A 56448-nucleotide genomic window follows, 5' to 3' on the forward strand; every position below is an offset into this window, starting at 1 on the left:
TTGAGTCCCCTGAAGGGCCGTCGAAGACTACGACGTTGATAGGTTGGGTGTGTAAGCGCTGTGAGGCGTTGAGCTAACCAATACTAATTGCCCGTGAGGCTTGACCATATAACACCCAAGCAATTTGAGTCGAAAGGCCAGATTGCGGTGTGTGAAGACGAGATGAACCGAAAGTTCGACGCTCACAAAACACCGAAAGCTGTCACATACCCAATTTGCTGAAGCGAAGCCATCTGGCTACGACTCAGTACCCGAATTTCTTGACGACCATAGAGCATTGGAACCACCTGATCCCATCCCGAACTCAGTAGTGAAACGATGCATCGCCGATGGTAGTGTGGGGTTTCCCCATGTGAGAGTAGGTCATCGTCAAGATTAAATTCCGAAACCCCTGATTGCTAACGCAATCAGGGGTTTTGTTTTGGGCGCTCGAAAAACCAAACGAGCCCAAACCAGCCGACAAATTTGCACAGTTATTTCTGAACCAGACCATTAGAATAGGCACCTAACCTTTTTTAGAGCTCGAGCCCTATCTATGCCCGATCCGGTTGATACCGTCGAGGTGTCGCAGTTACCACTGGAGGATCTGGTGGCATGCCATGAGTGCGACTTGCTGATGCGCAAACCCGTACTCGCCCTCGGTGAAAAAGCCCAATGCCCACGTTGCGGTTACGAGCTCTACGCTCATCGTCACAACGTGGTTGAGCGAAGCCTCGCCTTGGTGCTGGCGGCATTGTTGCTGTACGTCCCTGCGAACTTTTTACCCATCATGCAGCTCAATCTTCTCGGGCAGTCCTCGGAGGACACCGTTTGGAGCGGCGTGGTGGGTCTGTTCGACACCGGCATGCAAGGTGTAGCGGCTGTGGTGTTCCTGTGCAGCATGGGCATTCCCCTGCTCAAGCTGCTCTGCCAATTGGCTGTGCTGCTGAGTATCCGTTGGAATATCGGTCGCAATTATGGGCTGTTGCTCTACCGCATTTACCATCACCTGAAGGACTGGGGGATGTTGGAGGTGTACCTGATGGGTGTGCTGGTCGCCATCGTCAAGCTCGCGGACATGGCCTCCATCACCATTGGCCTGGGGCTTGTCTGCTTCGTCAGTTTATTAGTGGTCCAAGTACTGCTGGAGGTGGTGATGTCGCCCCACCAGATCTGGCAAGCGCTTTCAGGAGAGGATGATCATGCGGGCGATTGATGCAGGCATTCTGATTTGTACCGAATGCCACGAGCTGAACAAGCAAGAGGCGGATACCGATGAACAACTGTGCACCCGCTGCGGTGCGCTGATCCATGCGCGTCGCCCCAACAGCCTCGTGCGTACCTGGGCGTTGCTGATCACGGCAGCTATCCTGTACATCCCGGCCAATCTGTTGCCAATCATGACCATCAACTCCCTCGGCCAGGGTGATCCCAGTACTATCATGGCGGGCGTGATTCAGCTGGTGCAGCACGGAATGTTTCCCATCGCGGCGGTGGTATTTATCGCCAGTATTCTGGTGCCGACGTTCAAACTGGTGGGCATTGGCTTGTTGCTGTTTTCGGTGCAACGTCACCAACCGCTGTCCGCACAACAGCGCATTATCATGTACCGCTTTATCGAATTCATTGGCCGCTGGTCCATGCTGGATATCTTCGTGATCGCCATCCTGGTGGCGGTTGTTAACTTTGGGCGACTTGCCAGTGTCGAGGCCAATCTCGGTGCGGCAGCGTTCGCCAGTGTGGTGATCTTGACGATGCTTGCCGCAGTAACTTTTGATCCCCGACTGATTTGGGATAACACGGAGTCGGACGACGACCATGAGTGATTTGCCTAAAGCTAAAACCCGCCCGGCCTCCAATTGGTCGGCCATTTGGGTGCTTCCCCTGATTGCGCTGATCATCGGCGGCTGGCTGGGATGGCGTGCCTATTCCCAACAGGGCATCGAGATCCAGGTGCGCTTTGAAAGTGGCGAGGGCATCCAGGTCAACAAAACCGAAGTGGTCTACAAAGGCATGACGGTGGGCAAGGTCAAAGCCTTGGCCCTGGATGACGAAGGCAGCAATCGCGGGGTAATCGCCACCATCGAGATGAACAAGGACGTCGAGCAATACCTCAAGACCAACACACGCTTCTGGCTGGTAAAACCCAGCGTCAGCCTCGCCGGTATCACCGGCCTGGAAACCCTGGTCTCGGGTAACTACATTGCCGCCAGCCCTGGCGATGGCGAGCCCACGCGCAAATTCAAGGCGCTCTCCGAAGAGCCGCCGTTATCTGACGCCAAGCCTGGCCTGCACCTGACCCTTAAAGCCGATCGCCTCGGCTCACTGAATCGCGGCAGCCCGGTGTTCTATAAGCAGATCCAGGTTGGCCAGGTCAAAAGCTACCTGCTGTCCGAGGACCAGAGCACCGTCGAGATCAAGGTCTACATCGAGCCGACCTACGCCAGCCTGGTGCGCAAACACACGCGTTTCTGGAACGCAAGCGGCATCAGCATCGACGCCAATCTATCCGGTGTAAAAGTGCGCAGCGAATCGCTGTCCAGCATCGTCGCTGGCGGTATCGCGTTCGCCACCCCAGAAAATCGCAAGGACAGCCCGCCGACCGATCCGAGCCTGCCTTTCCGTCTTTATGAGGATTTCGACGCCGCCGCCGCCGGCATCAAGGTCAAGGTCAAGCTCACCGACTTCGAAGGCCTGCAGGCCGGGCGCACTCCGGTCATGTACAAGGGCATTCAGGTCGGCAGCCTGAAAACTCTGAAGATTGACCCGGACCTGTCCAGCGCCCATGCCGAGCTGACCCTCGACCCGCTCGCCGAAGACTACCTGGTGCAAGACACCCAGTTCTGGGTGGTCAAGCCGTCCATCTCCCTGGCCGGCATCACCGGTCTGGAGGCGTTGGTAAAAGGTAACTATATCGCCATCCGCCCCGGCGACAAAGGCAGCGCACCGCAACGTGAGTACGTCGCCCGCGCCAAAGCGCCGCCACTGGATTTGCGCTCCCCGGGTCTGCACATGGTGCTGTTCACCGATAACTTAGGCTCCCTGGATGTGGGCAGCCCGATCCTCTACAAGCAGGTCAAGGTCGGTTCGGTGCAGAGCTACCAGTTCTCGCGCAAGAACAAGCAACTGGTGATCGGTGTTCACATCGAGAAGGAATACGAAAACCTCGTTAACGGTTCGACGCGTTTCTGGAATGCCAGCGGCGTCACCTTGACTGGCGGCCTCACCGGCGGCATCCAGGTGAAGAGTGAATCCCTGGCCAGCCTGATGGCCGGCGGTATCGCCTTCGAAACCCCGGAACCGAATGTACCGCTTAAAAAGCGCATCCCGCGTTTCCGCCTGTTTGCCGATCGCGAAGCGGCCAACCAGCACGGCACCCTGGTGACCATCAAGGTTGATCGCGCCGACGGCCTGCGCCCTGGCACACCAATACGCTTCAAAGGCCTCGACGTGGGCAAAATCGAGAACGTCGACCTCAGCGCCGACATGCAGTCGGTATTGCTCAGCGCCCGGATCACCCAAGTGGCTGATCGTATTGCGCGCAGTGGCAGCCAGTTCTGGGTGGTCAAGCCTGAGCTGGGCCTGATGAAAACCGCGAACCTGGAGACCCTGGTCACCGGCCAATACATCGAAGTGCAGCCCGCGGTGAAAAACGCCGGGCCGCAAAAGAGCTTCGTCGCGCTGGACAAGCCACCAGAGGCTGTTCACCAGGAAGCAGGCCTGAGCCTGGTCCTCAGCGCCGCACGCCGTGGTTCGCTGAAGGAAGGCGTGCCCGTCACTTACCGTGAAGTCACTGTAGGCAAAGTCACCGGCTACGAATTGGGCCAGACCGCCGACCGGGTGCTGGTGCACATTTTGATCGAACCTAAATACGCACCACTGGTGCGCAGTGGCAGCCGCTTCTGGAATACCAGTGGGTTTGGTTTGGACTTCGGCTTGTTCAAGGGGGCGACGGTGCGCACGGAGTCACTGGAGACGTTGGTGGCCGGTGGTATCGCCTTCGCCACGCCAGATGGCGAGCGGATGGGCAATGCGGCGCGACCGCAGCAGACGTTCCCGTTGTTTGACAAGTTTGAGGATGAGTGGCTGACTTGGGCGCCTAAAATCCCGCTCGGCAAGTAGACCGAGGCGCGGCCTTCGCGAGCAAGCCCGCTCCCACATTCGACCGCATTCCAAAGGTGGAACTCGGTCAAATGTGGGAGCGGGCTTGCTCGCGAAGAGGCCCTGGATAACACCACAAAGGCTCAATAAAAAAGGCCGCGATCCAAACAGATCGCGGCCTTTTACATTTCAGCGCAGTAGCTTAAACCTCATCCAACTCCGGCTCATCCGCCTGCACATTCACCGTCGCCTTCACCACATCATGACGACGGATGTACTTCCAGTCCGCCTCATCGATGTAGATACCATTCGGCCCGCTGCCGCCTTCCAGGTCGATCGCCACCTGGGCGGACACCTGCGGCTTCACACTGGCCAGAATCGGCACAAAGCCCAGCTGCAAACTGGTTTCCAGCAACGCCGCCTGGTTCTTCTCGTCGATGTCCGCTGCCTCATCGAGGTAGTACGGCAAACGCACGCGCCCGGCCTGGTCACGGTCCATCAAGTGCAGCAACAAGTACATGTTGGTCAGCGCCTTGATGGTCATGGTGGTGCCGTTGGACGCCGCGCCGTCGATGTCGGTGTGAATCACCGGCTGGCCATGCACCTTGGTGATTTCGAACGCCAACTCGAACAAGTCCTTGAGGCCCAACTGGTTATGGTTGGCGGCCACAAGACGGGCCAGGTATTCCTTGGCCTCTTCGTTCTTGTTGTCCTGTTCGGCGCTCTGGCTCAGGTCGAACACCGATAGGGTTTCGCCTTCTTCATACTGACCGGCACTGTGGATGATCTGATCGATATGCTTGAGGGCTTCCTTGTTCGGTGCCAGCACGATGCGGAAGCTTTGCAGGTTCGATACCTGACGCTTGTTGATCTCGCGGTTGAACAAGGCCAACTGATGCTCAAGGCTGTCGTAGTCACTGCGAATATTGCGCAAGGTCCGCGCAATATCGGTAACCGCCGCACGGCGCGCCTTGCCCAGGGTCAGGGCTTCATCGGTGCGGTGCGCATACGCGTTGATCAGCAATTGCAGACGACGCTCCACGTCATCCTCGCTGTCGAACTTGGCCACGCCCTTGAGGCGCACCTGTGCATACAGCGCCTCAATCTGGCCATCAGCGCGCAGCAAACCTTGCCAGCTGTCCTGATAGTCATTGAGCAATGGCAACAGGTTGTCCATGGAGTCGTCGACCGGATCCATGAACGGCGTGCCGAACGGCAGGTCGGCCGGCAACAACTGACGACGACGCAAGGCGTCATCCAGCGTGCGTTGCTTGGCTTCCATATCGCCGATCTGACGGCCGACCAGTTGCAGCTTGGCCGACAACTGCTGGACACGCTCGGTGAAGGCATCACTGGAGCGCTTCAACTCGTCTTGCGCGGCTTCCATCTGCGCCAGGTTTTCGAGCTTCTCGCCTTCTTCCGCGCTCAGGGTTTGTGCGCGACGGAAGTCTTCCAGCGCTTTCTGCGCATCCAGCACTTGCTGGTACAGCGCTTCGGTTTGGGTCTTGCTCGCCGCACGGTCAGAGGCTACAGCCTGCTGAGTCTTGAGCTGCTTGAGTTCTTTTTCCAGACGCTCTTTCTGGTCGCGCAACGCCGCGCGATCGGCCAGCGCCTGCAATGCCGGTGGTTCGATATGGGAGATGTCGATCGACAGCCCCGGCACTTCAAATTTTTCACCCTTGAAGCCATCAAGGATCTGCTCCAGGGATTTAACCCACTGGCCATCCTCATCCAGCGTGATGCCATGCTCGCCCAGCGGCAAACTGAACAACGAACTGTTGAACAGGCGCATCAGACGCTCGACATCCTGCTGTGAGAATTCTTCACGCAGTTTGGCGTAACTGTTGTTGTCGGCGTGGTCGAGCTGCTGCTTGACCGACTTCAAGCGTTTTTCCAGGTCGCGCAAACGCTCTTCCAAGTCCTCTGCGCTGAACTGTCGGGATTGCGCCAGGGCGCCCGCCAATTCATCGTGCGCATCCTTGGCCGCCAACAGTTGCTGCTCCAGCACCTTGACGTCATCCACCAGCGCAAAGCGATGCTTGAGCACCGACAGCTCGCCCAGCCAGCGCTGGATGCCACTGATCTCGCGCTCCAGACGCATCAGTTCCTGGGTGCCGCCACGCTGATCGTTTTGCAGCGCGTCCTGCTCGTTACGGTAGTGCTCGGCCTGGATAGTCAGCTCTTCCTTGCGCGCACTGGCGTAGTCCGACCAAGTGCCCAGCAACGAATCCAGCAAGGGCGACAGGCGATGCAATTTGCCGCGCAATACATCGCGCAAACGCACGCCATTGGCGAGAGCCTCAACCAACGGCCCGGCAGCCACCAGCGAGTTGTAGTCCTGCTCCATGCGCCTTACATCACGGAAGGCTTCTTCGCACGCGGCGATGTAGTCCACGCTGCCGGAACGCAGGCTGTGCTCGAACGCATCCAGGAACAATTGCTTGAGCTTGGCCGCGGTGATTTCGCGCATGTGCAGCAGGTTGATAAACAGCGCGCGGAAAGTCTTCAGGCTCTGTTCGCTGGTGGAGCGCAGCGGAATCAGGGTCAGGTCCAGCGGGATTGATGTGTGGCCACCGACCAGCAAGCGCCGCAGTTCATCCGGCTTGAGTTCGTAGGCTTTCAGGCCTTCGCGCTCAAGGTTGGTGAACAGCTCTTTCTGACGCAGGCAGGTGTCGTTCTTCTGGTAGTGGGCCAAATCCAGTTTGCCGGCATAGGCAAAGAACTGGTGGCCGAAACCGCCGCCAGGGCCGCGCCCGACCACGCCGATCACGTGCGGGCCGTGGGGCAGCGAGACTTCCACGAGGATGTAGCTGGTGTCGGTGGCAAAGTAGAAGCGCCGCGATTGTTCCAGGGTGTACTTGCCGAAACTCATGTCCGACATGCGCGCCAGGATCGGGAACTGCAAGGCGTTGATCGACGCAGATTTACCCAGGTTATTCGCGCCGTACACCGACAGCGGTTCTTCCAGCGGGAACAAGCCCAGGCTGTAACCGGCGGTGTTCAATAGGGCGAAGCGGCGGATGCCGTAGCGTTCCTTACTCATGCGTCGGTCTCCTGTTCTTCGGCAATGGCGCGGGCCATCGCGTCTTCTTCGCTTTCTTCTTCGAAGTCGCTGAGGTCCAGCGGGTCATCGGTTTTCAGCAGCTTCTCGTCGCTGTCTTCATCAATGATCACCGGCGCCGGCAATGGCAGCACACTGTGTACGCTGGCGGCCAGGTCACGGTCCTGCTGCACCGACAGGCATACGTCGAGGAAGCGGTGCATCGGCGGCAGGAAGCGATAGATGCCGTTGTCTTCGCTGGCAAAACCCAGTTGGGTCATGCGGCGCATGATTTTTTCTTCGAGTTCTTCCTGGGTCTGCACTTCGGCCTGGATAAACAGGTCGCGGTACTTTTCCAACAACGACGGCAACTCATCGCGGCCCAGGCTGCCGCCATCGAGCACGGCGATCGGGTCGCGGCCTTGATCGGCCAGGTGCTCGACGATGATGAAAGTGAACAGCGCCAAACGTTGCGCGGTCTTGTTGACCTGCGCCGCCGCCACGGCAGTGTCCGGCACAAAGTAATAGAAACCGCGTGTGTCACACACCAGCTCAAAGCCCAAGGCCTTGAACAGCGTGCGGTACTGGTCCTGGAAATTGGACAACTGCGCGTACAGCTCCGGGTCGCGGCGGCTGACGTGGTAACCCTTGAACAGCTCGCGAAAGATCGGTGCCAGCTGGGACAGTTCGGATAGATCAAGATGCATAAGGCGTGCTCGCAGAATTCTCGGTGGCATCGGTGCCAGCCGGGAGCAGGGCGAATGAGCGCAGGCTGACCTGGTGCTCGTGTGTGTGGTAGTCGCGGCGTTCCAGGCGTTCGCGCTTGAAGCGTTTTTCACGCGAGAGCCGTGAGAACCAGTACAGCAATTCGTCGGTGGCGCCGTCCGGTTCCTGCTCCAGCAGCCAGGTCATCAGGTCCGGCATCGGCAGCGCGTCTTCGCAGCGCTCGAGCATTTCCTTGACCGTGCGCGGCGCACGTTGGGCTTCGCCCTTGTGGGTTTTGTGCGCCTTGGGGAAACGCGCCGGTTTCGGCTCGAAGTTGGCCAGGGCATACACGTAGGCTTCGACCTGGCTGGCACTGCCGAGGAAGGTGCTTTGCGGGCGGGTAAACATCGGCATTGCGGCCTGCGGCACCGCATCCAGGCCTTTACGGCGAATGGCCGACAAGGCCAGCGCCGCGCCACGGGTCACGGCGTTGTGGCGGCGCGCTTCTTCACGCAGCGGCAGCAGCAGTTCGCGGGCATGGCGCAAGGTCAGCTGGGCGCTGGTTTGCATTTCGAGGATGCGCGCGTGGGTGCGCAGCAGCATGTCGTCGTCCACCAAGTGGCCGAGGCGCTGCTGCTCGGTGAGCATGCGCAGCAGCACATTCTCGACCTTGCGCACGCCTTGCTCGAAGGCGCCGTCGGCGTTCACCAGTTGGATCATCGGTTCGACGTATTCGTCCCAGGTCGCCAGTACCTCGGCGTAACGCTGGCGCAACGGAATCTGCCGGTCGCTGGTCTTGGCGCGGTCGGCCACGGCAGCCAGGGCCTGTTCGTCGTTGGCGAGCTTTTTCAGCACATCCCGCACGCGCATATCCAGCAGGCGCAGTTGGCGGGCCAGGTCGTGGCCATCACGGATGTCGAAGGCGTCCTGGATATAGCCTGCCAGGCGCTCGAGGTGGCGCAGGTAGGCTTCGATTTCCAGGCACAGGCCAAGCCGGTGCTCCTTGCGAAGATAGGCGAGAAAGTCGTGGATCTGTGCGTTGAGCTCGAAACGGTTCGGGCTCTTGGCGACAGGCACCAGGATATCCAGGCGAATCCACACGTCCAACAGGCTGGTGATGTCCTGTGGCGTGCTGTCCAGTTGTTGGGCCGCCAGTTGTGCGCGCAACTCGCCCAGGCTCAAGGTGCCTTGGTCGAAGTGTTCGCACAGTGGCTCAAGCAAGGCCCAGTGTTCGGCGAGGGCGCGCAAGACGCGCTTGGGTTCGATCATCGGAATGGCCGGCTGGTTGGCGAATAAAAGTCGCGATTGTACTGCATCAGGCGCGGGATTTATCCACAGCCGGTCAGTGCGCAGTGGGCGATTGTTACCGAACAGCGGTAGAATCCCCGCTCTTTAGTTATCCACAAGTGGCCGAGCTGTGCTTATCGAGTCCCGACGTCGCGCTTACTTGACCGCCATGCAGGTGGTCAACTGGCTGCCCCGCACCGAACTGCCGTTTGCCGCCCCGTCGCGGCCCGAGCTGCTGCAGGCGCTTGAGCCCTATGAGGCGTTCGAGGTGTCGGGCGAGGAAGCCGCTGCGCCGGTGACGGTGGCCAAGCCTGCGCCCGAAACGCAGCCAACGGTGGAGCGTGCCAAGGTCGAAGTGCCGCGTCCGTCGCCGGTGGCCAAACCTGTGGCGGCCGAAGCGCCAGCGCCGGTGGTCAAGGCCCCGGTGGTGGCGCCGCCACGCTTTGCCCTGCAATTGCTGCGGGCCGGGCGCTGCCTGCTGCTGGTGGAACTGCCTACGGGCGAACGTTTCCAGACTCGCGACCCGGCCTACATGCTGCTAAAAGACATGCTGCGCGCCGCCGGCCTGCCCGACAGCCCGCAAATCGTCGGCGACCCCGTGCGCTGGCCGCTGCTGGTGCGCGGCAACATGGACCAGGGCCCGGAGGCTGCACGGGATTTTGTCCAGGGTTTTGTCTCGGCGCGCCTGGAAGACGAACCCTGCGTGTGCCTGTGGCTGATCGGCCTGCCCGCCGTGCGTTTTGCCGGTGAGGCGAATGCCGAAGCCTGGTACCGCGAGCTGCAGGTCGAAGGCCTGGGCTCGGTATGGGCCTTGCCGGGCCTGGAATTATTAATGGAAGAGCCACAGCGTAAGGCTGATGTCTGGCAAGCCATGCGCCGGCTGATGGCGCGCTGGAAAAGTACCGATGAGTGAAGCTTTATCCTTTCGCCCGATGACCGAGGCGGACCTCGATGCTGTACTTAAGATTGAATACGCGGCGTTCAGCCATCCCTGGACTCGCGGGATTTTTCTCGATGGGCTGGGCAAGTACCAGATCTGGCTGATGTTCGAAGGTGAGCAACAGGTGGGCCACGGTGTGGTGCAGATCATCCTTGATGAAGCGCACTTGCTGAATATCACTGTCAAGCCGGAAAACCAGGGTCGTGGCCTGGGGTTGGCGCTGCTGGAGCACCTGATGTCCCGCGCTTACGCCGCCAGTGCGCGGGAGTGCTTTCTGGAAGTGCGTGACAGCAATACCGGCGCATTCCGGCTGTATGAGCGCTACGGCTTCAACGAAATTGGCCGTCGGCGCGATTACTACCCGGCCGTAGGCGGGCGCGAAGATGCAGTCGTGATGGCTTGTACCTTAGTTGACTGAACGCTGAACCTCTGTGGGAGCGGGCTTGCTCGCGAATGCGGTGTGTCAGTCGATATATCTTTAACTGATCCACCGCATTCGCGAGCAAGCCCGCTCCCACATTTTGAACGGTGCGGTGTCAGCGGTTACCGTCTATCGGGTCAATATCCGCCAATTCGGCCTCATCCAACCCATTCCCGCCGCCAATCTCATCTTCATCCACAATGCTCAAGTCGTAATCCGCCGGGTTATCCTCACCGGCTTCATGGGCATCCCGCGCGCCATCCTCATGGATCAGCGTTTCCGGGCTCATGTCATCATCCGTGGACTCATGATCATCGGTCGAGGCTCCAGTCATGCCAGCTTCGCGCATCCGTTCGTCGGGCATCAGGTGTTCGCGCTCGCGGCGCGGCAGTTCATCGCCGATTTCCGCGGTCGGCTCTTGCTCGTCAAAATCCAGCTCGCGCATCTCACCCATGCGGTCTTCGTTGTCATCAATCGGTTCGGGCTGTGTAGCGCCGTAGGGACGTCGTGATTCAGTCATGGCCAATCCTCATACTGTGGGGCTTATAGTGTGTGGACAGGCACGGCTCGCCAAAGATTCAAGCTAATTTGCGGGCGGCGTGACCCGGACGAGGGGTCGTCAGTCACAAAACTGCGCATCATTCCTGAGGCTTTCCCTGATGAACGAACTACAAGACCTGCTTGATAACAACGAACGCTGGGCGGATGCGATCAAACAGGAAGATCCCGAATTCTTCGCCAAGCTCGCCCGCCAGCAAACCCCGGAATACCTTTGGATCGGCTGCTCCGACGCGCGCGTTCCGGCCAACGAAATCGTCGGCATGCTGCCCGGCGACCTGTTCGTGCACCGCAACGTGGCCAACGTGGTGCTGCACACCGACCTCAATTGCCTGTCGGTGATCCAGTACGCGGTGGACGTGCTCAAGGTCAAACACATCCTCGTCACCGGCCACTATGGCTGCGGTGGCGTGCGTGCGTCGATGCAGGACCGCCAGTTCGGCCTGATCGACGGCTGGCTGCGCACTATTCGCGACCTTTATTACGAAAACCGCGAGGTGCTGGCCCAACTGCGCACCGAAGAGGAGCGGGTGGACCGCATGTGCGAGTTGAACGTGATTCAGCAAGTCGCCAACGTCGGTCATACCAGCATTGTGCAAAACGCCTGGCACCGTGGGCAGAGCCTGTCGATCCACGGCTGCATCTACGGCATCAAGGATGGCCGCTGGAAAAGCTTGAACACCACCATCAGTGGCTTCGAGCAACTGCCGCCGCAGTATCGCCTGCGCCCACTGGGCGAAGCCTAAGGCCGTTTGCGCAGGCGCCATTGGGTCATGAACGCCTGGCCTTCGGCGTTCAATGGCTCTTTGGCGCCGGTGATCCAGCCCCGGCAGTTCAGCTCGCCGCATCGGCAGGCGAACTGCCGGAACAGCGCATCCTCGGTGGTGGCGTAGTCCATCGTCAGCAAGGTGCCGGCCGCAATGGGTTGCACGGTCCAGACCTCCAGGTACGTGGCATCGAAAAACACGTTTGGATTGCACGAGTGCAACATCAGGCGGGTGAACCACGGGTCATACAGGTGAATGCGTGACGAGAGCTGCAAGGTGTGCGCACGTCGCTCGCTCAAGGCGTAGCCGGACACTCTGGCAATGCGCACGCGGCTGTCAAAGGCGACGCGTGCCTTGAGTGCGGCCCCCATTCCATTTGCATCGCGTACGACCTGGAAGTGCCGGGTCGAGGGGTAACCCTGTTCAACGAGCACCGTCTTGAAGGGGTAGAGGCAGCTACTCTCAGCGGTTTTAGCCTTATCCATGGCTTGAGTTTTCATAACTCTCCTGGCCTAGGCTGCATCGACCTGCGATGGGGTCTGACTTCCAGTCTTGCAGCGGATGGGTGCCGTTCAAGACTCGCTGAAGTTGTAGCCGATTTCTACTGTCAGATCTGACAGTAGAAATCGGTTATATTTTGTACGATTTACAGCGCTGGGGCTGTAACAGCGGGGATTGGGGCGGCGTCTTTCAGCTGTTTCAGCTGCGCCTTGATGGGCGGGGTGGCGCATTTGGCGTTGGCTTGCTCCGGGGTCAGGTTGCGCACCGAGGTGTAGAACAGCTCGCAGGTCTGCTCCTTACGCGTAACTTGCCAGGTGTTCATGCACGCCTTGAGCAATACATTCGGGTCACTGGCAGGTTTCTGGCCCATGCCGGCTTGCCAGCAGGCGGCGCTCAAATCTTGCCCCATCACTTTCAAACCGGCCTCATCGGCTTTTTGTTCATTGCCGTCATAGCTGGCCGGATCTGCCGCATACCAGATGTAGCTCGGGTGGTTGGAGCCCAGTACCGACACGGTTTTACCGGCAACCGGGCTGATCTGCGCCAGACCCAGCACCGCCACGGTCTGGCCGTACTGTTGTTTGATCCAGTTACGCACCGGTGCGCCGAACGCGACCATCGGCAATGAGCCGTTGGCGTGCAGGCTCAGCTCCTTGACCATGCGCGTCTGGTAATCGGCAAAGTAGCTGTAGACGTTTTCCAGGTCCTTGCCCGCATTGGACGGCGCGGCGATCGGCGCAATATCGATGATGGTCTGGTAGGCCGGGGTTTCCGTGGCCGGGATGCCATTATCCGTGAGCAAAGTGGCCCAGCGGTCGGTGGTGGCCGACTCCAGGTAATCCTGGGCCTGGGTCAGCGAGTAGTCCGGCGGGAAGTGCAGCAGTTCGATGCTCTTGCGGTTTTCCAGGGCCATGCCGAGCGGCAGGAACAAGTACCAGTTGTAGGCCCACTTACCGTCGCTGTTAAGTTTGCTGGCGCCTTGATAGGCCAGGTCGGCGGTGTTGAGCAGTGTGGTCAGGGGCTGGCCGTAATGTTCGGGCACACCGCTGAAGGTGGCTGAAACCTGGCCATCGTGGGTTTTCACACTGACCTTGGCACGGCTGTAGCCGTCGCGCTGCAAGCTCTGGTTCAAATAGTGCTCGGCGGTCTGCTCCAGCGTCCACGGCCGAAAGCAGACCACGTTGCAGTTATTGGGGAAAGCGAACAGTTGGGTGACGCGTTGCGTGCTGCCCAGTGGTACTTCGATGTCGGCCTGTACGACCGCACTGGCCAGCAGTGCGGCCAGGGTGAAGGACAGCCTGGTCGGTTTAAACATAATTGGTTCCTTGTCAGCGAAAGCCCGTCTGCGCGGGGTGAAAGCCCACTTGCACACAGTAGCGGTTGACCAGGAAAACCGCGTGCTAAATCGCCAGGCATGTCGCTATTGGATAAGAAAACCTACCGGTTGAACTGCAAGGCGGTGCTTAAATCGCCCATGGGCTTCTGGCCGCGAGCGATCATCGCGTCATCGCGCTGCTTGAGGCCGTCCAGTGTCTCCAGCTGGAACACGCGGGTGATCAAACGCAGGATCGATGCGGTGTCGTAAACCGTGTGGTCCACCGTGCCTTTGCGTGCAAACGGTGACACCACCAATGCCGGAATACGCGTGCCTGGGCCCCAGCGGTCGCCCTTGGGCGGTGCCACGTGGTCCCACCAGCCGCCGTTTTCATCGACGGTGACCACCACCACCATGTTTTTCCATTGCGGGCTCTCTTGCAGCACTTTCAAGGCGCGGGCGATATGGCGGTCGCCCGAGGCCACATCGGCGTAGCCGGCGTGCATGTTCAGGTTGCCCTGGGGCTTGTAGAACGTCACGGCGGGCAGCTTGCCGGCCTGGGCATCGGCGAAGAACTTGTTGGTGCCGGAATCATCGCCTAAACCGCCGTCACGCAAGCGTTTGTCGCGCTCTGCACGGTTTTGCGGGCCTTGTTGCTTGAAGTAGTTGAACGGCTGATGGTGATACTGGAAGTTCGGAATTTTCGGGATACCGCCTGAGTCCTTGAACTGGTCCAGGGTCGCCTGCCAGGCGCCGGCATACCAGGCCCAATCGACGTTCTTTTTCGACAGTTTGTCGCCGATATGCTCGTGGGTTTGCGGCACCAGCACGTTGGGCAGGTCGGGCTTGGAATAGTCCGGATTTTCCGGGTCGCGAATCCACGTCGGCCAGTACGGCGGCGCCAGGGTGTTCACGCCGTAGCCGTCTGGCGTCAAGGCACTGGGGCCGAACTGCGGCGGGCCAGTCATGGCGCTGGCCGGGGACTTGTCCAGCGGCTTGAGGCGCGGGTCGGTGGGGTCATCGCTTTGCAGCGTGGCGATCTGCGCCTTGGCCACCGAAAGCGCTGCATGCGGATAAAATGGCGCGGTGGCGCTGATCAGGTACTGGTGGTTGAGGAACGAGCCACCGAAAGCGCCCTGGAAGAAGTTGTCGCACAGCACAAACTCTTTGGCCACGTCCCACAGACGCAGGGAATAACGGCTCTGGGCGTAGTAACCCATCACCAGGCCGCCGGAGTCGGCCCAGGCGACAAAGTTGTCGTTCTTGCCGCCATTGATCTGCATCTGGTTCTGGTAGAACACATGCCACAAGTCGCGGGTGACCAGGCTCAGCGGCAAGTCCTCGGCGTTCGGGCCTTTGAGCGCGAATGGCGCGTTGGGCAGGTTTTCCTGGAATTGCACTTCGCTGGGGTAAGTCACCCCATCCACGCTTTGCGGGCCGACCTGCAGTACGCCGCCCCAGGCCGGTGGCAGAGTGGTGAGCAGGCTGCCATCACGGTCACGTTGCTGCACGTCGGCAGCGGAGAGCGCCGACAGTGGTTTCTCCACACCAGGGAAGTCTGCAAACAGGTTGTTGAAGCTGCGGTTCTCGGCGTAGATCACCACCACCGTCTTCACCTGTTCGTACAAGGCCTTGTCCAGCTCTTGCGGCGTCAGCGGTCGCGCCTCTGGCTTGCCCGGTGCGTCATTGGTGCTGCCGCAGGCACTCAAGGTCGCGCCAACCCCCAGCACCGCCGCGCCCCCGAGGAAACGCCGACGGCTGGTGTCCACGGGCGGTTGGGTTACGGAATCGGGAGAAGGGCGGTCTTCGTGCTCGTCACTCATTGCTGGGCGTTCCTGCTGGCTGGTTGTTGCAAGATATTTCGCAGGACGGTAGCAATGCAATGTGACGGAACGAAGACAGCGGTTTGAACGCTAAGGGCGATTACAACAAGTGCAGTGCCAACTGGCTACCCGCACGCAAGTACTCCACCTGAGCCGTCAGCGCATCCTTGACGATGGCCTCGCCCGTGTCGGTCAGCTCGGCTTTTTTTGCATCGATGACCGTGGTTTGCAAAAGCTGCATGGCCACGTCCATCACTTTTTGGAAGGCTGTGACGTTATTGTGCAGGCCAAACTCGTTGACGACGGCAGCCATACGCCGATCGGCATCGTCTCGCAGAGCTCTGTACTCGACGAACGATACGCGGTCGTCCTTGTAGATATCATTGATCAACTCTTCCAGTGATTTGGACAGCGGCGTCATCGGATTTTCCTTGGCGTGTTGTGAGTGGTAAGCCAAGGCAGGTTAATCAAAGGCGCGGGTGAGAGAAGTCAGAGGCTGTCACCGCAATGAGTGGGAAAGCCCGATACATCTGGCCAGAGAGTTAGCAATGCAATGTGACGCAATGACGAGGTCGATGCGAGGACTCGGGCATGTATACACACGCCCAGCGCTGCTAGACTGCTTCAATAATGGATGCCACTGAGGTGAGCCGTGAAACCTTCAATCGCTCTTGATCTAAAACGGGCTGCTGTCAGAGAGGTGGTGGGGCGTTTCCGTATCTCAAATCCAAGGGTATTTGGGTCTGTGTTACTAGGCACCGATCTAGATGGCAGCGACCTTGATTTGTTGGTCGATGCTCCGCCGGGAACCACGCTTTTTGATCTTGGTGGGTTGCAGGTCGAGCTGGAGGATCTGCTCGGGGTCAATGTGGACCTTCTGACGCCTGGCGATTTACCTGTGAAGTTTCGCGCAAAAGTGTTGGCTGAGGCTCGCCCGGTATGACAGCGAGCCGCCTCGGGGACTACCTGGATCACATAAGGCAAGCCACGGCTGACGCAATCACATTTGTTGAAGGCTTGAACAAAGAAGAGTTTCTTGAAGACAAGCGTACACAGCAAGCTGTTGTCATGAGTCTGATCATCGTTGGTGAGGCATCAACGAAAATCATGGATCACTACCCAGACTTCACTGCGAGTCATCCGCAGATACCTTGGCGTAGCATGCGCGGGATGCGCAACCGGATTGCCCACGGTTATTTCGATATCAACCTCGATGTAGTTTGGGACACGATCCAGAACGCATTGCCTGATCTATTGAATCGCCTTCCTGTGGTTCCTGTTTGACTGCACCTGTTGAAACAGGTGCAGTCTCGATCGTCTAAGGCATCACCGGCGGCAAATACTTCAACGTCGTCCCCAACGCCCACAACAGAAACAACACCAGCGGCGTGTGCACCAGCAGCTGCACAAACGAAAACCCGATCAAATCCCTTGCCTTTAGCCCCAGCACGCCCAGCAGAGGCAGCATATAAAACGGGTTGATCAAGTTCGGCAGCGCCTCAGCCGCGTTATAGATCTGCACCGCCCAGCCCAGGTGGTATTGCAGGTCATTGGCCACTTGCATCACATACGGCGCTTCAATAATCCATTTGCCACCGCCCGACGGGATAAAGAAGCCCAGCACCGCCGAGTACACGCCCATCAACAGCGCGTAGGTGTCGTGGGAGGCGATGGAGGTGAAGAACAACGAGATATGGTGCGCCAGGGTCTGGCCGTCACCGCCTTTCACCACGGTCATCAGCGCGGCGATCGAGCCGTACAACGGAAACTGGATCAGCACGCCCGTGGTGGTCGGCACTGCACGTGCCACCGCATCCAGGAAGCTGCGCGGGCGCCAGTGCAGCAGCGCGCCGACCATGATGAACAGGAAGTTATAGGTGTTAAGCCCCGAAATCGCACTGATCGCAGGTTTGGTCGAGAACTCATGGAACAACCAGCCAGCCGCCAGCAAGGCCAGCAGGATAGTCAGCAGCGGGCTGTGTTCCAGCCATTCGCCCGGACGCGTCGGCGGTTGTGGTTTAGGCATATTGAAGGCCGGGTCGACACCACACGCCTTGGCATCACGCGCACTGCTCGGTCCGGGCGCAGTGGCATAGGCGATGATCAGCGACACCACGATCAGCGCCAGCAACAGCACGCCCGACTGCCACAAAAAGATGGTCTCGGTGAACGGAATCATCCCAGTGATCGACAGGATCGACGGCGGCAAGCTGGCCGGGTTGGCCTGCAACTGCGCCGCCGATGACGACAGCCCCAATGCCCACACTGCGCCCAATCCCAAATAAGCGGCAGCACCGGCAGCGCGGTAATCCATGCGCAAATCCGTGCGGCGAGCCAGTGCGCGTACCAATAAGCCACCGAACACCAGGGACAAGCCCCAGTTGAGCAAAGACGCGACCATGGAAATCAACGCGACCCACGCCACCGCCGAGCGGCCATTCTTGGGGATACGTGCCAGACGGTCGATCAGCTTTACGGCGGGCGGCGAACTGGCCACCACATACCCGCCGATCACCACAAAGGCCATCTGCATGGTGAATGGGATCAGGCTCCAGAACCCGTCGCCAAACGCCTTGGCGGCTTCGGTGGGTGCGGCGCCCATGCCCAGGGTCGCCACGGCAACAATGATCACCGCCAGGGCGGCAAACACCCAGGAATCCGGAAACCAGCGTTCGGCGAAGTTGGAGCAGCGCAGGGCAAATCGGGCATAGCGGCTTTCTTCGATAGCATCGGCCACGAGTCTTTCCTTTTGTATTTATTATGGGTGTTGGCAGTTTTACGGCATGTTCCGCTACGGGCATTGATATGGGAATGCAGTTATCTTCATCGATCCATGAGGAAAACAAATATATCTGTCGCGATTGCCATCACTGGGCGCAGCTCATAACCTGCACGCCATTTTGTTTGTCTGCCGAGCCTTTACATGACTGCCACCTTTTCCCCACAGGCGCAGCGTTTTTCCCGCTCCGACTACAAAACCCTGGGCCTGGCCGCCTTGGGCGGCGCCCTGGAAATCTACGACTTCATTATCTTTGTGTTCTTTGCGCTGACCCTCAGCCAGCTGTTCTTCCCGCCGGAAATGCCCGAATGGCTGCGCCTGCTGCAAAGTTTCGGCATCTTCGTCACCGGCTACCTGGCGCGCCCGCTGGGCGGCATCCTGATGGCGCACTTCGCTGACCATCTGGGGCGCAAACGCGTGTTCAGCCTGAGCATCCTGATGATGGCCTTGCCGTGCCTGCTGATCGGGATCATGCCCACTTACGCGCAAATCGGTTATTTCGCCCCGCTGATCCTGCTGGCCCTGCGCGTGCTGCAAGGCGCCGCAGTCGGCGGCGAAGTACCGAGTGCCTGGACCTTCGTCGCCGAACACGCACCGCGCCACCACCGAGGCTACGCCCTGGGCTTCCTGCAAGCCGGGCTGACCTTTGGCTATCTGCTCGGTGCACTCACGGCCACCTTGCTGGCACAAATCTTCACCCCCGCCGAGATCCTCGACTACGCCTGGCGCTTCCCGTTTCTGCTCGGCGGCGTGTTCGGTGTGATCGGCGTGTGGCTGCGCCGCTGGCTCAGCGAAACCCCGGTGTTCCTCGAAATGCAGGCCCGCCGCCAGGCCGCCGCTGAAATGCCGTTGCGCACGGTGTTGCGCGACCATCGCGCGGTGTTGCTGCCGGCGATGATCCTCACTTGCGTGCTCACCTCGGCGGTGGTCGTACTCGTAGTGATCACCCCGACCATGATGCAAAAAACCTTCGGCATGAGCCCCAGCCACACCTTCGCCCTAAGCGCGCTGGGCATCGTCTTCCTGAATATCGGCTGCGTGCTCGCCGGTTTGCTGGTGGACCGCATAGGCGCCTGGCGCGCAGTGCTGGTCTACAGCCTGGTGCTGCCGGTGGGCATTGCGGTGCTGTACGCCAGCCTGATCAGTGGCGGCGTTTGGCTGGGCGCGGCGTATGCCGTGGCGGGCTTGAGTTGCGGCGTGGTGGGCGCGGTGCCGTCGGTGATGGTCGGCCTGTTCCCGGCGCAGGTGCGGGTGTCGGGAATCTCCTTCACCTACAACATTGCTTACGCACTGTGGGCGAGTACGACGCCACTGTTGTTGATCGCGTTGATGCCGACCAGCCCGTGGATTTGCGTGGGTTACTGCGTGGTGATGGGCGCGGTGGGCGTGGCGAGTGTGGCGCTTTTTGGTAAGCGACACCCAGTAAACGTTGTTACAAATGGCACGTGGGGCCATTAATTGACGGGTAGGTGAGGCGCTCCTATAGTCACGTCCACTCCTGACGAGCACAGCATGCCCCATGACTCAGACCGCCTATATCAACCCTGCAATCCTGTTCTGGTCTCGCCAGCGGGCGGGGCTGTCTGAGGCGCAGGTTGCCAAAGGCCTCATGGTCAAATTGGAAAGGCTGAAGGAGTGGGAAGGTGGCCAGAGCCTTCCCTCTTTCCACCAGGCGCAAAAGTGGGCTGCAATCGTGCACGTCCCTTTCGGCTATCTTTTTCTCCGGGCTCCTCCTCCCGAACATCTCCCTCTTCCAGACCTGCGGACCCTGGGTGGCGTTTTTCCAGACAAGCCCAGCTTGAACCTGATGGACACAGTGAAAGACGTGCTCCGCAAGCAAGACTGGTACTTGGAATACTTGCAGGATCATGAGCGTTCCCCTCTGCCCTTCGTGGGAAGCTTCACTAGCCGTTCGGCCATCAAAGATGTGGTTGCAGATATTCGTCGCGTACTTGGCGTCACCGACGCTTTTGCTCGAATGGGTTATGAAGACTATGTGAGAGCTTTGGTGAGTGGTGCAGAAGAAGCCGGAATTCTCGTCATGCGCAGTGGTGTCGCTTTGGGCAATACCCACAGAAAACTTGATGTCAGTGAGTTTCGAGGATTTGCGATCAGCAATCCTATGGCGCCCGTGGTTTTCATCAACAGCGCGGACGCGCCAACGGCACGCCTTTTTACTTTAATGCATGAACTGGCGCATATCTGGATTGGCAGCACGGGCGTGTCCGATGGCAGCAATCAAAGTGCCCGTCAGGAGGAAGCATTTTGCAACGCGGTGGCGGGAGAGTTTCTGGCGCCGGAAAATGTTTTTCGAGCGCACTGGAGTTCGGATGTTCGCTGGGAAGAAAATTTGGGGCCATTGGCTGGACGTTTTCGCGTCAGTACATTGGTGATTGCCCGTCGTGCCCGTGACCTTGGCTACATCAGTAATGATCAATACGGCACTTACTACCGTCGGATCTTGCAGGAGTATCGAGATAAAGACGGTAGTGGAGGGGATTACTACCGCACAGCGGCTATCAGGAACAGTACCCGGTTGAGCAAGGCCGTTCTCGCAGAAGCGCAGAGCGGGAGGATTTTGTTGCGAGACGCAGGAAAACTGTTGGGTGTGCAGCCAGCCAAGTTAAAAACTTATGGGATGAAGCTATCGGCATGAAGCATCTATTGGATTCGAATACGCTGATCGAGGCCAAGAACCGTTATTACGCGATGACAATTTGCCCAGGCTATTGGGCCTGGATACTGCAGCAGCATCAGGCGTTGGAAATTGCCAGTATTGTTCCGGTCCGTGACGAGTTAGCCAAAGGCAATGACGAGTTGACGCAGTGGGTAAAGGGCAATTCCAGCTTGTTTGAAGATTCGAATGATCAACAGACCCAAGCAGCCTTTGGGAATACCGTCTCAAGAATTGCTGAACAGGTATCGGTAATGAAGGCTGGTGCGCTGGAGGAGTTTCTTGAGGGCGCAGATGCTTGGCTGATAGCCAAGGCTATGACGACAGGGGCGGTAGTTGTCACTCATGAGGTCTATAACCCTGACATCAAACGCAAGTACACCATTCCTAATGTCTGCTCGCTGTTTGGCGTCCCCTATATGAACACCTTTGAATTGCTCGATAAACTCGACGCTCGTTTCGTCTTACATCACTGACAAAGTGAGGGGAAGAAGGCTTCCCCTCTATGTGCATAAGTATCTACACAACCGGTTAACACGAAGTCTGTGGCAGGTGGGCTGTTGTGGCGAGCAGGCTTGTCCTGCGTTGGGCTGCGAAGCGGCCCCAGTAAAGGCACTGCAATTTTCCTGAAAGAACTCAGCATCTGGGTTTGGGGCTGCTTCGCAGCCCAACGCAGGACAAGCCTGCTCGCCACAGGAGAAATTGGCTGCCTTCAAAGTTGTGTAGATACCCATGCCTCTATGTGGCGTCTTCAGGTCAAAAAGTGCCAGAGCAGCAGCGTACCGACCAGCCCGACGACTGAAACAATGGTCTGCAACACCGACCATACCCAAATCGTCTGCTTCAACTGCAAACCAAAGTACTCACGCACCATCCAGAATCCAGCGTCGTTGACGTGACAGAAGAACACCGAGCCCGCGCCAATCGCCAGCGCCACCAAAGAACTCTGGGTCGCGGCCAGCCCGGCCATCATCGGTGCGAGGATGCCCGCCGTGGTGGTGGTAGCGACCGTCGCGGAGCCGGTGGCCTGGCGCAGGGCTACGGCAATCAACCACGCCAGCAGCAGATACGGCATGTGCGCGCCTTCGGCGACCTTGCTGATGGTCTGGCTGACACCGGCGTCCAGCAGGGTTTGCTTGAGGCCGCCGCCGGCGCCGATGGTCAGCAGTAACACGGCGATGGGCGCGAGGGCTTTGCGCAGGGTGTTGCCGACCTCGGCACGCGGCATGCCGGCGGCCCAACCCAGACAGATCACGGCAGCGATGACGGCCAGGCCGAGGGCGATCAGCGGTTCACCGAGGAACTTCAAGGTCAGGCCGACGGTACTTTCTGCCGGTAACGCGACTTTGGCCAAGGTGCTGCCAAGCATTAAAATCACCGGCAACAAAATGATCAGCAGCGACACGCCAAAGCTTGGCTGACGCGGCGCCTTGGGCGGTGCGCTGAACAGCGCGCCGATGTCGGCCGGCTCATCCACGTGCAGGCGCTTGGACAGCCAGTTGCCATAGAGCGGGCCAGCGAGAATCACGGCCGGCACCGCCAGGCAGAAGCCCAGCAGCATGGTCAGGCCCAGGTCGGCGTGCAACGCGCCCACCGCAATCAACGGCCCCGGATGCGGTGGCATCAGGGCGTGCAGGGTGGTCATGCCCGCCAGCGCCGGGATGGCGATTTTCAGCAGTGGCTGATTCGAACGTTTGGCCATCACGAAGATGATCGGCACCATCATCACCAGGCCGACCTCGAAGAACAGCGGCAAACCAATCACCATGGCCACCAGCGCCATCACCCACGGCAGTGACTTGCCTTTGCCCAATCCGAGCAAGGTAGTGGCGATGCGGTCGGCCGCGCCGGATTCGGCCATCAGTGCGCCGAGCATCGAGCCCAGGGCAATGATGATCCCGGCTTCACCGAGGATCGCCCCGGCGCCTTTGCTGAAGGCTTTGGCGACTTCTTCCGGTGGCAACCCGGCGCCCACACCGGCGATAAACGTACCGATCAGGATCGACAGGAACGGCGGCAGCTTGGTGGCACTGATCAACACAATGATGCTGGCGATGGCCAGTAGAACGCAGAACATGAGGCGGGTGTCGTGAACCATCCACGCGGCAGTCGATAACTCCAAGACGGGACTCCTTATCGAACAGGTTGGTTAATTTGTTTCTTTTTGTTTCCTGCGTGAAAAGCATACCTGATAGAACTGTCGCAGAGCTTTCATGGGCGATTTTGGTGCGCTCAATCTAACGGTGAGCTGTCGGGCGAGTGACAAGTTTGCAAGGTATGCGTGGGAATTTGGCCTATAGCTCTATGATCAACGGACTACACACCACGAGGACATGTCATGAGTGCAGGACACAGCCACGCCCAAGTACGTGCCGGCCACGAACGCAAGTTATGGATGGCCTTGGGGCTGACCGGCAGCTTCATGATTGCCGAGGTTATCGGCGCTTTTGTCACCGGCAGCCTGGCATTGTTGTCCGACGCCGCGCACATGATGACCGACGCCCTGGCCCTGGCTATTTCCCTGGTGGCCATTCAGGTCGCCAAGCGTGCTGCCGACCGCAAGCGCACCTTTGGCTATGCGCGTTTCGAGATCCTGGCGGCGGCCTTTAATGCGCTGCTGCTGTTCGCCGTGGCGTTTTACATCCTCTACGAGGCTTATCAACGACTGCAGGCGCCAGCCGAAATCCAGTCCACCGGCATGCTGGTGATTGCGGTGCTGGGGCTGATCGTCAACCTGATCTCCATGCGCCTGCTCAGTGCTGCCAGCGGTGAAAGCCTGAATGTGAAGGGCGCTTATCTGGAAGTCTGGAGCGACATGCTCGGTTCTATCGGCGTGATCATCGCGGCGGTGGTGATCATGTTTACCGGCTGGGGCTGGGTGGACTCCGTGGTGGCGGCGGCGATTGGTTTCTGGGTGTTGCCACGCACCTGGACGCTGCTCAAGGAAAGCATGAACGTCCTGCTGCAGGGCGTGCCGGACGGCATCGATATCGACCAGGTTGAGCAGGCCATTCGCAATGTGCCTGGGGTCAAGGACGTGCACGACCTGCATATCTGGGCGCTGACCAGCGGCAAGAATGTGCTGAGCACGCATTTGGTTGCCGATCCGTCGCAAGGCACTGAGCAACAAATCCTCACGCGGGTGACGGAATTGCTGCACGAACAATTCGATATTTCCCACGTCACCTTGCAGGTCGAAGGCGAAGGCTTTCATCACGACGACCCTGACGAGGTGCACGCCTGAGGCTGTGCCTGTCGGATTTGTAATCTTCGCTCCACCGCTCTGATAAGTCGCGAAAGCTACATTGCCCCCGCTGGAAACCTCAGCGACTTCATGGGCGTGGAACTCTCGTTATGGCACTTTCTTTTAGAACACTTTTGCGGGCGGCAGCGTTGTGGGTAGCGGCGAACGCTGTCCAGGCGCAAACCCTGACGCTCGATTCAGCCTTGCAAACCGCCTTCGCCAACAACCCCGACCTGGCCGCCGCGCAATGGGAAATCGACATCGCCCAAGGCGGCCGTCAGCAAGCGGGTTTGATCCCTAACCCAGTGGCTTCCTGGGATGCCGAAGACACCCGCCGCAACTCGCGTACCACTACGATAAAACTCAGCCAGACCCTGGAACTGGGCGGCAAACGCGGTGCGCGCATTGATGTGGCAACACGCGCCCAAGACGCTGCCGCGTTGACCCTGGAGCAGCGGCGCAACGGCCTGCGCGCCGATGTGATCGACAGCTACTACGGCGCTCTGCGTGCCCAGGAACGCCTCGATTTGGCGCAACGTTCAATGGCCTTGGCCGAGCGCGGCCTGGTGGTCGCCAATGGACGCGTCAAAGCCGGTAAATCATCGCCGGTAGAAGCCACTCGCGCCCAGGTGCAGTTGTCGCAGATCCGCCTTGAACTGAACCGCGCGCAGATCGGCCTCACGGATGCCTACCGCCGCCTCGCCGCCAGTACCGGCAGCGCGACTCCTGACTTCCAGGCGGTCGCCACACAAAGCCAATCCGCACCACCGTTGCCGCCTTCCGCCCAGTTGCTGGCGCGCCTTGAGCAAACCACCGAGTTGCGCCTGGCTGAACTGCAAATCCAGCAAAACGAGGCCAGCGTAGGGCTGGAAAAAGCCCAGCGGATTCCCGACCTCGACGTGTCGATCGGCAGCCAGTACGACGCCAGCGTGCGTGAACGTGTGAACGTGGTGGGCGTGTCGATGCCGATCCCGTTGTTCAACCGTAACCAGGGCAATGTGCTGGCCGCCAGCCGCCGCGCCGACCAGGCTCGCGACCTGCGCAACGCCGTCGAACTGCGCCTGCGCACCGAGACCCGCCAGGCCCTGGACCTGTGGCAAACCGCCAATACCGAAGTGAGCACCTTCAACCAACAGATCCTGCCCGCCGCCCAAAGCGCGGTGGACAGCGCCACCCGTGGCTTCGAGATGGGCAAGTTCAACTTCCTCGACGTGCTCGACGCCCAGCGCACCTTGATCGCCGCACGCACCCAATACCTCACGGCGACCGCTCAGGCTACCGATGCCTGGGTGCGTATCGAACGGATTTACGGCGACCTCGCCCGGTTTTGATTTTTCCTGGAGTCCTCTATGAAACATAAACATGGCGTGGCGCTGGCCGTCGCCCTGGGCCTGATGCTGTCTGGCTTTGCCGCCGCCGATGAAGAAGAAGGCGCGCTTGAACTTACTGAACAGCAGATCCAGGCTGCGGGTATCCAACTTGCCCAGGCGCAACCACGCTCGGTCAGCACGGTGCTGACGCTGCCGGGGGAAGTGCGTTTCGACGAGGACCGCACTTCGCACATCGTCCCGCGCGCGGCCGGTGTGGTGGAGGCGGTCAAGGTCAACCTTGGGCAGTCAGTGAAGAAAGGCGAGTTGTTGGCGGTGATCTCCAGCCAGCAGATTTCCGACCAGCGCAGCGAGCTGGCGGCCAGCGAGCGCCGAGTTGAATTGGCGCGCACCACCTTCCAGCGCGAACGCCAATTGTGGAAGGACGAAATCTCCGCCGAGCAGGATTACCTGCTGGCGCGTCAGACCTTGCAAGAGGCCGAAATCGCCCTGAACAATGCGCGCCAGAAGATGACCGCCCTCAGCGGCAGCGCGGTTCTGGTCGGTGGCAATCGTTATGAACTGCGTGCGCCGTTTGCCGGCGTGGTGGTGGAAAAACACCTCGGCGTCGGCGAGGTGGTCAGCGAGACCAGCAACGCCTTCACGCTCTCGGACTTGTCCCAGGTGTGGGTCACCTTTGGTGTGTTTCCCAAGGATTTGAACAAGGTCCGGGTCGGCAAACCAGTGAAGGTCATCTCCACGGAAATGGGCACTGAAGTGCAGGGCACCGTGGCCTACGTGGGCAATTTGCTCGGCGAGCAGACGCGTACCGCCACCGTGCGCGTGAGCGTGCCCAACCCCGACGACGCCTGGCGCCCGGGCCTGTTTGTGACGGTGCAATTGGCCACCGATACCTACCAGGCCAAGGTCACCGTGCCGCAAACCGCAATCCAGACTGTTGAGGACAAACCCTCGGTGTTCGTGCGCACTGCAGAGGGCTTTATCACCCGCCACCTCGAACTCGGTGTGAGCGAAAACGGCTACGTCGAAGTGCGCCAGGGCCTTGAGGCCGGAGCGCAGGTAGCCACCGTCGGCAGCTTCATCCTCAAGTCCGAACTGGGTAAAGGCTCGGCCGAGCACGCCCATTGATCCTGCGAGTGATTCCCCATGTTTGAGCGCCTTATCCAATTCGCTATCGAGCAGCGCATCATCGTGCTGCTGGCGGTGCTGTTGATGGCCGGTGTCGGCATCGCCAGCTATCAAAAGTTGCCTATCGACGCGGTGCCCGACATCACCAACGTGCAGGTGCAGATCAACTCGGCGGCGGCCGGTTTTTCACCGCTGGAAACCGAGCAACGCATTACCTTTCCGATTGAAACCGCCATGGCCGGGCTACCGGGTTTGCAACAGACGCGTTCGCTGTCGCGTTCGGGGTTGTCCCAGGTGACGGTGATTTTCAAAGACGGCACCGACCTGTTCTTCGCCCGCCAATTGGTCAACGAGCGCCTGCAAGTGGCACGCGGGCAATTGCCGTTGGGCATCGAAACCGCGATGGGGCCGATCTCCACCGGCCTTGGGGAGATTTTCCTGTGGACCGTCGAGGCCGAAGACGGCGCGCGCAAGGACGACGGCACGCCCTACACGCCGACCGACCTGCGCGTGATCCAGGACTGGATCATCAAGCCGCAACTGCGCAATGTGCCGGGCGTGGCCGAGATCAACACCATCGGTGGTTTCGCCAAGGAATACCAGATAGCCCCGGACCCCAAGCGCCTGGCGGCCTACAACCTGACCTTGGGCGATCTGGTCACGGCGCTGGAGCGCAACAATGCCAACGTCGGCGCCGGTTATATCGAGCGCAGCGGCGAACAATTGCTGATCCGCGCGCCGGGGCAGGTGGCGTCCATTGATGATATTGCCAATATCGTGATCACCAGCTCGGACGGCACGCCGATCCGCGTGCGCAATGTGGCGCAGGTGGAAATCGGCCGTGAGTTGCGTACGGGCGCGGCCACCGAAAACGGGCGTGAAGTGGTGCTCGGCACGGTGTTCATGTTGATCGGTGAAAACAGCCGTACCGTGTCCCAGGCGGTGGCGAAAAAACTCGCAGAGATCAACCGCTCGCTGCCCGCCGGTGTGGTCGCCGTGACGGTCTACGACCGTACCAACCTGGTGGAAAAAGCCATCGCCACGGTGAAGAAAAACCTCTTCGAAGGCGCGCTGCTGGTAGTCGCCGTACTGTTCCTGTTCCTGGGCAATATCCGTGCGGCGCTGATCACGGCGATGGTGATCCCGTTGGCGATGTTGTTCACCTTTACCGGGATGTTTACCAACAAAGTCAGCGCCAACCTGATGAGCCTCGGCGCGTTGGACTTCGGCATTATCGTCGACGGCGCAGTGGTGATCGTCGAAAACGCGATCCGTCGCCTGGCCCATGCGCAGCAGCGACATGGGCGGTTATTAACGCGTAGCGAGCGCTTGCACGAAGTGTTCGCAGCGGCCAAGGAAGCACGGCGGGCACTGATCTTCGGGCAACTGATCATCATGGTGGTTTACCTGCCGATCTTCGCCCTTACTGGCGTGGCCGGGAAGATGTTCCATCCCATGGCCTTCACCGTAGTGATCGCGCTGCTGGGTGCGATGATTCTGTCGGTGACGTTCGTACCCGCCGCGATTGCGCTGTTTGTGACCGGCAAGGTCAAGGAAGAAGAAAACCTGGTGATGCGCACTGCACGTCGGGTCTATGCGCCGGTACTGGATTGGGTGATGACGCGCCGTTCATTAGTGTTCGGTTTGGCGGTACTGACCATCGTCGCCTCGGGCGCGGTGGCCAGTCGCATGGGCAGTGAGTTTATCCCCAGCCTCAGTGAAGGCGACTTCGCCCAGCAGGCTTTGCGCGTACCCGGCACCAGCCTGACGCAATCGGTGCAGATGCAGCAGCAGCTGGAAAAAATACTGATCGCCCAAGTACCGGAAATCGAGCGGGTGTTTGCGCGCACCGGCACGGCGGAAATCGCCTCCGACCCGATGCCGCCGAACATTTCAGACAGCTATGTGATGCTTAAACCGAAGGATCAATGGCCGGATCCGAACAAGTCTCGCGAGGCGCTGATTGCCGACATCCAGCGCGCCAGTGCGATTGTGCCGGGCAGTGCGTATGAACTGTCGCAACCGATCCAGCTGCGGTTCAACGAGCTGATTTCCGGGGTGCGCAGTGATGTGGCGGTGAAGGTGTTTGGCGATGACATGGCGGTGCTCAACAAGACCGCCGGGGAAATCGCCGAGACCCTGCAAAAGCTTGATGGCGCTTCGGAGGTGAAGGTAGAGCAGACCTCCGGCCTGCCGGTGCTGACGATCAATATCGACCGTGACAAAGCCGCACGTTTTGGCCTGAATGTGGGCGATGTGCAGGACACCATTGCTGTGGCCGTCGGTGGGCGCCAGGCCGGTACGTTGTACGAAGGCGACCGGCGTTTTGACATGGTGGTGCGGTTGTCCGACGCGTTGCGCACCGATATCGAAGGCTTGTCGCGGTTGTTGATCCCGGTGCCGGCGTTGGCCGGCAATGCGGCGGGGCAGTTGGGCTTTATTGCCTTGTCCCAGGTGGCGAGTCTGGACCTGGTGCTCGGCCCGAACCAGATCAGCCGCGAGAACGGCAAGCGTCTAGTGATCGTCAGCGCAAACGTGCGCGGGCGTGATATCGGCTCGTTTGTCGAAGAGGCCGAGACGGCCATCAGCACCCAGGTGAAGGTGCCCGCCGGTTATTGGACCACCTGGGGTGGCCAGTTCGAACAGTTGAAGGAAGCCTCCGAGCGTTTGCGCATCGTAGTGCCGGTGGCGTTGCTGCTGGTGTTCGGGTTGCTGTTTATGATGTTCAATAACCTCAAGGATGGCTTGCTGGTGTTTACCGGGATTCCGTTCGCGTTGACCGGTGGCATCATGGCGCTGTGGCTGCGCGATATTCCGCTATCAATCTCGGCGGGCGTGGGCTTTATCGCGTTGTCCGGTGTGGCGGTGCTGAACGGCCTGGTGATGATTGCCTTCATCCGCAACCTGCGTGAAGAAGGGCGCTCGTTAGCGTTGGCGGTCAACGAAGGCGCGCTGACACGCTTGCGCCCGGTGTTGATGACGGCGCTGGTGGCGTCACTTGGGTTTATCCCCATGGCGCTCGCCACCGGCACCGGCGCCGAAGTGCAGCGGCCGCTGGCGACGGTGGTGATCGGCGGGATTATTTCTTCTACGTTGCTGACCTTGCTGGTGCTGCCGGCGCTGTACCAGTGGGCGCATCGCAAGGAAGAATGACGCGTGTGAGCTGAGCGGGCTTGATACTGAAATGATCAAAGCTTCCACAAGGGATCGGCTTTGTTGGTTAGATCTCAGTTCGCAGGGCTATCGCGGCATGCGCAAATACCACCAGCGAAGCAATTCAAATGTGGGAGCTGTCGAGCCCCGGCGAGGCTGCGAAGACGGCGGCACAGGCGATATATAAGGTGCCTGACCCACCGCTTTCGCAGCCTCGCTAAAGCTCGACAGCTCCCCAGGGGATCGGCTTTGTTGCTTGGGTCTCGGTGCGCAGGGCCATCGAGTCGAACGCAGATTTTGCCAGCGACAAAGCTCAAATGTGGGAGCTGTCGAGCCCCGGCGAGGCTGCGAAGACGGCGGCACAGGCGATATATAAGTTGCCTGACCCACCGCTTTCGCAGCCTCGCTAAAGCTCGACAGCTCCCACAGGGGATCGGCTTTGTTGCTTGGGTCTCGGTCAGCAGGGCCATCGCGTCGAACGCAGATTTTGCCAGCGACAAAGCTCAAATGTGGGAGCTGTCGAGCCCCAGCGAGACTGCGAAGACGGCGGCACAGGCGATATATAAGTTGCCTGACCCACCGCTTTCGCAGCCTCGCTAAAGCTCGACAGCTCCCACATCGAATTGCTTGGGTTTGAAGTTCGCATTCCCTATTCAGGCAGTACCCGAGGAAACACCAGGCGAAACAAGGTAAAGCCACCGGGCAGGCTGCGCACGTCAGCCTGCCCCTGGTGCAGGGTCATGATGGATTGCACGATGGCCAGGCCCAAACCGGTGCCGCCTTCGGTGCGGGCGCGGCTGCTGTCGACGCGGTAGAAACGTTCGAACAGGTGCGGCAGGTGCTGCGCTTCGATCCCGGGGCCGGGGTTGCTCACCGACAGCGCAACCTGATTGCCATAGGCCTCCACCAGCAGCGAAATATGTGAGTTTGCCGGGCTGTGGCGGATGGCGTTGGACAGCAGGTTGGACAGCGCACGTTGAATCATCAGGCGATCGCCCTGCACCTGGGCATCGCCGCTGAGGGTCAGGGTCAGTTGTTTGTCTTCGGCACTCAGGGCAAACAAATCCATCACGCGATGGGCTTCGTCCGCCAGCGATACTTGGGTAAATGAACCCCGCGCTGCAGGATGGCTGACCTGAGCCAGGAACAGCATGTCGGAGACGATGCGCGCCAGGCGCTCGAGCTCTTCGGTGTTGGATTCCAGCACCGCCTTGTACTCCTCCGGTGGCCGCTGGCGGGACAGCGTCACCTGGGCCTTGCCCATCAGGTTGGTCAGTGGCGCGCGCATTTCGTGGGCAAGGTCATCGGAAAACTGCGACAACTGTTGCACGCCCGCGTCCAGACGGTCGAGCATCACGTTAAAGCCATGGGCCAATTCGCCCAGCTCATGGGGCAGGTTGTGGACGGATAAACGGTGAGTCAGGTCCTGGGTGGTGACTTTGGCCGCCACATGGCTGAACTGCTTCAACGGCGCGAGCCCGCGTTGTACCAACCACCAGGCGCCCATGCCGATCAGGATCAGCAGCATCGGCAGGGCAATCAAAGTGGCGCGCAGGTAGGCACTGAGCAACGCCTGGTCGTCCATGCGATCCAGCGACAGCAGCACGCGCACCCTTTCGCCATTGGCCAGGCGCATCAGGCTGGAGGCGCTGAGCACCTGGTTGCCATTGCTGTCGGCCCAATTGAGGTAGCCGAGGGTTTCCTTGGGGGTGAAGTCCGTGAGCAAAGGCTCCTGGGGCTTGGCGCCAATGCTCAGCAGTACGCTTTCATCCGGCGCGGTGCCGACGATGGTCAGGTAGAAATTGTCGTGGCCGATCACCAGGTCCATCAAAGAGTGCGGGCGCGCGCGGATGCGGTTGGCATCCAAGCCTTGGGCCACACTGTGCTGGATTTGCTCCATCTTGCTTTCCAGGTTCTTGCGCGCGAGCTTTTCCAACTCGTGGGTCAGGGCCACGTAAGCCAGGGTCGCCAGCAACAGCACCAGGCCGGCGCCCATCAGGCTGACCGTCAAGCCGAGGCGCATCGACAAACTGCCGGTTCTCATCCGCGTGCCTCCAGCACATAACCCACGCCGCGAATGGTGTGGATCAGCTTGACCTCGCTCTGGTCGTCGACCTTGGCCCGCAGGCGGCTGATGGAGACTTCCACCACATTGGTGTCGCAGTCGAAATTCATGTCCCACACCAGGGAAATAATCTGCGTGCGGGTCAGTACTTCGCCGGTCTGACGCATCAGCACCTGCAGCAGCGCGAACTCCTTGGTGGTCAGGTCGATACGCCGGGTGCCGCGATAGGCGCGATGGCGGCGCGGGTCCAGCTCCAGGTCCAATACGCGGAACACGTCCGGCTGCGGGATATGTTCGCTGCGCCGCAACAGGGTACGCACCCGCGCCAGCAGCTCGGGAAACTCGAAAGGTTTGACCAGGTAATCATCGGCGCCCATGTCCAGGCCTTTGATCTTGTCGGCCAGGCGGCCACGGGCAGTCAACATCATCACCCGTTGCGTGCCATTGCGGCGCAATTGCTCCAGCACTTCCCAGCCATCCTTGCCCGGCAGGTTGACGTCGAGAATGACCAACTCATAGGCGTGCTGCCCGGCCAGGTGCAGGCCGTCGATTCCATTGGACGCGCAGTCCACCACATAGCCGCTTTCATTCAGGCCCTGTTGCAGGTAGTCGGCGGTTTTTTGCTCGTCCTCAACCACAAGGATACGCATGGGGGTTTACCTTTTACTGAGGGAGAAGGGCTCCATTTCCTTATGGAATCAGGTGTTTTGGGAGTAGGAAAAGTCTGAACTGTGAAGTCGCTTCAGGGTCAACTGCGACCATTGGTCGCTGCTGAATCTGCCCGCAAAAAAAAACGCCCCGAGGGGCGTTAAAAATTCATCTCTTTTCCAAAGGAGCTACAAAAAAGCTTCTAGAGACGAATGTTGCTCGGTGCAGATAAGTTGATGCGAGTATAGAAAGTTCAACTTAACGAGAAGCTGAGCTCAATATTACAGTTTTGATAACTGGCTATTTGTGAACAGATGTTAGTTAACGGCAAGCGAATGTAAGGGCTCACAGCGCAACCAGTGGATACTCGGCAATCAAGCGAACTTCCTCCAGGTCTGACTCGAATGCACTGGAGCGCACAGTGGCTTGGCGTAAACGCAAGGACAAATCCTTGAGGCTACCACTTTGCACCACGTATTTGGCCTCGATATCCCGTTCCCAACGGCGTTGATCGGTCAGCGGGTTACCGGCGGCGTCGCGGCGCATGTACACCGCATTGGCATTGCTGTAGTCGGCGCCGGTGCCTTTGGCGTAGCGGGTCATGAATGACAGGCCGGGAATGCCGAAGGCCTGCATGTCCAGGTCGTAGCGGGCCATCCATGAGCGCTCCTTGGGCGAGTTGAAATCGCTGTACTGGATCGAGTTGTTGAGGAAGATCGAGTCCGACTGGCGAAGGTAATCAAAGTCGTCATTGCCGTTGTTGCGCTGGTGCGAGAGGGCCAGGCTGTGGGCGCCGACCTTGACCCCAAGCCTGGCACTCCAGATGTTGTTATTGAATTCACCCAGCAGTTTTTTGCCTTCGTCCACGGCCTTGTAATAGTTGACGTCGCCGAACAAGGACACGTCGTCGCTCAGCGGGTAACTGGCGTTGGTGCCGACGTAGTACTGGTCCCAGGCGTCTTTCAGACGGCTGCTGTACAGGCTGACGCTCAGGTGTTTGTTGACGCTGTAGTCACCACCGAAATAGCCGATCCAGGGTGAATCGACCTTGCCTGCATAGAAGGTTGCAAAGCCTTTGTTCATGCCGCTTTCACTCGGCTGGCTCATGCCGCTCAGGCGTCCGCCTTGCAGGCTCAAGCCCTCAAGGCTGGTGTTCTGCGCGGTGACGCCGCGAAAGCTTTGCGGCAACAGGCGCGAATCGCCAGCGGCCACCACCGGTGTGGCGGGAAACACGTCGCCAGCCTTTATCACCGTATCCAGCACCCGCAGTTTCGCCGCGCCGCCGAATTTGCTGTAGCCACTTTCGGGGTGGTTGTCGCTGTCTACCGGCAGCACGCCGAACGAACCCTTGCCGCCGCTGCGACCGGTGCCCGAGTCGAGCTGGAGGCCGTACATGACAAAGGCATCCAGGCCGAATCCAACCGTGCCTTGGGTAAACCCGGACTCGAATTTGCCGATCAAGCCCTGCGCCAAGGCTTCGGAGTAGCCGTTGCCGGTAGGGCTGGACTGGCCCTTGCGGTCATCGCGGTTGAAGTAAAACGTGCGCGCCAGCACGTTGACGCGGCTGCCTTCGATAAAACCTTCGGGCTTGTCCTCTACGGCCGCGGCCGCCAGGGGCAGCGCGGCCAGCAAGGAAAAGGGAAGGATGAAGTAAGTAATGTGCATGTTTCGCTCCTGGGTAGTGGCAGTTTTCAGCTTCTTATAGAGGCGGGCATTCTTATTGATCTGGCCCGGGCTGATAGTTGCAAACCGTGGATAACGAACTCATGGCGTGAACATTACAATTCTGGAAGCTTACAACACATAACAAATAAGTAACGTTTTGGTGAACATTGCGTCAGGGTTGTTCGATTAATCTCGTCACTGAACTTTTCAGACGAGGAACTAATGATGAAAGCTTATAAAGTTACCCTGGGTGTCTTGGTCGCGGTCATGTCTTTTGGTGCGTTGGCCGAAGGCGGCGGGGACCGCACCTTTGCCCTGATGATGGAGCGCAATGAAAAAGCCATGGCCGCTTATGCCGAAAAGAAAGGCAAGCCCGCGCCCGAGGTGCAGGCCTACCGCTATGGCATGAAGCTGGACATTGAGAAGGTGGTGAACGTGACGCCGCCGATCCGCTCTTGCGAAGCGGTGCCTTCACGCATGACCTATGAAGACTCCACCGGCAAGCTCAATACCCTTGAATATCAAGTGATGGGCGTGTGTCGAAACAACGGCGGTTAATGGATCCAAAAAAACAGTTGGCTGCGGCGAAAAAAGCGCTTCAGAAAACGCCGGCAGCGCCGATGCAGGTCAGATCCACCTCCCTAAATGCCCATCGGTGCCCCATGTTCAATACCCGCCTGAAGCAAGAGCTGACTGCTCTTCGCGAAGAATTGTCGAGCTTGCAACAGGTCAAGGAGAGCCTGGAAAGTGAAATGCTGTGCCTGACGCTGGATGCCGACGGCCGGGTGGAGTGGGCCAATGCCAACTTCCTGCAGGAACTGGCTTACCAAGCCAGCAACATCGTGGGGCGTCACATTGACGAGCTGGTGCCTGCGCATGTGCGCCAGGACGAATTCCAGCTGCGCTTTAAAAATGCCCTGGTGCGCGGCGAACACTTCGCCGGCACCGTGCGCCTGATGCGTGGCAACGGCAAGGAAGCGTGGCTGCGCTCGATCGTGCAGCCGGTGCGCAACTCGCAGGGGCACATCAAGCATTTTTCGATTTACTCAAGCGACCTCACCCGTACCATCGAAGCTTCGCGCGAGCATGAAAACCTGATTACCGCGCTGGTGCGTTCCACGGCAGTGATCGAATTCGACCTCGACGGGCATGTACTCACGGCCAATGATCGCTTTCTCGGTGGCATGGGCTACAGCCTGGCGCAGATCCAGGGCAAGCATCACCGCATGTTCTGCGAACCGCAGGAGTACAACAGCAGCGAATACCAACAGTTCTGGAAGCGCCTGAACGCCGGTGAATTTGTTGCGGCACGCTTCAAGCGGGTCGATAGCCATGGCCGCACGGTTTGGCTGGAGGCCACGTACAACCCGGTGCTGGACGCCAATGACCGCCTGTACAAAGTGGTCAAGTTCGCCACGGTGATTACCGATCAGGTCAATCAGGAACAAGCTGTGGCCGAGGCTGCCAACATTGCCTATAGCACCTCGCTGCAAACCGACAACAGCGCCCAGCGCGGCACCACCGTGGTGACCCAGGCGGTGGATGTGATGCGTGACCTGGCCAAGCATATGCAACAGGCCGGTGATGGCATCGAGGCGCTGAATGCCCAGTCCCAAGTGATCGGCACCATCGTCAAGACCATCAGCGGCATCGCCGAACAGACCAACCTGCTGGCGCTCAACGCAGCCATTGAAGCGGCGCGTGCCGGTGAGCAGGGCCGTGGTTTTGCGGTGGTGGCCGATGAGGTGCGTCAGTTGGCCTCGCGTACCAGCAAGGCAACGGAAGAGATTGTCGGCGTAGTCCGCCAGAACCAGGACATGGCCCGCGATGCGGTAACCTTGATGAACGACGGCCGCCTGCAGGCCGAGCAAGGCTTGGCCCTGGCGGCCGAGGCGGGCACGGTGATCGTGGAGATTCAGGACGGCGCGCAAAAAGTCGTCAGCGCGGTCGGGCAGTTCGCCAATCAGCTGTCGAGCTGACCCGCAGGGCTTGTGCTTGAGGTATCGTAGGTTTTTTCTTGCTTGAAGAGCCGACCCTCCATGAGCCCGACCCACCGTCGCCCCGTTCCGCTGTCCAAGGCCTACCGCTTGCTCAACCACGGCCCGACCGTGCTGGTGAGTGCCGCCCACGACGGCAAACGCAATATCATGGCTGCTGCCTGGGCCATGCCATTGGATTTCGAACCGCCGAAGGTCGCCGTGGTGTTGGACAAGTCCACCTGGACCCGCCAACTGCTGGAAGGCGCCGGCACCTTTGTGTTGCAAGTACCCTGTGTGGCACAGGCCGATCTGGTGCAGACGGTCGGCAATACCACCGGTTCGGAAACGGACAAGTTCGCCGCCTACGGCCTGCACACCTTCAGTGGCGAGCACACCCTGGCGCCGCTGCTGGAAGGCTGCGTGGCCTGGCTGGAGTGCCGCTTGCTGCCCGAGCCACACAACCAACAGACCTACGATCTGTTCCTCGGCGAAGTGGTCGCCGCCTATGCCGACGAGCGTGTGTTCAGCGAGGGGCATTGGCACTTCGAAGGGCATGACGCATTGCGCACCTTGCACCATATCGCCGGCGGGAATTTCCTCAGCATCGGTGCGCCGGTTGTAGGGCGCCAGCTGTAAGCCTTACCAGCGCGCGTTTGCCAAGGCGTCGGCAAACGCCATGAGCTTCGGCGAGTATTGCCGGGAAGGCGGGTAGACCAACGAGATCGCCCGACTGCGCCCGGCAAACGCTTGCAGTATGGGCACCAGCCGCCCGGCAGCGAGGTCATCGCGCACGGCAAAATCCATCACTTGGGCGATGCCGAAGCCGCCCAGCGCGGCGTCCACCATCGCGTCACCGATATCGAAGATCAACCGCCCTTCGACGGCTACGTCCTGCACCTTGCCGTCGCGCATGAATTGCCAATCGACCAGGCGGCCGTTGCGCAGATTGCGTACGGTAATGCTGTTGTGATCCTTAAGATCCTCAATGCTGTGCGGGGTGCCGAAACGCGCAAGGTAACTGGGCGCGGCAACGGTGACCCAGCGCAACGGCGGCAGGGCGCGGGCGATCAGGCGCTGGTCCTGGATTTCGCCGGTGCGCAACAATGCATCAAAACCTTCGTCGACAATATCCACCAGGCGGTCGGTCATCACCGCTTCAATGCGCAGCTCGGGGTAAAGCAAGGTCAGCTCGCCAATCACCGGCATCACCACTTTGCGTCCGAACAGCGACGGTGTGCTGATCTTCAACAGGCCGGATGGACTGCTGCGCCGGTCGAGCATTAACTTTTCGGTTTCGGCCAACTCCGCCAGTAACGGCGCGCAGCGTTCGTACAACATTTGCCCGTCGGGTGTGAGGCTGACGCTGCGGGTGTTGCGTTGCAGCAGGCGCACGCCCAGCTCGCTTTCCAGCCGCGAGATGGCGCGCGACAGCCCGGATTGGGTGAGCCCCAGGTCACCCGCAGCACGCGTGAAGCTGCGAGTTTCGGCCACACGGGCCAGCAGGCGAACAGCGTTCAGATCCATGATTAAAGTCATTACTGAAAGGTTGATAGCGCTATTTATCATCTGTTACGCATAAAAGACACTGGCGGCCTCTTATTTTGGACAGGACGCTGTGATGTCTCCCTCTCGACCCTCTGGCTGGATGTTGGTGCTGCTGGCCACTGCGCAACTGATCATCGCCCTGGATGCCACCATCGTGTTCGTGGCCTTGCCACAGATCGGCGCTCACCTGGATTTTTCCGCTCAGCAATTGCAGTGGGTGGTCAGCGCCTACAGTGTGGCGTTTGGCGGTTTCCTGTTGCTGGGTGGCCGGGCTACGGATCTGCTTGGCAAGCGCCGCTTGTATCGAACTGGACAGGCCCTGTATGCGTTGGCGTCGCTGGCGGCGGTGCTGGGTGGCAGCGCGGTTTTGCTGGTGCTGGCGCGTGCGGTGCAAGGCGTGGGCGGGGCGTTGTTGTTCCCGGCCACATTGGCGCTGATCAATACCCACTATGCCGAAGGCCCGTCGCGCAACCGCGCGTTTGCGGTGTGGAGCGCGGCGTCGGCAGCGGGGTTGGCCCTCGGCGCGTTGTTGGGTGGCGTGCTGACCCAGGCGTGGGGCTGGGAAGCGGTGTTTCTGGTGAATGTGCCGCTGGCCAGCGGCTGTGCGTGGGCGGCGCGCTACTGGATCCCGGCCGATGGTGAGCGTGTGCGTGGGCGCAAGTTTGATATCGGTGGCGCGCTGACCGTGACCGTTGGTGGCACCTTGCTGGTGTTCGCGCTGGTGCAAGGCCCGGAATGGGGCTGGGCCGCCCCTTCGACGTTGAGTTGCATCGCCTTGGCCGTGGCGCTGCTCGGGTTGTTCGCCTGGATCGAACAGCGTGGCCGCGACCCGCTGATGCCGCTGCGGCTGTTTGCCTATCGTGAACTGCGCATGGCCATGGTGCTAACGGCGGTGTTCATGAGCAGCTTCGGCGTGCAGTACTACTTCCTGGCGCTGTATTACCAGCAGGTTTACGGCTACAGCGTGTTGCAGGCCGGGTTGGCGTTTTTGCCGGCGACCCTGGTGTGTACGTTCGGCATCTGGCTGGCGGAGCGATCGTTGGCAAGGCTGGGGTTGCGCAACACCCTGGTCACCGGGCAACTGGCGGGTGCGGTGGGCATTGCACTGGTGTGCTGGGCGCTGCCGACGGGCGTAGGGTTCTGGTCGTTGTTGCCGGGGATTTTTATCTTGAGCATCGGCCAAGGTATGACCTGGACGGCGATGTGGGTGGCGGCGGGCTTGGGTATCAGGCCAGGCGAGCAAGGTGTGGCGGCGGGTATGGCCTCTACCAGCCAGCAGATTGGCGGGGCGTTGGGGCTGGCGGTGCTGGTGTCGGTTGCCAATAGCGGTGGGATCGAGCTGGCGTTGTGGTGGAGTGCGGCGATTGCCCTGGTGGGCGGCGTGTTGGCGCTGCGCCTCAAAGCGCCCGCGCCGAGCGCTATATTTAAAACAACCTGAATCAAATGTGGGAGCGGGCTTGCTCGCGAAAGCGGAGTGTCAGTCGACTAATAATTGGCTGACCCACCGCATTCGCGAGCAAGCCCGCTCCCACATTTACTGTATTTCAAGTCAGAGGATCAGCGCCCGAGCATCTTCACCCACCGCGACGGCGGCATGCCGTAGGTGCTGCGAAATTGCCGGGTCATATGGCTCTGGTCGGTAAAGCCTGCGGTCAGCGCCGCGTCCACCAGCGATTGGCCTTGCGCCAGCAAGCTGCGCACCAAATCCAGCCGGCGCATGGTCAGGTAGCGGTAGGGGCTGGTGCCGAACAACAAACGAAAATCCCGCGACAGCGCCCAGCGATCGCGACCGCAGTGGTCGGCCATTTCATCCAGGGTGATGCTGCGGCCCAGGGCGCTGTGGATAAACTCGCGAGCGCGCTCGGCAGCCACATAATCGAACGACTTGCGGCTGATGATTGCGCCCGACGCCGCGTTCAGCGCGTGTGCCAGGTCGAACAGGGCGTCCTGTTCCTGCATCGGGTCAACCGGGCAGTCGAGGTTTTGCAGCAACACTTCGCTGGCGCGGAAAAGGCGTGGGTCAGTCGACAAGCCGTTGTGGATAAACGGTAAAGGCCGACCGCCGAGGATCTGTTGGATCAGCGCCGGCTCCACATAAATCATCCGGTACTTGAAACCCTCCACACTGCTTGCGCGGCCGTCATGGGATTCATCGGGGTGAATCACCATGGTCCGGCCCGGCAGGCTATGGGTCATGCAGCCGCGGTAGTGATAGCTCTGCACGCCAAACAAGGTGCGGCCGATGGCGTAGGTGTCATGGCGATGCGGGTCGAACGCAAAGCCGGCGAAGTACGCCTCGATACGGTCCAGGCCGCTGGCGTGGGGGGCGCGGTGCAGCCAGTCGAGGGTGGAAGTGGGTTGGCCCATGATGACTTGTCACATGTAGAGGTGGAAACACGTTAACCGAGTCTGCAGCGGTTGTCTGCCGGGGTCTTGTACGATTGTGCAAGCGTGGGGCGAGGCCTATGATCCGGGTTCGTGTACTGCGCTGACGGAGCTGCCCCATGGATTTTTTCAACCCCGCCTATGTGGCACCGTTAGTCTCGCTGGCGCTGCTGTGGACGGTCGCTGTGGTGACGCCCGGGCCAAACTTTTTCAACACCGCGCAGTTGGCTGCCAGTTGCTCCAGGCGCCATGGTGTTATGGCCTCGGCGGGCGTGGCCAGCGGCACGATTATTTGGGGCTTGGCAGGGGGTTTGGGCATCAAGTCGCTGTTTACTGCCGCGCCCATGCTCTACCTGGCGTTCAAGATCATCGGCGGTTGTTACCTGATTTACCTTGGGCTCAAGTTGTTCAAGCGCTCGGCTCCGTCTGTGGGCCAGGCCGTGCTGCCCGACGAACCGCAGCGCTCATTGTTTTCCGCCTGGCGCTTCGGGTTGTTGGGCAACTTGTCCAACCCCAAGGCCGCGCTGTTCGTCGCCACGGCGTTTGCCTCGACCATGCCGCCGTCTCCTTCGCCCGCCTTGTTGACCCTGGCGGTCATCACCATGGCGACCTTGTCGTTCAGTTGGTATTCCAGCGTTGCCCTGGTGTTTTCCAGCGAACGCATGGCCAACCTTTACGCGCGTTCACGCAGATGGCTCGACCGCTTTGCCGGCGGTTGCTACCTGCTGTTCGGCGCACATCTGGTAGCGAATCGCTGACCGCTCATGGTAAGAAGCCTTACTTTCAACAGTGAGGCCGGGTCATGAGCAAGGTGCGGGTAGGTATTATTTTTGGTGGCCGTTCGGCTGAGCACGAAGTTTCGTTGCAGTCGGCGCGCAATATCGTCGATGCGCTGGACCGTTCGCGCTTTGAGCCCATCTTGATCGGCATCGACAAGGCCGGCCACTGGCACCTCAACGACTCGTCGAACTTTCTGATCAACCAGGAAAACCCGGCGCTCATCGCTCTCAACCACTCCAACCGTGAACTGGCGGTAGTGCCGGGCAAGGCCAACCAGCAAGTGGTGGAAACCTCCGGTCAGGGCCTGCTGGAACACATCGATGTGATCTTCCCCATCGTCCACGGCACCCTCGGCGAAGACGGTTGCCTGCAAGGCCTGCTGCGCATGGCCGACCTGCCTTTCGTCGGCTCCGACGTGCTGGGTTCGGCGGTCTGCATGGACAAAGATGTCAGCAAGCGTCTGCTACGCGATGCCGGTATTGCTGTCACACCGTTTATCACCCTGACCCGACGCAATGCAGCGGGTACTGCGTTCGAAACGGCTGTGAATAAGCTTGGCCTGCCAATGTTCATCAAGCCCGCCAACCAGGGATCTTCGGTGGGTGTGAGTAAGGTTGGCAACGAAGCCGAGTACCACGCCGCCGTAGCACTGGCCATGGGCTTCGATGAAAAAGTGCTGGTGGAATCTGCGGTCCAAGGTCGTGAAATCGAATGCGCCGTATTGGGCAACGACAACCCCATCGCCAGTGGCTGTGGCGAGATTGTGGTGAGCAACGGCTTCTATTCCTACGACAGCAAATACATCGACGGGCAGGCGGCCCAAGTGGTGGTGCCGGCCGATATCAGCGTCGAAGCCAGCGAGCGCATTCGCCACCTCGCCATCGAAGCGTTTGAGGTATTGGGCTGCGCAGGTTTGGCGCGGGTTGATGTGTTTCTCACCGATGACGGTGAGGTGCTGATCAACGAGATCAACTCATTGCCAGGCTTCACACGTATCAGCATGTACCCGAAGCTGTGGCAGGCGGCGGGGGTGAGTTACAGCGAGCTGGTAAGCCGGCTGATCGAGCTGGCGCTGGAGCGGCATGCCGGGCGTAAGGGGCTTAAGATCAGCCGATGAAATGACTCGAGTAAAATGTGGCCTCTGTGGCGAGGGAGCTTGCTCCCGTTGGGGCGCGAAGCGGCCCCAAAACCAGACAGCACGGTTCTACCCTGAAATAACGTAGTGGCTAAATTGGGGCTGCTGCGCAGCCCAACGCGGGGCAAGCCCGCTCGCCACAAAAGCACCCTTGGCACTGATCAGGGGTTGCGAGCAATCCACGAATAGATCAACGTCTTCGCTTCTTCAGGGTGATGCGTGCGCCTGCGATAGCTGGCGAAGGTGGAGGAGGTGCAATACGTACACACTTCACTGACTTCGATCTGCTCAGGCTTAAGCCCTGCCGCTTGCAGCAACATCACTCCGTAGCCGCTCAAATCAAACCAGGCACTTCCCGTTTGCCTGGCATAGGGCGGGGCAATTTCGGGGGGCAGCAAAGACGCCGGTTGCAGCAAGCTCCACGGCGCCCGACCGTCACGCCACAGGTGGCCTTGGTCCGCCTGAAACTGCGCAATAAAGTCCTCGCTCACTTCATAGCAACACGCTTTGATTGACGGTCCGATTGCCACCTGCAACTGGTCCACGGCGATACCTTCGTCGGCAAATTGTTGCACGGCATTGGCGATAATCCCGCCTTGCAACCCCTTCCAACCGCCATGCACCGCTGCGACCATCGCACCGTCTTCAGCCGCGATAAGAATGGGCAGGCAATCGGCCGTGATCACCGCAATCGGTTGATGCACGCGCGTGAACACACCATCCGCCGCCACACTGTTGGTTGCCAGCTGCGCCTGCCATTCAATCACCGTCGCGCTGTGTACCTGCTTGCAGAAGAACACCGCGTCCGGGCGCGCAGAGTCATTGATCGAGCAAAAACCATGGTCGACGCCGGGGAGGGCGCCGAGATTATCAGCCTGTTGCACGGCATTCTCTCCGTTTGTAGAACATTCAGTCGCCGACCGCTTCGCCTTCACGCCGAGGATCGGCGCCGCCGCTCAGGGTGACCTTGCCTTGAGCATCGCGCGTGCGAACAATGGCCTGGATGCCGCTGGTCATATCGATTTCGCTCAACGCGTGGCCCTTGTCACGCAGCGCTTGTTTCAACGCTGGGCTGAACAGGCCGGCCTCCAGTTCGGTCGCGCCATTGCGGCTGCCGAAGTTGGGCAGGCTGATGGCGGCTTGCGGATCGAGGTTCCAGTCGAGCATGGCCACCAGGGATTTGCTCACGTACTCGATGATTTGCGAACCGCCCGGTGAACCCACCGTCGCCAGCAGCTCGCCGCTCTGGCGGTCGAACACCAGGGTCGGGGCCATGGCCGAGCGCGGGCGCTTGCCGGGTTCGACGCGGTTGGCCACGGGCTGGCCGTTTTCTTGCGGGATAAACGAAAAGTCGGTCATCTGGTTGTTGAGCAAAAAGCCCTGGACCATCACGTGTGAGCCGAACGCGGCCTCCACCGTGGTGGTCATCGAGACTGCGCCGCCCTGGTCATCCACCGCCACCACTTGCGAGGTGGAGATGCGCAGCGGCGAGCGGTCCGGCGCGTAGGCCACCTGGATGCCCGCAGGTGTGCCCGGCTTGGCAATGCCCATGCTGCGTTCGCCAATCAAGGTGGCGCGCTGTGCCAGGTAGTTGGGGGCGACAAGGCCGGCGACCGGTACCGGGGTGAAGTCCGAGTCGGCCACATACAGCGCACGGTCGGCAAACGCCAGGCGGCCCGCTTCGGCGATCAGGTGTACGGCTTCGGGCACAGGCTCAAGACCGGCAGGCGATGCACTCTTCACCGGTTGCATCGGCGCGATGGCCAGGCGCGGGTCGCGGGCCTCTACTGCCTGCAAGGTGCCGAGGATCTGCGCGACGGCTATACCGCCCGATGACGGCGGCGGCATGCCGCATACCCGGTATTGCTTGTAGTCGGTACACAACGGCGTGCGTTCCTTGGCGGTGTAGCCCTTAAGGTCAGCCTGCGAGAGGCTGCCCGCATTGCGATTGCCCTGGACCTTGCGCGCGATTTCATCGGCAATCGGCCCTTGGTACAGCGCGTCTGGCCCTTCCTTGGCGATGCGCTTGAACACAGCAGCCAGTGCCGGGTTTTTCAGCAGTGTACCGGTGGCTTTAGGCGAGCCATCGGCGTTCAGGAAGTAAGCCGCCATTTCCGGCGACTGGGGAATGTAGCGGTCGGCAGCAATCAGCGCGTGCAGGCGTGGGGAAATTGCGAAGCCTTGTTCCGACAGTCGAATCGCCGGTTCAAACAGCTTGGCCCATTGCAGGTGCCCGGTCTTTTGATGCGCGATCTGCAGTGCCCGCAAGACGCCCGGCGTGCCGACCGAACGCCCGCCAATCTGCGCTTCGGGGAACGCCATCGGCGAGCCGTCGGCCTTCAGGAACAGGCGCTCCGTCGCGCCGGCGGGTGCCGTTTCACGGCCGTCATAGGCGTGCACATTCTTGCCGTCCCACAGCATGATGAACGCACCTCCGCCGATGCCGGAAGACTGCGGCTCCACCAGGGTCAGCACAGCCTGCATCGCAATCGCCGCGTCAATCGCCGAACCGCCCTGGCGCAACATCTCGCGCCCGGCTTCGGCCGCCAGCGGGTTGGCGGCGGCGGCCATATGGCGTTCGGCGTGGCGGGTGGTGAGGTCGGTGCGGTAACCCGAGCCCAGTTCCGGTGCCGGAGGTTGTTCGTTGACGGGGGTGTGGCAGCCGGCCAGCGCGAGCGCTGCGGCAACCATCGACAGTTGACGGCGGGAAATCGAAAACACGCGCTGAACTCCGTTCATTTTGAGAATGATCTGTTGTCCTTGGGGCAGTCCTTTTTACAGGTAAATCGTGCCTTGCAGGTAGAGCGCTGCATGGCCCGAGATGATCACACGGTCACCTTTGAGTTCACACCGCAGTTGCCCACGGCGCTTGCCGCCCTGTTCGGCGCTCAAGTGTGACTTGCCCAGGCGCTCGGCCCAGAACGGTGCCAACGAGGTGTGCGCCGAGCCGGTGACCGGGTCTTCATTGACGCCCACGTTCGGGCCAAACCAACGGGAAATAAAATCAAAGCGCGTGCTTTTGGCCGTCACCGCTATTCCGCGTTTGGGCAGGCCCTTGAGGCGTGCAAAATCTGGCGTGAGTGCCGCGACCTGGGCTTCGTCATCAACCAGGACGATGTAGTCGTCAGTGGCATACACCTCGGCGTGTTCGAGCCCCAGCGCGCTCAACAGGCCGGCTGGCGGCTCGCAACGCTCGGGCTGTTTGGCCGGGAAGTCCATTGCCAGTTCGTCGCCATTGCGCGTCACGCGAAGCTCACCGCTGCGGGTAGCAAAGCGCAAGACTTCAGGGGCATTCGGCAGTTTATGAATCAACACCCAGGCGGCGGCCAACGTTGCATGGCCACACAGGTCCACTTCGACTTCGGGGGTGAGCCAGCGCAGCTCATACACATCGCCCCGGGGCACGAAAAATGCGGTTTCCGACAGATTGTTTTCAGCGGCGATGTGGTGCAGTTGCTCTGTGGGCAGCCACTCGGTCAGCGGGCAGACAGCCGCCGGGTTACCACCGAAGACCTGTTGGCTGAACGCGTCGACTTGATAGATATCCAGTTTCATCACAGGTGCTCCATGTAGGGAGGCAGGACACTAGCAGCGGGTTACCTGGAGCGTCAAAGTACAGATCCTCAGTTTTTTTGTGCGCATGTGTCCTGGTCAGCCCAGGCGCAACACCATCGCCCCGACGGCAATAATGCCGGCGGCAATGATGCGAGCCCGCGTGAGATGTTCTTTGAGCACCCAGGCCGACATCACTACGCCGAACAGGATCGAGGTCTCACGCAAGGCCGAAACCGTCGCGATGGGCGCTTGTGTCATCGCCCACAGCGCCAGGCCGTATGACGCCACAGTGCCTGCGCCGCCGACGGCGCCGAGCCGCCAGTTGCGGGCGACGTAGCGACAGAACGCTGCACGCCGGGCAGCTAAAGCCCACGCGGCCAGCGGGATGCCGGTGAGCAAAAATATCCACAGCGTGTAAGCCGCTGGTGCGCCTGACTTGCGCACGCCCAAGCCATCGATCAGCGTATAGCCGGCTATCACCAAGGCGTTTATCAGCGCCAGCACCAGCCCTTTGTTATGCCCGGCCGAGGGCGCTGCGGCCATGCTCAAGATACCCAGGCAGATCATGCCAATGCCAAGCCAGGCAAACGCCGACAGCGGCTCGTGCAACAACAGCACACTCACCAATGCCACCAGCAGCGGCGCCGTGCCGCGCATGATCGGATAGGTCTGGCTCATGTCGGCAATGCGGTAGGTCGAGGCCACCAGCACGAAATACAGCACCTGCAACACCACCGATGCGCCGATGAAGGGCCAGCTCTCTCTGGCCGGTAGCGCCAGAAACGGGATGGCCGCCAGCGCAAGCAATGACGCGGCGGATGCGATCATACAGGTGGTCAGCAGCTTGTCGACGCCGCCTTTGACCACCGCATTCCAGGTGGCGTGAAGGGCGGCGCCCAGCATGATGATTGCGAAAACGCTGAGGCTCATGGATGACACTCAAAGCAGCATTTTGGGGTGTTGATCGCAGAGAGTATGCCCGAGCACTTTTCTGCAGGCATAAAAAAACGGCCTACCTTTCGGTAAGCCGTTTTTAGTACTTGGTGGCTACGCAGGGACTTGAACCCCGGACCCCAGCATTATGAATGCTATGCTCTAACCAACTGAGCTACGTAGCCAAGTGGCGCGCATTATTCGCGTAGAACGCATATGCGTCAAGCGTTTATTTCAAAATTTTATCTACGCTTTCAACTGTTTAAACTAAATCAGGCCAAACGGCGACGAGTGGTGTGGCGGGTACGGGTGTTTCAGCCACGAAGATCCAAGGCGGGAGCGGGCTTGCTCGCGAAAGCAGATTGTCAGTTGATGCATGTGTTGACTGGTGCACCGCTTTCGCGAGCAAGCCCGCTCCCACATGGGTTTTGCGCTGTTCTGCCGACTGTATTAAATGTGTGATCACAAGGGTGTGGCGCTGCAGGCCATTTGACGATGATCTCCAAAGTGCCATTGGGCGCGGCTTGTGATCCTGTTCCTGCGCACGGTAAAGCATAATTCGGTTGGGCAGATATCCCTGCCGCCCAACGCTTGCCCCCCCGGGCCAGCTTACGGTTGCGACGGGTTGTGCGTGACGCGTTTCAAGTGTTCGCGCGCCCGTGACAGGCGTGAGCGAACCGTGCCGATAGGGATGTCCAGCACGTCGGCGGTGTCCTGGTAACTCCCATCGGTCTCCAGCGATGCGTAGAGCGTCTTACGCATTTCCGCCGGCAAGTGATCAATGGCGCTCAAGGTTTTTTCCAGTCGGCGGTTGATCTCGAATTCCCAATCCAGATTCTTGTTTTCCTCTTGGCCATGCCACAGCGATTCATCGAATTCGCAATGCACCGGTTTGGCATACAGGCGCCGGAAATGGTTGCGGACCAGGTTTTGCGCAATGCCGCACATCCAGGTACTGAGGGTGGCCTGGCCACTGAACCGCTCTCTGTTGCGCCAAGCCTCCAGGTAGGTCAATTGCAGGATGTCGTCGGCGTCCTCGGGGTTGAGTACGCGTTTATGAATAAAACGCCGGAGTTTTTTCTGCTGGTCGTCCGTCAGTTGGAGCATGAATTGAGGCGAGTCGCCAACGAGCTGCGCTAAAGCTTCAATAGGGATATTCACGATTTTTTCCTCAGGGTAGACGCTATCGAAGTAAGTTCGACGGGAACCCCTTTTGCACTGGCTGTGCCAAATGAAAAAATCGCTTAACTTTCTGATTTATATATATAAATATATTGAAATAGTGTGATTTTGCGCAGGTACTTGCAAAACGGCAGGTGGTTTTGTGCGGGTATTTTCAAAGCACAGAGTGTGTGTGGTTTTGATGGAACTGTATGGCATGGGGTTGCCACATAGAGACACAAACTCCCTGTCCTGGCATGCCCATGAAAGTCGAATTCAACCCCGATCTGCACAGAATCCAGCGCTTGGAGCCGTCCGTTTCCGAGAAGGTTGCTCCGACCCGGTCGCAGGATGCTGCGCCAGGTTTGGATGCGCTCGCCGGCATTTTCAGCCAGGAAGCCGCCGCTCAAAGCACTGCGTTGACCCGACGCGCCATTAGCGGGCCTGTCACACCTGTGGAGCAGCTCGCGCAGCTCTATGATCGACTCGGCCATCCCGCCCAGAAAAGCCTGGCAAAGATGGTCATCGTGGCCAGGCAGTATCTGGAGCGCCAGCAGAGTCTCGAAAAATTAGTTGACCTCACGGGTGGGGACCCTGCACGTACCTATGTCGTGCTTCGTCAGCTTACGGCGCAGGCTGAAGCACTCGTGCGCCAGACCCAGGCAGCGTCGACGCGTGACGCGCAAGTCAAAAGCGAGGCGGCACTGGCACGTGCTGCGCTGGCCAAGCTGGAGATTCAGTACAAGCGGGAGATCCAGGCGGGCCTCAATATTGCCCTGGCCCTGCAGTCAGGCAGTGATGATCCTGCGCAATGCCAGGCGATACGTACGCTCTACTATGCCAATGTGGTCGTGCGCCAATCCCTGGCCAGCATGATGCAGGCACTTTTGAAAGAGTACGGTGGCGAGCAGTTTGCGGTCGGGCTCAATCTTATGCGCCGGGCCCTGGCGGATGATATTGCGGCGTACGTCTCGTCGATTCCTACCGCCAAATTGCGCACGCTTTTGTTGGGGTTACAGAGCTGTGGTCAATTGGGCGGGGTGCTGTCCAATTGCCAGGACCTGGTTCAGCGCCTGCACGTTGAACACGACGCCGTTGACCTGTTGCAGCGTCTATTGGGGTATGCCGGCAATGGCATTGCCCCCTCCGAGGTTCAACTGCTGGCGGATGACTTGGCTGGGGATGCGGCGGCCCGCCAGTTGGCCTCTCTCAATGCGCTTTATCCTTTGATCAAAGGTTTGCCTGCGGCCTTATGGCGCGACTCGCGGGGGCGTGAGGAGGCTTTGCATAACTTCCTGCTCGTGATGGATGAGTTCACGCGCCTGGAGAAGGGCCAGATTGAGCCGAGGGCGTTGATGTGACAGCGCTTGCGGTTATCAACCACTGGCTGCTCAAGGTCGCACAACGTGCTGAAGTCCTTGGTGCTGTCGTGGTACTGGCGATTGTGTTTATCTTCATCGTGCCGCTGCCGACCTGGCTGGTGGATATCCTCATCGCGCTGAACATCTGTATTGCCTGCTTGCTGATCGTTCTGGCGCTTTACCTGCCGGGGCCTTTGGCGTTTTCGTCGTTCCCCTCGATTCTGCTGCTGACCACCATGTTTCGCCTGGCACTGTCGATTGCGACCACGCGGTTGATCCTGCTGGAGCAAGACGCCGGTGACATCGTCGAGGCGTTCGGCAACTTTGTGGTGGGTGGCAACCTGGCCGTAGGGTTGGTGATCTTCATGATCCTCACCCTGGTCAACTTTCTGGTGATCACCAAGGGTTCCGAGCGGGTTGCCGAAGTGGCCGCACGCTTCAGTCTGGACGCGATGCCCGGCAAGCAAATGTCTATCGACAGCGACTTGCGTGCAGGACTGATCGACGGTAATCAGGCGCGGGACAAGCGCGACCAGTTGTCTCGCGAGAGCCAGCTGTTCGGGGCCATGGACGGCGCCATGAAGTTCGTCAAGGGCGATGCCGTTGCAGGTCTGGTGATCGTGCTGATCAACCTGTTGGGCGGCTTTTCCACAGGCATGTTCCAGCATGGCATGAGCGCCGGCGAATCCATTGCGCTGTATTCGGTATTGACCATCGGTGACGGTTTGATTGCGCAAATCCCTGCGCTGCTGATCTCGCTGACGGCGGGCATGATCATCACCCGCGCCGCGCCGGATGGGCGCCGGGGCGTCACTAACATGGGCGCAGAAATTGCCCGTCAGATGACCAGCGAACCCAAGAGCTGGATGATTGCATCGGTGGGCATGCTCGCGTTTGCGGCGTTGCCTGGCATGCCGACCCTGGTGTTTATTTTTATCTCACTGATGACGGGCTCCCTGGGCTATTACCTCGCGCGCCAACGTCAACGCCAAGAAGCTCCCGCGGCCGAGGCCACGCAGGCCGTGCGCCCGGAAGAAAACGGTGAAGAGGACTTGCGCGGCTTTGACCCGTCACGCCCCTATCTCCTGCAGTTTTCTCCCGTCTTGCGTGGAACGCCCGAGGTGGTTGATCTGGTTCATGGCCTTCGTCAGGCCCGCAATGCGCTCGTTGCGAATATCGGGTTGACGTTGCCGCCGTTCGAGGTCGAACTCGACGACTCGTTGGCGGACGATGAAATGCGCTTCTGCGTACACGAAGTGCCGATGATCAAGGCTTCGGTTGTTACGCAGGTGGCCGTGGAGCGTACAGCCTTGGCGCAAGTACCGGAGCACGCGATACCGGGCCTGGCCGAACGCGATGAGCAGGATTGGGTGTGGTTGGCGCCAGATGATCCTTTGCTTGATGACCCCGCGCTTGAGCGCTTCACTGCGACGAACCTGATCGTTGAGCGCATGAAGCAGGCGATGATGCTCTCCGGCCCCCAGTTCCTGGGGATCCAGGAGAGTAAGTCAATTCTCAGCTGGCTTGAACACAACCAGCCGGAACTGGTGCAGGAACTACAGCGAATCATGCCGCTGTCGCGGTTCTCGGCTGTCCTGCAACGTCTGGCAGGCGAAGGCGTTCCGCTGCGTGCCGTGAGGTTGATTGTCGAGTCGCTGATTGAATACGGCCAGCATGAACGAGAGCCGGACGCTTTGGCGGACTACGCGCGCATTGCGCTTAAATCGCAGATTTTCCACCAGTACAGTGAGGCCGACGGCCTGCATGCGTGGCTGCTGTCTCCACAGACCGAAAACGTGCTGCGCGAATCGCTGCGCCAGACCCAGACCGGGGTGTTTTTTGCCCTTGATAATGACAGCAGCGCGTCACTGATCCACCTGCTCAACCAAGCCTTCGTGGCTCGCCCCAAAAGCAAAAGCGTGATGCTGGTGGCGCAGGATTTGCGCAGCCCTTTGCGCACTCTTTTGCTCGAAGAGTTCAACCATGTCCCTGTGATGTCTTTTGCCGAATTGGGGAGCACCTCAAAGGTGAAAGTGTTGGGGCGTTTTGACCTCGGCCAGACCGAGCTGATGCGTGGTACGGCGGCATGAAGACTGCGCCAGTTTCAGCACAGCGGAGCGTCCAATGATGTTCGAGCTGCGTGTTCTCGATGGCCTGCACCAAGGGGCTGCGCTGCCGCTGTTCGGTGAGCAGTGGAGCATCGGTGCTCATGCAGAGGCTGACTTGGTGCTGAGCGATCCAGGAATCGCCGAGCAGCATGCGGTGTTGCGCTTGGTCGGCTCCACATGGTCGGTGCAGGCCCAGGCTGGGCTGTTGCAGGGCGCAAAAGGGCAGGTAGTGGCGCAGATCACGCATCTGGCGCTGGGCGAACAATTTGGTGTGGGCGCCATTCGGCTGTATGTCGCCGTAGCTGATCAGCCTTGGCCCGAAGCACCCGTGCCGGCAACGCCAGCCAAGGTTGTGGCCAAAGAAGCGCCCCAGACGTTGAAGTTGTCGGCCCTCGGCCACTCGCAGCAAAAGCGTTTGATCAGTGTGGTGCTGGTGGTCGCAGTCATCATCATGGTGGTGGGCATTGCCTCCACCGGGGAGCGTGATCCACAGGCCTCACTGATGCCAACAGGGCCCCAGAAAACCGAACTGGCCTCGCCGTTCGAGGTGCGCCAGCAGTTGCTGAATATGCTCAGTGAGCGTGATTTGAGCCAGCGGGTCAGTTTGCAGGTGATCAATGGCCAGGTCGCGCTCAACGGCGATGTTTCCGAGGAGGACCTGGCGTTGGTGACGCGCATGCTCGATCGATTTGGTGAGCAGTTCGACAGCGTTGTGCCAGTGCTCAGCCGTGTGCGTGCGCACGACAATGAGCTGCCATTCAAGATCGTTCAGATTATCGGAGGGGCGAATGGTCACGTCGTGCTGGAGGATGGCAACCGACTGTTTGTAGGAGACCAAGTGGACGACTTGCGCCTGGTGATGATTGACAACAGCAAGGTGGTTTTCGAGGGCGCGCAGCGCTATGAGGTGCGTTGGTGAATAAGGATTTGCAGGCGCGCCTCGACACCTGGCAGCGGCACCAGTCTCAGACGCTGGCAGGTTTTGCGCCGGTGACGATACGCGGGCGCGTGCAGCGCGTGAACGGCATGTTACTGCAATGTCGACTGCCTCAGGCACGCATAGGCGACTTGTGCCAAGTGGAAAAGCAAGGCGAGCACATGCTCGCCGAAATTATCGGATTCGACCAGCAGGATGCCGTGCTCAGTGCGCTGGGTAACCTGGAAGGCGTGCGTGTGGGGGCCAGTGTCGAGCGCCTGGGCATATCCCATCAGGTACAGGTCAGCGAGAAGCTACTGGGCCAGGTGCTGGATGGATTTGGGCGGCCGATTACCGGTGAAGGCGCCAGCGCTTTTGCGCTGGTCGATTCGCCGGACACCAGCCCCGTTTTGTGCGAAGCGCCTTTGCCCACCGACAGGCCGCGAATCAACCGCGCGCTGGCCACGGGCGTGCGTTCGATCGACGGGCTGTTGACGCTGGGCGAAGGGCAGCGTGTCGGCCTGTTTGCCGGGGCCGGCTGCGGCAAGACTACGTTGCTGGCAGAGATAGCCCGCAACGTTGAGTGTGACGTGATTGTGTTCGGCCTGATCGGCGAGCGAGGCCGGGAGCTGCGCGAGTTTCTTGATCATGAACTCGATGATCAACTGCGCGCCAAAGCCGTACTGGTGTGTGCCACCTCGGATCGTTCGAGCATGGAGCGGGCACGCGCAGCCTTCACGGCGACAGCCTTGGCTGAAGGCTTTCGACGCAAGGGCAAGCGCGTGCTGCTTTTGATCGATTCCCTCACACGGTTCGCCAGGGCCCAGCGAGAAATTGGCCTCGCCGCCGGCGAGCCTCTGGGCCGTGGTGGTTTGCCACCTTCGGTATACAGCCTGTTGCCGCGGTTGGTCGAGCGTGCCGGGTTGACGCGCGAAGGTGTGATCACGGCGATCTACACGGTGCTGATCGAGCAGGACTCCATGAGCGACCCGGTGGCCGATGAAGTTCGCTCGCTGCTCGATGGCCATATCGTGCTGTCTCGCAAGCTGGCCGAGCGTGGGCACTATCCGGCAGTGGACGTATTGGCCAGCCTTTCGAGGATCTTGAGCAACGTGGCCGAGCCCGGGGATATCCAGGCCGGCACGGCGCTACGTCGGCTGTTATCGGCGTACCAGCAGATCGAGCTGATGCTCAAGCTGGGTGAGTACCAGCCGGGTAGCGATGCATTGACCGACTTGGCGGTAGACAGTCGCAGCGCAGTGGACAGTTTCCTGCGCCAGGACTTGCGTGAACCCTCGCCGATGGCGGCCACGCTGGAGCAACTCAAGGAGCTGACGGCCTATGTCCCATTCTGACGTGTCGATGGCGGATATCGAGACCTTGCGGCGCCTGCGTCGTCATCGGGCCGACCGCGCCGAACGGGCCTTGCGTGAGGCCAAGCGAGCGCGGCAAACCCTGCAGACCCATATTCAACAGGCCCAGCAAGCCCTTGAGCAAACCCGTCAGGAGGAGGCTCGGCAAAGTGCGCAGTTGCTCAGCGAGCATCAGGGCCAGGTGCTCACGCTCAAAGCGCTGAACGCCTGGGGGTCACAAGAGCGTTCGTTGTCGGCCAGCACCTTGCGCGACGAAGGCCAGGTGCAGGCACTGCAAGCGCAGCACAAGGACAAGGACATCCAGGTGGGCAGTGCCCAAAAGTACGCCACGGAGTGTTTGCGCCAGGTGGAAAAACTTCAGGAACTGTCCAATTTGCTCGCTCGGGATTCGCTATGACACAGGTTTCAAATACCGCGCCTGAGCACCGACGCACGCGTGAACTACGGGAGGAACGCGAGCCTGGCGTGGGGGCTTACGTTCCCTTGGAGCAAGGGCGACTGTTTGCGCATCTGCTTGCAGGCGGTGCTGCAGAGAAGCGTTTTGGGCATTCGCGCCTGGATATCAAGGCCTCAGTCGAGGCCGCCAGGGCCGATGTATTGGTCGACCAACTCGTGGCGCCGATTCAGGCCGGTACACAGTGGCCGCTGCAATTCGTACTGAGCTTGCCACGCCTGGGGCGGATCAACGCCCTTGTGCATCGTGAGCAAAGCAGTTGGTCCATTGAACTGGAGGCAGAGGACGATGCCACCAACCGTTGGCTGCGCGGCGTGCGGCAGCAATGCCAGGAAAGGTGCACGCAAGCCTTGGGGCAACCGGTCAGGTTTTATCTGCCAGGTGACCGTTCATGATGAAGGTGCCCTTTTTGGCGCTGCCTGTGATCAAGCAGGACACGGTGGCTGCGCGCCGCAGGCTGGGGCGCGGGCTGCGTTTGCCGTTTCAGGTTGCAGGGCAAGCGGGTGAGCTGCTGATCGAGCCCGGGCGTGCGCCTGTTGGCGGTGAGGCATTGTGCTTTGAAACTGCCCTCGGGGTATTGGCGTTCGCTGAAGCGGGGCCGTTGTTGAGCCTGCTGGGTGAATGCCCTGTGCCATTGGCCAAGGCTGGAAACGATCCACATTCATGGTTCTGGCCACTCTTTGAGCACCACCTCAGTCCCCAGGTGAAAGCGCTGTTTGGCTATATGCGATTGCTGGTGACTGCGCGTCCGGTAGGTTTCGGCTGCCGATTCAGCGTGACATTGGGAGCCTCTCGGGTCGTGGGCTACGTGTGGCTGGCCCACCAGAGCTTTCTGGCGTTGTGCGAGGCCGCGCCTTGGCGCTCTATCGCCGCGCCGATGCCGGCGCAGTTCCAGCTGGCAATGGCCGTGCCCCTTGGGACCTTGCAGCTACCCATCGCACAAGTACGCAGCCTGCGGATGGGTGATGTGCTGGTGCTCGAGCAGGCTTTTTTTCAATCCCAGGGCAATGGCTACGTGCAGGTCGGCAGGCAGCGCCTGCACGGCTGCATTGACGATGACACCGGGCCGCTGTGCCTGACCCTGACTTCTATAGAGGACACGAGTGTGAACGAGGATTTTTCAGCAGCCTATTACGCTGAGCCGGAAGATGAACCCGTGGCCGAAGTATTCGGGCACGAACCGTTCGATGACTTGAGCATGGCGTTAAGCGTGCGCTGTGGAATGCTCAACTTGACGCTGGGCGAGCTGCGCAACCTGGTTGAGGGTTCAGTATTGGGTATTACCGGTTATGCGCCGGGAATGGCCGGCCTGTACTACGGTGATCGGCCGATCGGCCAGGGGCAGTTGGTAGAAGTGGATGGGCGCTTGGGCCTGCAGGTGACGCGAGTGGTTTTTTCGCGATGAGTATTCAGGGCATAGACCCCTTTGTACTTGCACTGTTCCTGGGCGCATTGTCACTGATGCCCATGCTGTTGATTGTGTGTACGGCCTTTTTGAAAATTGTCATTGTGCTGATGATCACCCGCAACGCGATAGGCGTGCAGCAAGTACCACCGAGCATGGCCATCAATGGCATCGCGCTGGCGGCGACGCTGTTTATCATGGCGCCGGTGGGTTACGAGATCGCCGAAACCGTCAAGGTATCGCCGCTGGATTTAAGCAGTGTGCAGATGGCCTTGCACACCGGCGGGGAGGCGATCAAACCCTTGCGCGCATTCATGCTGCGCAATATTGACCCGGATGTGTTGACGCACTTGCTGGAGAACACTGGGCGCCTATGGCCGGCCGCCATGGCCCAGGAAGTTCAGCGAGAAGACTTGATTCTGTTGGTGCCTGCCTTTGTGCTGTCGCAATTGCAGGCTGGGTTCGAGATCGGCTTCCTCATCTACATTCCGTTCATTGTGATCGACCTGATTGTCTCCAATTTGCTCCTGGCATTGGGCATGCAGATGGTCTCGCCGATGACCATTTCCCTGCCGCTCAAACTGTTGTTGTTCGTGATGGTTTCCGGGTGGTCACGGCTGCTCGACAGCCTCTTCTTTTCTTATCTCTGAGTGGCGTATGGAACCGATCGTGCTGTTCAAGCAGGGCATGCTGCTGGTCGTGGTGTTGTCGGCACCGCCGTTGATTGTGGCGGTGGTGGTCGGCGTACTGACCTCTCTTGTACAGGCGTTGATGCAGGTACAGGACCAGACCTTGCCGTTTGGCATCAAGCTGGTGGCAGTGGGGATCACGCTGGTCATGACGGGGCGCTGGATCGGTGTGGAGTTGATTCAACTGATCAATCTGACATTCGACATGATCTCTCGCTCCGCGCTGAACTGAGGTTTCACCTGTGCTGCACTATCTTGATTACCTGCCCAGCCTGTTGGTCGGCATGGCGCGCATCTACCCTTGCGCCTTTCTGGTCGCGGCGTTTTGTTTTCAGCATATCCGTGGTATGCCGCGCCACACCATTGTAGCGGCGCTGGCGCTGCTGCCTGCGCCGGGCATCCATGCAACCTTTGCCGACCAGGAATTCTCTACGCTGATGCTCAGCGCGTTGGTGCTTAAAGAGGCGGCCCTGGGGACATTGCTGGGCATATTACTGTCGATGCCGTTCTGGATGTTCGAGGCGGTGGGAGCGCTGCTGGATAACCAG

At 59.9% G+C, this 56448-nt stretch carries 50 protein-coding genes, 1 tRNA gene, 2 rRNA genes and 2 pseudogenes (1 of these 55 only partly in view); 34 read left to right on the plus strand and 21 right to left on the minus strand.

The genetic code is table 11. The features are described 5' to 3' along the window. The 5 genes from ACTD9P_RS00860 to ACTD9P_RS00880 form a co-directional block, all read left to right on the plus strand. Positions 1–108: ribosomal RNA gene (locus tag ACTD9P_RS00860) — 23S ribosomal RNA — on the plus strand; the annotation flags it as partial. Between the two features lie 151 nt (positions 109–259). Next, positions 260–375 (plus strand): 5S ribosomal RNA (gene rrf, locus ACTD9P_RS00865). Between the two features lie 160 nt (positions 376–535). Continuing rightward, positions 536–1195, plus strand: coding sequence for a paraquat-inducible protein A (locus ACTD9P_RS00870; RefSeq protein WP_438866325.1), 660 nt, complete (start codon positions 536–538; stop codon positions 1193–1195). After that, positions 1182–1805 (plus strand): paraquat-inducible protein A, encoded by a 624-nt coding sequence (locus tag ACTD9P_RS00875; RefSeq protein ID WP_017134539.1) that lies wholly within the window; start codon positions 1182–1184, stop codon positions 1803–1805. The genes ACTD9P_RS00870 and ACTD9P_RS00875 overlap by 14 nt, the downstream gene beginning before the upstream one ends. Beyond that, positions 1798–4101, plus strand: coding sequence for a PqiB family protein (locus tag ACTD9P_RS00880; protein WP_438866326.1), 2304 nt, complete (start codon positions 1798–1800; stop codon positions 4099–4101). Before ACTD9P_RS00875 ends, ACTD9P_RS00880 begins: the two co-directional genes overlap by 8 nt. 181 nt (positions 4102–4282) lie before the next feature. Here the strand turns inward: ACTD9P_RS00880 and mksF are convergent, their stop codons facing one another. From mksF to mksB, 3 genes are read right to left on the minus strand one after another with little or no spacing between them, the layout of a single operon-like run. Continuing rightward, positions 4283–7123, minus strand: a complete 2841-nt coding sequence (mksF, locus tag ACTD9P_RS00885) for an Mks condensin complex protein MksF (RefSeq protein WP_438866327.1) — start codon at positions 7121–7123, stop codon at positions 4283–4285. Further along, a complete protein-coding gene (gene mksE, locus ACTD9P_RS00890; protein WP_056859190.1) occupies positions 7120–7827 on the minus strand; it encodes an Mks condensin complex protein MksE in 708 nt (235 codons plus the stop codon). Before mksE ends, mksF begins: the two co-directional genes overlap by 4 nt. Then, positions 7817–9094 (minus strand): Mks condensin complex protein MksB, encoded by a 1278-nt coding sequence (gene mksB, locus ACTD9P_RS00895; protein ID WP_438866328.1) that lies wholly within the window; start codon positions 9092–9094, stop codon positions 7817–7819. The genes mksE and mksB overlap by 11 nt, the downstream gene beginning before the upstream one ends. A gap of 187 nt (positions 9095–9281) precedes the next feature. Between mksB and ACTD9P_RS00900 the strand changes: the two genes are divergently transcribed. Together ACTD9P_RS00900 and rimI are read left to right on the plus strand one after the other, a co-directional pair. After that, positions 9282–10025 (plus strand): SPOR domain-containing protein, encoded by a 744-nt coding sequence (locus ACTD9P_RS00900; protein ID WP_438866438.1) that lies wholly within the window; start codon positions 9282–9284, stop codon positions 10023–10025. Continuing rightward, on the plus strand, positions 10018–10470 hold the full coding sequence (rimI, locus tag ACTD9P_RS00905) for a ribosomal protein S18-alanine N-acetyltransferase (protein ID WP_005784514.1): 453 nt from the start codon (positions 10018–10020) through the stop codon (positions 10468–10470). Before ACTD9P_RS00900 ends, rimI begins: the two co-directional genes overlap by 8 nt. A gap of 118 nt (positions 10471–10588) precedes the next feature. On the opposite strand, the gene ACTD9P_RS00910 is transcribed toward rimI, so the two are convergent. Further along, positions 10589–10993, minus strand: coding sequence for a serine kinase/phosphatase (locus ACTD9P_RS00910; RefSeq protein WP_438866329.1), 405 nt, complete (start codon positions 10991–10993; stop codon positions 10589–10591). 139 nt (positions 10994–11132) lie between these two features. On the opposite strand from ACTD9P_RS00910, the gene can reads away from it, so the two are divergent. After that, positions 11133–11777, plus strand: coding sequence for a carbonate dehydratase (gene can / locus ACTD9P_RS00915; protein ID WP_438866330.1), 645 nt, complete (start codon positions 11133–11135; stop codon positions 11775–11777). Here can and ACTD9P_RS00920 read toward each other — a convergent pair. The 4 genes from ACTD9P_RS00920 to ACTD9P_RS00935 all read right to left on the minus strand — a co-directional run bounded on the left by ACTD9P_RS00920 (position 11774) and on the right by ACTD9P_RS00935 (position 15858). After that, on the minus strand, positions 11774–12298 hold the full coding sequence (locus ACTD9P_RS00920) for an SET domain-containing protein-lysine N-methyltransferase (RefSeq protein ID WP_438866331.1): 525 nt from the start codon (positions 12296–12298) through the stop codon (positions 11774–11776). The genes can and ACTD9P_RS00920 overlap by 4 nt on opposite strands. A 146-nt stretch (positions 12299–12444) precedes the next feature. Further along, entirely contained in the window at positions 12445–13614 is a 1170-nt protein-coding gene (locus tag ACTD9P_RS00925; protein ID WP_438866332.1) for a hypothetical protein, read from the minus strand. Positions 13615–13736: 122 nt separating this feature from the next. Further along, on the minus strand, positions 13737–15437 hold the full coding sequence (locus ACTD9P_RS00930) for an acid phosphatase (protein ID WP_438866333.1): 1701 nt from the start codon (positions 15435–15437) through the stop codon (positions 13737–13739). Between the two features lie 100 nt (positions 15438–15537). Then, positions 15538–15858, minus strand: a complete 321-nt coding sequence (locus tag ACTD9P_RS00935) for a hypothetical protein (protein ID WP_438866334.1) — start codon at positions 15856–15858, stop codon at positions 15538–15540. A 231-nt stretch (positions 15859–16089) separates the two neighbouring features. On the opposite strand from ACTD9P_RS00935, the gene ACTD9P_RS00940 reads away from it, so the two are divergent. Both ACTD9P_RS00940 and ACTD9P_RS00945 read left to right on the plus strand, forming a co-directional pair. After that, positions 16090–16380, plus strand: coding sequence for a nucleotidyltransferase family protein (locus ACTD9P_RS00940; protein WP_438866335.1), 291 nt, complete (start codon positions 16090–16092; stop codon positions 16378–16380). Then, positions 16377–16721, plus strand: coding sequence for a HepT-like ribonuclease domain-containing protein (locus ACTD9P_RS00945; protein ID WP_438866336.1), 345 nt, complete (start codon positions 16377–16379; stop codon positions 16719–16721). The genes ACTD9P_RS00940 and ACTD9P_RS00945 overlap by 4 nt, the downstream gene beginning before the upstream one ends. A 34-nt stretch (positions 16722–16755) precedes the next feature. Here ACTD9P_RS00945 and ACTD9P_RS00950 read toward each other — a convergent pair whose 3' ends face one another. Further along, entirely contained in the window at positions 16756–18174 is a 1419-nt protein-coding gene (locus ACTD9P_RS00950) for a short-chain fatty acid transporter (protein ID WP_438866337.1), read from the minus strand. A 186-nt stretch (positions 18175–18360) separates the two neighbouring features. Here ACTD9P_RS00950 and ACTD9P_RS00955 point away from each other — a divergent pair, with 186 nt between their 5' ends. From ACTD9P_RS00955 to ACTD9P_RS00965, 3 genes are all read left to right on the plus strand, one after another. Beyond that, positions 18361–19674 carry an MFS transporter gene (locus ACTD9P_RS00955; RefSeq protein WP_438866338.1) on the plus strand — a complete coding sequence of 438 codons (1314 nt, stop codon included), beginning with the start codon at positions 18361–18363 and terminating at the stop codon, positions 19672–19674. A gap of 61 nt (positions 19675–19735) precedes the next feature. Continuing rightward, the gene (locus ACTD9P_RS00960) at positions 19736–20872 is read left to right on the plus strand and encodes an XRE family transcriptional regulator (RefSeq protein WP_438866339.1); all 1137 of its coding nucleotides are present in this window, start codon (positions 19736–19738) and stop codon (positions 20870–20872) included. Further along, positions 20869–21366 carry a DUF4411 family protein gene (locus ACTD9P_RS00965; protein WP_438866340.1) on the plus strand — a complete coding sequence of 166 codons (498 nt, stop codon included), beginning with the start codon at positions 20869–20871 and terminating at the stop codon, positions 21364–21366. The genes ACTD9P_RS00960 and ACTD9P_RS00965 overlap by 4 nt, the downstream gene beginning before the upstream one ends. 275 nt (positions 21367–21641) lie before the next feature. Here ACTD9P_RS00965 and ACTD9P_RS00970 read toward each other — a convergent pair whose 3' ends face one another. Then, positions 21642–23012 (minus strand): GntT/GntP/DsdX family permease, encoded by a 1371-nt coding sequence (locus tag ACTD9P_RS00970; protein ID WP_056859179.1) that lies wholly within the window; start codon positions 23010–23012, stop codon positions 21642–21644. Between the two features lie 216 nt (positions 23013–23228). On the opposite strand from ACTD9P_RS00970, the gene ACTD9P_RS00975 reads away from it, so the two are divergent. The 4 genes from ACTD9P_RS00975 to ACTD9P_RS00990 all read left to right on the plus strand — a co-directional run bounded on the left by ACTD9P_RS00975 (position 23229) and on the right by ACTD9P_RS00990 (position 29743). Beyond that, positions 23229–24134: a cation diffusion facilitator family transporter gene (locus ACTD9P_RS00975; RefSeq protein WP_438866341.1), complete on the plus strand. Its 906-nt coding sequence runs from the start codon at positions 23229–23231 to the stop codon at positions 24132–24134. A gap of 110 nt (positions 24135–24244) precedes the next feature. Continuing rightward, a complete protein-coding gene (locus ACTD9P_RS00980) occupies positions 24245–25465 on the plus strand; it encodes a TolC family protein (protein ID WP_438866342.1) in 1221 nt (406 codons plus the stop codon). Between the two features lie 18 nt (positions 25466–25483). After that, positions 25484–26590, plus strand: coding sequence for an efflux RND transporter periplasmic adaptor subunit (locus ACTD9P_RS00985; protein WP_438866343.1), 1107 nt, complete (start codon positions 25484–25486; stop codon positions 26588–26590). An 18-nt stretch (positions 26591–26608) separates the two neighbouring features. Further along, positions 26609–29743, plus strand: coding sequence for a CusA/CzcA family heavy metal efflux RND transporter (locus ACTD9P_RS00990; protein WP_438866344.1), 3135 nt, complete (start codon positions 26609–26611; stop codon positions 29741–29743). Positions 29744–30392: 649 nt separating this feature from the next. On the opposite strand, the gene ACTD9P_RS00995 is transcribed toward ACTD9P_RS00990, so the two are convergent. The 3 genes from ACTD9P_RS00995 to ACTD9P_RS01005 all read right to left on the minus strand — a co-directional run bounded on the left by ACTD9P_RS00995 (position 30393) and on the right by ACTD9P_RS01005 (position 34121). Further along, on the minus strand, positions 30393–31787 hold the full coding sequence (locus ACTD9P_RS00995; RefSeq protein WP_438866345.1) for a heavy metal sensor histidine kinase: 1395 nt from the start codon (positions 31785–31787) through the stop codon (positions 30393–30395). Further along, positions 31784–32458 carry a heavy metal response regulator transcription factor gene (locus ACTD9P_RS01000; RefSeq protein WP_017137677.1) on the minus strand — a complete coding sequence of 225 codons (675 nt, stop codon included), beginning with the start codon at positions 32456–32458 and terminating at the stop codon, positions 31784–31786. Before ACTD9P_RS01000 ends, ACTD9P_RS00995 begins: the two co-directional genes overlap by 4 nt. Positions 32459–32801: 343 nt before the next feature. Further along, positions 32802–34121: an OprD family porin gene (locus tag ACTD9P_RS01005; protein ID WP_438866346.1), complete on the minus strand. Its 1320-nt coding sequence runs from the start codon at positions 34119–34121 to the stop codon at positions 32802–32804. A gap of 225 nt (positions 34122–34346) precedes the next feature. On the opposite strand from ACTD9P_RS01005, the gene ACTD9P_RS01010 reads away from it, so the two are divergent. The 4 genes and pseudogenes from ACTD9P_RS01010 (at position 34347) to ACTD9P_RS01025 (ending at position 36736) form a co-directional block, all read left to right on the plus strand. Continuing rightward, a complete protein-coding gene (locus tag ACTD9P_RS01010; protein WP_438866347.1) occupies positions 34347–34679 on the plus strand; it encodes a DUF2790 domain-containing protein in 333 nt (110 codons plus the stop codon). Positions 34680–34873: 194 nt separating this feature from the next. After that, a pseudogene (locus ACTD9P_RS01015) lies at positions 34874–35512 on the plus strand (PAS domain-containing protein); the annotation flags it as partial. 156 nt (positions 35513–35668) lie between these two features. After that, positions 35669–36100, plus strand: a pseudogene (locus ACTD9P_RS01020) (methyl-accepting chemotaxis protein); the annotation flags it as partial. A 60-nt stretch (positions 36101–36160) separates the two neighbouring features. Then, positions 36161–36736: a flavin reductase family protein gene (locus ACTD9P_RS01025; RefSeq protein WP_438866348.1), complete on the plus strand. Its 576-nt coding sequence runs from the start codon at positions 36161–36163 to the stop codon at positions 36734–36736. Positions 36737–36739: 3 nt separating this feature from the next. Here ACTD9P_RS01025 and ACTD9P_RS01030 read toward each other — a convergent pair whose 3' ends face one another. Continuing rightward, entirely contained in the window at positions 36740–37624 is an 885-nt protein-coding gene (locus tag ACTD9P_RS01030) for a LysR family transcriptional regulator (RefSeq protein ID WP_438866349.1), read from the minus strand. Positions 37625–37745: 121 nt separating this feature from the next. Between ACTD9P_RS01030 and ACTD9P_RS01035 the strand changes: the two genes are divergently transcribed. Beyond that, positions 37746–39083 (plus strand): MFS transporter, encoded by a 1338-nt coding sequence (locus ACTD9P_RS01035; RefSeq protein WP_438866439.1) that lies wholly within the window; start codon positions 37746–37748, stop codon positions 39081–39083. Between the two features lie 119 nt (positions 39084–39202). On the opposite strand, the gene ACTD9P_RS01040 is transcribed toward ACTD9P_RS01035, so the two are convergent. Further along, the gene (locus tag ACTD9P_RS01040; RefSeq protein ID WP_017137672.1) at positions 39203–40012 is read right to left on the minus strand and encodes an AraC family transcriptional regulator; all 810 of its coding nucleotides are present in this window, start codon (positions 40010–40012) and stop codon (positions 39203–39205) included. A gap of 137 nt (positions 40013–40149) precedes the next feature. Between ACTD9P_RS01040 and ACTD9P_RS01045 the strand changes: the two genes are divergently transcribed. Beyond that, on the plus strand, positions 40150–40788 hold the full coding sequence (locus tag ACTD9P_RS01045) for a LysE family translocator (protein WP_438866350.1): 639 nt from the start codon (positions 40150–40152) through the stop codon (positions 40786–40788). A 44-nt stretch (positions 40789–40832) separates the two neighbouring features. Next, positions 40833–41927, plus strand: coding sequence for a D-alanine--D-alanine ligase (gene ddlA, locus ACTD9P_RS01050; RefSeq protein ID WP_438866351.1), 1095 nt, complete (start codon positions 40833–40835; stop codon positions 41925–41927). 179 nt (positions 41928–42106) lie between these two features. On the opposite strand, the gene pgeF is transcribed toward ddlA, so the two are convergent. The 6 genes from pgeF to ACTD9P_RS01080 all read right to left on the minus strand — a co-directional run bounded on the left by pgeF (position 42107) and on the right by ACTD9P_RS01080 (position 47594). After that, positions 42107–42829: a peptidoglycan editing factor PgeF gene (gene pgeF, locus ACTD9P_RS01055; protein ID WP_438866352.1), complete on the minus strand. Its 723-nt coding sequence runs from the start codon at positions 42827–42829 to the stop codon at positions 42107–42109. 25 nt (positions 42830–42854) lie between these two features. Continuing rightward, entirely contained in the window at positions 42855–44684 is a 1830-nt protein-coding gene (gene ggt, locus ACTD9P_RS01060) for a gamma-glutamyltransferase (protein WP_438866353.1), read from the minus strand. A 36-nt stretch (positions 44685–44720) separates the two neighbouring features. Beyond that, on the minus strand, positions 44721–45500 hold the full coding sequence (locus ACTD9P_RS01065) for a PhzF family phenazine biosynthesis protein (RefSeq protein ID WP_438866354.1): 780 nt from the start codon (positions 45498–45500) through the stop codon (positions 44721–44723). Between the two features lie 96 nt (positions 45501–45596). Then, positions 45597–46430, minus strand: coding sequence for an EamA family transporter (locus ACTD9P_RS01070; protein WP_438866355.1), 834 nt, complete (start codon positions 46428–46430; stop codon positions 45597–45599). 111 nt (positions 46431–46541) lie between these two features. Then, positions 46542–46618: transfer RNA gene (locus tag ACTD9P_RS01075), tRNA-Met, on the minus strand. A gap of 424 nt (positions 46619–47042) precedes the next feature. Continuing rightward, entirely contained in the window at positions 47043–47594 is a 552-nt protein-coding gene (locus ACTD9P_RS01080) for an RNA polymerase sigma factor (RefSeq protein WP_438866356.1), read from the minus strand. Positions 47595–47857: 263 nt separating this feature from the next. On the opposite strand from ACTD9P_RS01080, the gene ACTD9P_RS01085 reads away from it, so the two are divergent. The 10 genes in view from ACTD9P_RS01085 to sctT are tightly spaced (at most 37 nt apart) and all read left to right on the plus strand, a layout consistent with a single transcriptional unit that may run on beyond the window. After that, positions 47858–48955: a TyeA family type III secretion system gatekeeper subunit gene (locus ACTD9P_RS01085; RefSeq protein WP_438866357.1), complete on the plus strand. Its 1098-nt coding sequence runs from the start codon at positions 47858–47860 to the stop codon at positions 48953–48955. After that, positions 48952–51045: a type III secretion system export apparatus subunit SctV gene (gene sctV, locus ACTD9P_RS01090; RefSeq protein ID WP_438866358.1), complete on the plus strand. Its 2094-nt coding sequence runs from the start codon at positions 48952–48954 to the stop codon at positions 51043–51045. The genes ACTD9P_RS01085 and sctV overlap by 4 nt, the downstream gene beginning before the upstream one ends. Before the next feature lie 37 nt (positions 51046–51082). Next, the gene (locus ACTD9P_RS01095) at positions 51083–51982 is read left to right on the plus strand and encodes an FHA domain-containing protein (protein ID WP_438866440.1); all 900 of its coding nucleotides are present in this window, start codon (positions 51083–51085) and stop codon (positions 51980–51982) included. After that, positions 51979–53334, plus strand: a complete 1356-nt coding sequence (locus tag ACTD9P_RS01100) for a FliI/YscN family ATPase (RefSeq protein ID WP_438866359.1) — start codon at positions 51979–51981, stop codon at positions 53332–53334. The genes ACTD9P_RS01095 and ACTD9P_RS01100 overlap by 4 nt, the downstream gene beginning before the upstream one ends. After that, a complete protein-coding gene (gene sctO, locus ACTD9P_RS01105; protein WP_438866360.1) occupies positions 53321–53749 on the plus strand; it encodes a type III secretion system stalk subunit SctO in 429 nt (142 codons plus the stop codon). Before ACTD9P_RS01100 ends, sctO begins: the two co-directional genes overlap by 14 nt. Further along, positions 53746–54201, plus strand: a complete 456-nt coding sequence (locus tag ACTD9P_RS01110; protein ID WP_438866361.1) for a type III secretion system HrpP C-terminal domain-containing protein — start codon at positions 53746–53748, stop codon at positions 54199–54201. The genes sctO and ACTD9P_RS01110 overlap by 4 nt, the downstream gene beginning before the upstream one ends. Continuing rightward, the gene (locus ACTD9P_RS01115) at positions 54201–55211 is read left to right on the plus strand and encodes a FliM/FliN family flagellar motor switch protein (protein ID WP_438866441.1); all 1011 of its coding nucleotides are present in this window, start codon (positions 54201–54203) and stop codon (positions 55209–55211) included. Before ACTD9P_RS01110 ends, ACTD9P_RS01115 begins: the two co-directional genes overlap by 1 nt. Beyond that, positions 55208–55861, plus strand: coding sequence for a type III secretion system export apparatus subunit SctR (gene sctR / locus ACTD9P_RS01120; protein WP_138816951.1), 654 nt, complete (start codon positions 55208–55210; stop codon positions 55859–55861). The genes ACTD9P_RS01115 and sctR overlap by 4 nt, the downstream gene beginning before the upstream one ends. 7 nt (positions 55862–55868) lie before the next feature. Next, positions 55869–56132, plus strand: coding sequence for a type III secretion system export apparatus subunit SctS (gene sctS / locus ACTD9P_RS01125; RefSeq protein ID WP_138816950.1), 264 nt, complete (start codon positions 55869–55871; stop codon positions 56130–56132). 10 nt (positions 56133–56142) lie between these two features. Beyond that, positions 56143–56448, plus strand: the beginning of a protein-coding gene (gene sctT, locus ACTD9P_RS01130) for a type III secretion system export apparatus subunit SctT (protein WP_438866362.1). Its footprint extends 483 nt past the window's final position; only the first 306 of its 789 coding nucleotides appear in the window; the start codon lies at positions 56143–56145; its stop codon lies off the right edge, out of view.

It is taken from the genome of Pseudomonas onubensis (genome assembly GCF_965653655.1).
Classification (GTDB): Bacteria; Pseudomonadota; Gammaproteobacteria; order Pseudomonadales; family Pseudomonadaceae; genus Aquipseudomonas.

Excerpts from the sequence above, each read along its gene's own strand:
- ACTD9P_RS01010 (WP_438866347.1), top strand. The coding sequence starts at position 34,347 with ATGAAAGCTTATAAAGTTACCCTGGGTGTCTTGGTCGCGGTCATGTCT.
- mksF (WP_438866327.1), bottom strand. The coding sequence starts at position 7,123 with ATGAGTAAGGAACGCTACGGCATCCGCCGCTTCGCCCTATTGAACACC.
- ACTD9P_RS01005 (WP_438866346.1), bottom strand. The coding sequence starts at position 34,121 with ATGCACATTACTTACTTCATCCTTCCCTTTTCCTTGCTGGCCGCGCTG.
- ddlA (WP_438866351.1), top strand. The coding sequence starts at position 40,833 with ATGAGCAAGGTGCGGGTAGGTATTATTTTTGGTGGCCGTTCGGCTGAG.
- ggt (WP_438866353.1), bottom strand. The coding sequence starts at position 44,684 with ATGAACGGAGTTCAGCGCGTGTTTTCGATTTCCCGCCGTCAACTGTCG.
- ACTD9P_RS00975 (WP_438866341.1), top strand. The coding sequence starts at position 23,229 with ATGAGTGCAGGACACAGCCACGCCCAAGTACGTGCCGGCCACGAACGC.
- ACTD9P_RS00875 (WP_017134539.1), top strand. The coding sequence starts at position 1,182 with ATGCGGGCGATTGATGCAGGCATTCTGATTTGTACCGAATGCCACGAG.
- ACTD9P_RS01115 (WP_438866441.1), top strand. The coding sequence starts at position 54,201 with ATGAAGGTGCCCTTTTTGGCGCTGCCTGTGATCAAGCAGGACACGGTG.
- can (WP_438866330.1), top strand. The coding sequence starts at position 11,133 with ATGAACGAACTACAAGACCTGCTTGATAACAACGAACGCTGGGCGGAT.
- ACTD9P_RS00910 (WP_438866329.1), bottom strand. The coding sequence starts at position 10,993 with ATGACTGAATCACGACGTCCCTACGGCGCTACACAGCCCGAACCGATT.
- sctR (WP_138816951.1), top strand. The coding sequence starts at position 55,208 with ATGAGTATTCAGGGCATAGACCCCTTTGTACTTGCACTGTTCCTGGGC.
- ACTD9P_RS00930 (WP_438866333.1), bottom strand. The coding sequence starts at position 15,437 with ATGAGTGACGAGCACGAAGACCGCCCTTCTCCCGATTCCGTAACCCAA.
- ACTD9P_RS00880 (WP_438866326.1), top strand. The coding sequence starts at position 1,798 with ATGAGTGATTTGCCTAAAGCTAAAACCCGCCCGGCCTCCAATTGGTCG.
- mksB (WP_438866328.1), bottom strand. The coding sequence starts at position 9,094 with ATGATCGAACCCAAGCGCGTCTTGCGCGCCCTCGCCGAACACTGGGCC.
- ACTD9P_RS01030 (WP_438866349.1), bottom strand. The coding sequence starts at position 37,624 with ATGGATCTGAACGCTGTTCGCCTGCTGGCCCGTGTGGCCGAAACTCGC.
- ACTD9P_RS00955 (WP_438866338.1), top strand. The coding sequence starts at position 18,361 with ATGACTGCCACCTTTTCCCCACAGGCGCAGCGTTTTTCCCGCTCCGAC.
- ACTD9P_RS01035 (WP_438866439.1), top strand. The coding sequence starts at position 37,746 with ATGTTGGTGCTGCTGGCCACTGCGCAACTGATCATCGCCCTGGATGCC.
- rimI (WP_005784514.1), top strand. The coding sequence starts at position 10,018 with ATGAGTGAAGCTTTATCCTTTCGCCCGATGACCGAGGCGGACCTCGAT.
- ACTD9P_RS01095 (WP_438866440.1), top strand. The coding sequence starts at position 51,083 with ATGTTCGAGCTGCGTGTTCTCGATGGCCTGCACCAAGGGGCTGCGCTG.
- ACTD9P_RS00965 (WP_438866340.1), top strand. The coding sequence starts at position 20,869 with ATGAAGCATCTATTGGATTCGAATACGCTGATCGAGGCCAAGAACCGT.
- sctO (WP_438866360.1), top strand. The coding sequence starts at position 53,321 with ATGTCCCATTCTGACGTGTCGATGGCGGATATCGAGACCTTGCGGCGC.
- ACTD9P_RS01000 (WP_017137677.1), bottom strand. The coding sequence starts at position 32,458 with ATGCGTATCCTTGTGGTTGAGGACGAGCAAAAAACCGCCGACTACCTG.
- ACTD9P_RS00960 (WP_438866339.1), top strand. The coding sequence starts at position 19,736 with ATGACTCAGACCGCCTATATCAACCCTGCAATCCTGTTCTGGTCTCGC.
- ACTD9P_RS00985 (WP_438866343.1), top strand. The coding sequence starts at position 25,484 with ATGAAACATAAACATGGCGTGGCGCTGGCCGTCGCCCTGGGCCTGATG.
- ACTD9P_RS00870 (WP_438866325.1), top strand. The coding sequence starts at position 536 with ATGCCCGATCCGGTTGATACCGTCGAGGTGTCGCAGTTACCACTGGAG.
- ACTD9P_RS00990 (WP_438866344.1), top strand. The coding sequence starts at position 26,609 with ATGTTTGAGCGCCTTATCCAATTCGCTATCGAGCAGCGCATCATCGTG.
- ACTD9P_RS00980 (WP_438866342.1), top strand. The coding sequence starts at position 24,245 with ATGGCACTTTCTTTTAGAACACTTTTGCGGGCGGCAGCGTTGTGGGTA.
- ACTD9P_RS00995 (WP_438866345.1), bottom strand. The coding sequence starts at position 31,787 with ATGAGAACCGGCAGTTTGTCGATGCGCCTCGGCTTGACGGTCAGCCTG.
- ACTD9P_RS01110 (WP_438866361.1), top strand. The coding sequence starts at position 53,746 with ATGACACAGGTTTCAAATACCGCGCCTGAGCACCGACGCACGCGTGAA.
- ACTD9P_RS00920 (WP_438866331.1), bottom strand. The coding sequence starts at position 12,298 with ATGAAAACTCAAGCCATGGATAAGGCTAAAACCGCTGAGAGTAGCTGC.
- ACTD9P_RS01040 (WP_017137672.1), bottom strand. The coding sequence starts at position 40,012 with ATGGGCCAACCCACTTCCACCCTCGACTGGCTGCACCGCGCCCCCCAC.
- ACTD9P_RS01070 (WP_438866355.1), bottom strand. The coding sequence starts at position 46,430 with ATGAGCCTCAGCGTTTTCGCAATCATCATGCTGGGCGCCGCCCTTCAC.
- ACTD9P_RS01085 (WP_438866357.1), top strand. The coding sequence starts at position 47,858 with ATGAAAGTCGAATTCAACCCCGATCTGCACAGAATCCAGCGCTTGGAG.
- ACTD9P_RS00900 (WP_438866438.1), top strand. The coding sequence starts at position 9,282 with ATGCAGGTGGTCAACTGGCTGCCCCGCACCGAACTGCCGTTTGCCGCC.
- ACTD9P_RS01045 (WP_438866350.1), top strand. The coding sequence starts at position 40,150 with ATGGATTTTTTCAACCCCGCCTATGTGGCACCGTTAGTCTCGCTGGCG.
- ACTD9P_RS00945 (WP_438866336.1), top strand. The coding sequence starts at position 16,377 with ATGACAGCGAGCCGCCTCGGGGACTACCTGGATCACATAAGGCAAGCC.
- ACTD9P_RS00935 (WP_438866334.1), bottom strand. The coding sequence starts at position 15,858 with ATGACGCCGCTGTCCAAATCACTGGAAGAGTTGATCAATGATATCTAC.
- ACTD9P_RS01025 (WP_438866348.1), top strand. The coding sequence starts at position 36,161 with ATGAGCCCGACCCACCGTCGCCCCGTTCCGCTGTCCAAGGCCTACCGC.
- ACTD9P_RS01065 (WP_438866354.1), bottom strand. The coding sequence starts at position 45,500 with ATGAAACTGGATATCTATCAAGTCGACGCGTTCAGCCAACAGGTCTTC.
- sctS (WP_138816950.1), top strand. The coding sequence starts at position 55,869 with ATGGAACCGATCGTGCTGTTCAAGCAGGGCATGCTGCTGGTCGTGGTG.
- ACTD9P_RS00925 (WP_438866332.1), bottom strand. The coding sequence starts at position 13,614 with ATGTTTAAACCGACCAGGCTGTCCTTCACCCTGGCCGCACTGCTGGCC.
- mksE (WP_056859190.1), bottom strand. The coding sequence starts at position 7,827 with ATGCATCTTGATCTATCCGAACTGTCCCAGCTGGCACCGATCTTTCGC.